The sequence below is a fragment of the Chromobacterium alticapitis genome (assembly GCF_002924365.1).
GTDB lineage: Bacteria > Pseudomonadota > Gammaproteobacteria > Burkholderiales > Chromobacteriaceae > Chromobacterium > Chromobacterium alticapitis.
Map to the genome: position 1 here is coordinate 1 of NZ_PQWB01000007.1, position 54,473 is coordinate 54,473.

Annotated in this window: 61 protein-coding genes, 1 tRNA gene and 1 pseudogene (1 of these 63 running past the window's edge); 48 read left to right on the forward strand and 15 right to left on the reverse strand. The window is 64.2% G+C overall.

Annotated elements, in window-relative coordinates; genetic code table 11:
* Nucleotides 1-176 precede the first annotated feature (176 nt).
* Nucleotides 177-1,397: a multidrug effflux MFS transporter gene (locus C2I19_RS01150; protein WP_103900895.1), complete on the reverse strand. Its 1,221-nt coding sequence runs from the start codon at nt 1,395-1,397 to the stop codon at nt 177-179.
* A 199-nt stretch (nt 1,398-1,596) separates the two neighbouring features.
* Between C2I19_RS01150 and arsC the strand changes: the two genes are divergently transcribed.
* The 5 genes from arsC (at nt 1,597) to C2I19_RS01175 (ending at nt 6,882) form a co-directional block, all read left to right on the forward strand.
* Nucleotides 1,597-1,947, forward strand: a complete 351-nt coding sequence (gene arsC / locus C2I19_RS01155) for an arsenate reductase (glutaredoxin) (protein WP_103900896.1) — start codon at nt 1,597-1,599, stop codon at nt 1,945-1,947.
* Between the two features lie 212 nt (nt 1,948-2,159).
* On the forward strand, nt 2,160-2,660 hold the full coding sequence (locus C2I19_RS01160; RefSeq protein WP_103900897.1) for a MarR family transcriptional regulator: 501 nt from the start codon (nt 2,160-2,162) through the stop codon (nt 2,658-2,660).
* Nucleotides 2,661-2,766: 106 nt separating this feature from the next.
* Nucleotides 2,767-4,176 carry an efflux transporter outer membrane subunit gene (locus C2I19_RS01165; protein WP_233201057.1) on the forward strand — a complete coding sequence of 470 codons (1,410 nt, stop codon included), beginning with the start codon at nt 2,767-2,769 and terminating at the stop codon, nt 4,174-4,176.
* Between the two features lie 14 nt (nt 4,177-4,190).
* Nucleotides 4,191-5,339, forward strand: coding sequence for an EmrA/EmrK family multidrug efflux transporter periplasmic adaptor subunit (locus C2I19_RS01170; protein ID WP_103900899.1), 1,149 nt, complete (start codon nt 4,191-4,193; stop codon nt 5,337-5,339).
* A 10-nt stretch (nt 5,340-5,349) separates the two neighbouring features.
* Complete coding sequence (locus C2I19_RS01175; protein ID WP_103900900.1) at nt 5,350-6,882, forward strand: DHA2 family efflux MFS transporter permease subunit; 1,533 nt, start codon at nt 5,350-5,352, stop codon at nt 6,880-6,882.
* 54 nt (nt 6,883-6,936) lie between these two features.
* Here C2I19_RS01175 and C2I19_RS01180 read toward each other — a convergent pair whose 3' ends face one another.
* Nucleotides 6,937-7,806: a LysR family transcriptional regulator gene (locus tag C2I19_RS01180; protein ID WP_103900901.1), complete on the reverse strand. Its 870-nt coding sequence runs from the start codon at nt 7,804-7,806 to the stop codon at nt 6,937-6,939.
* A gap of 105 nt (nt 7,807-7,911) precedes the next feature.
* Here C2I19_RS01180 and C2I19_RS01185 point away from each other — a divergent pair, with 105 nt between their 5' ends.
* Nucleotides 7,912-8,937, forward strand: coding sequence for a YeiH family protein (locus C2I19_RS01185; RefSeq protein ID WP_103900902.1), 1,026 nt, complete (start codon nt 7,912-7,914; stop codon nt 8,935-8,937).
* Nucleotides 8,938-9,004: 67 nt separating this feature from the next.
* Here the strand turns inward: C2I19_RS01185 and C2I19_RS01190 are convergent, their stop codons facing one another.
* Together C2I19_RS01190 and C2I19_RS01195 are read right to left on the reverse strand one after the other, a co-directional pair.
* Nucleotides 9,005-9,193: a YbdD/YjiX family protein gene (locus C2I19_RS01190; RefSeq protein ID WP_103900903.1), complete on the reverse strand. Its 189-nt coding sequence runs from the start codon at nt 9,191-9,193 to the stop codon at nt 9,005-9,007.
* Complete coding sequence (locus C2I19_RS01195) at nt 9,186-11,252, reverse strand: carbon starvation CstA family protein (RefSeq protein WP_103900904.1); 2,067 nt, start codon at nt 11,250-11,252, stop codon at nt 9,186-9,188. The genes C2I19_RS01190 and C2I19_RS01195 overlap by 8 nt, the downstream gene beginning before the upstream one ends.
* Nucleotides 11,253-11,454: 202 nt before the next feature.
* Between C2I19_RS01195 and C2I19_RS01200 the strand changes: the two genes are divergently transcribed.
* The 12 genes from C2I19_RS01200 to C2I19_RS01255 all read left to right on the forward strand — a co-directional run bounded on the left by C2I19_RS01200 (nt 11,455) and on the right by C2I19_RS01255 (nt 23,721).
* Nucleotides 11,455-12,171, forward strand: a complete 717-nt coding sequence (locus C2I19_RS01200; protein ID WP_103900905.1) for a winged helix-turn-helix domain-containing protein — start codon at nt 11,455-11,457, stop codon at nt 12,169-12,171.
* 2 nt (nt 12,172-12,173) lie between these two features.
* On the forward strand, nt 12,174-13,526 hold the full coding sequence (locus C2I19_RS01205) for an ATP-binding protein (protein WP_103900957.1): 1,353 nt from the start codon (nt 12,174-12,176) through the stop codon (nt 13,524-13,526).
* A gap of 96 nt (nt 13,527-13,622) precedes the next feature.
* Nucleotides 13,623-14,441, forward strand: coding sequence for an alpha/beta hydrolase (locus tag C2I19_RS01210; RefSeq protein ID WP_103900906.1), 819 nt, complete (start codon nt 13,623-13,625; stop codon nt 14,439-14,441).
* Between the two features lie 131 nt (nt 14,442-14,572).
* Nucleotides 14,573-15,481 carry an oxygen-dependent coproporphyrinogen oxidase gene (gene hemF, locus C2I19_RS01215; protein ID WP_103900958.1) on the forward strand — a complete coding sequence of 303 codons (909 nt, stop codon included), beginning with the start codon at nt 14,573-14,575 and terminating at the stop codon, nt 15,479-15,481.
* 104 nt (nt 15,482-15,585) lie between these two features.
* Nucleotides 15,586-17,238, forward strand: a complete 1,653-nt coding sequence (locus tag C2I19_RS01220; RefSeq protein WP_103900907.1) for a glycosyltransferase family 39 protein — start codon at nt 15,586-15,588, stop codon at nt 17,236-17,238.
* Between the two features lie 74 nt (nt 17,239-17,312).
* On the forward strand, nt 17,313-17,684 hold the full coding sequence (locus C2I19_RS01225; protein ID WP_103900908.1) for an SMR family transporter: 372 nt from the start codon (nt 17,313-17,315) through the stop codon (nt 17,682-17,684).
* A gap of 14 nt (nt 17,685-17,698) precedes the next feature.
* Nucleotides 17,699-18,823 (forward strand): DegT/DnrJ/EryC1/StrS family aminotransferase, encoded by a 1,125-nt coding sequence (locus C2I19_RS01230; RefSeq protein WP_103900909.1) that lies wholly within the window; start codon nt 17,699-17,701, stop codon nt 18,821-18,823.
* Between the two features lie 5 nt (nt 18,824-18,828).
* The gene (locus tag C2I19_RS01235; protein ID WP_103900910.1) at nt 18,829-19,779 is read left to right on the forward strand and encodes a glycosyltransferase; all 951 of its coding nucleotides are present in this window, start codon (nt 18,829-18,831) and stop codon (nt 19,777-19,779) included.
* Entirely contained in the window at nt 19,776-20,693 is a 918-nt protein-coding gene (locus C2I19_RS01240) for a formyltransferase (RefSeq protein ID WP_103900911.1), read from the forward strand. The genes C2I19_RS01235 and C2I19_RS01240 overlap by 4 nt, the downstream gene beginning before the upstream one ends.
* A gap of 52 nt (nt 20,694-20,745) precedes the next feature.
* Nucleotides 20,746-21,789 (forward strand): bifunctional UDP-4-keto-pentose/UDP-xylose synthase, encoded by a 1,044-nt coding sequence (locus C2I19_RS01245; protein ID WP_103900912.1) that lies wholly within the window; start codon nt 20,746-20,748, stop codon nt 21,787-21,789.
* A 348-nt stretch (nt 21,790-22,137) separates the two neighbouring features.
* Nucleotides 22,138-22,656, forward strand: coding sequence for a GrpB family protein (locus C2I19_RS01250; protein WP_103900913.1), 519 nt, complete (start codon nt 22,138-22,140; stop codon nt 22,654-22,656).
* A 165-nt stretch (nt 22,657-22,821) separates the two neighbouring features.
* Entirely contained in the window at nt 22,822-23,721 is a 900-nt protein-coding gene (locus tag C2I19_RS01255; protein ID WP_103900959.1) for a 4-deoxy-4-formamido-L-arabinose-phosphoundecaprenol deformylase, read from the forward strand.
* 65 nt (nt 23,722-23,786) lie between these two features.
* On the opposite strand, the gene C2I19_RS01260 is transcribed toward C2I19_RS01255, so the two are convergent.
* Entirely contained in the window at nt 23,787-24,140 is a 354-nt protein-coding gene (locus C2I19_RS01260) for a DUF805 domain-containing protein (protein ID WP_103900914.1), read from the reverse strand.
* Between the two features lie 149 nt (nt 24,141-24,289).
* Between C2I19_RS01260 and C2I19_RS01265 the strand changes: the two genes are divergently transcribed.
* On the forward strand, nt 24,290-24,535 hold the full coding sequence (locus C2I19_RS01265) for a DUF6868 family protein (protein ID WP_233201058.1): 246 nt from the start codon (nt 24,290-24,292) through the stop codon (nt 24,533-24,535).
* Nucleotides 24,536-25,032: 497 nt separating this feature from the next.
* Here C2I19_RS01265 and C2I19_RS01270 read toward each other — a convergent pair whose 3' ends face one another.
* Nucleotides 25,033-26,046, reverse strand: coding sequence for a nucleoid-associated protein (locus C2I19_RS01270; protein WP_103900915.1), 1,014 nt, complete (start codon nt 26,044-26,046; stop codon nt 25,033-25,035).
* A 28-nt stretch (nt 26,047-26,074) separates the two neighbouring features.
* Entirely contained in the window at nt 26,075-26,977 is a 903-nt protein-coding gene (locus C2I19_RS01275) for a LysR family transcriptional regulator (protein ID WP_103900916.1), read from the reverse strand.
* A 121-nt stretch (nt 26,978-27,098) separates the two neighbouring features.
* On the opposite strand from C2I19_RS01275, the gene C2I19_RS01280 reads away from it, so the two are divergent.
* Together C2I19_RS01280 and fghA are read left to right on the forward strand one after the other, a co-directional pair.
* Nucleotides 27,099-28,238, forward strand: coding sequence for an S-(hydroxymethyl)glutathione dehydrogenase/class III alcohol dehydrogenase (locus tag C2I19_RS01280; protein ID WP_103900917.1), 1,140 nt, complete (start codon nt 27,099-27,101; stop codon nt 28,236-28,238).
* A gap of 5 nt (nt 28,239-28,243) precedes the next feature.
* On the forward strand, nt 28,244-29,074 hold the full coding sequence (fghA, locus tag C2I19_RS01285; RefSeq protein ID WP_439647037.1) for an S-formylglutathione hydrolase: 831 nt from the start codon (nt 28,244-28,246) through the stop codon (nt 29,072-29,074).
* Between the two features lie 55 nt (nt 29,075-29,129).
* On the opposite strand, the gene C2I19_RS01290 is transcribed toward fghA, so the two are convergent.
* Both C2I19_RS01290 and C2I19_RS01295 read right to left on the reverse strand, forming a co-directional pair.
* A tRNA-Tyr gene (locus C2I19_RS01290) sits at nt 29,130-29,215 on the reverse strand.
* A gap of 43 nt (nt 29,216-29,258) precedes the next feature.
* Nucleotides 29,259-29,852, reverse strand: coding sequence for a glutathione S-transferase family protein (locus C2I19_RS01295; protein WP_103900919.1), 594 nt, complete (start codon nt 29,850-29,852; stop codon nt 29,259-29,261).
* A gap of 213 nt (nt 29,853-30,065) precedes the next feature.
* On the opposite strand from C2I19_RS01295, the gene C2I19_RS01300 reads away from it, so the two are divergent.
* The 11 genes from C2I19_RS01300 to C2I19_RS21670 all read left to right on the forward strand — a co-directional run bounded on the left by C2I19_RS01300 (nt 30,066) and on the right by C2I19_RS21670 (nt 36,964).
* Nucleotides 30,066-30,779 carry a Crp/Fnr family transcriptional regulator gene (locus C2I19_RS01300; protein WP_103900920.1) on the forward strand — a complete coding sequence of 238 codons (714 nt, stop codon included), beginning with the start codon at nt 30,066-30,068 and terminating at the stop codon, nt 30,777-30,779.
* A gap of 113 nt (nt 30,780-30,892) precedes the next feature.
* Nucleotides 30,893-31,525 carry an RNA polymerase sigma factor gene (locus C2I19_RS01305; RefSeq protein WP_103900921.1) on the forward strand — a complete coding sequence of 211 codons (633 nt, stop codon included), beginning with the start codon at nt 30,893-30,895 and terminating at the stop codon, nt 31,523-31,525.
* Nucleotides 31,522-31,923 (forward strand): hypothetical protein, encoded by a 402-nt coding sequence (locus C2I19_RS21940; protein ID WP_158253604.1) that lies wholly within the window; start codon nt 31,522-31,524, stop codon nt 31,921-31,923. The genes C2I19_RS01305 and C2I19_RS21940 overlap by 4 nt, the downstream gene beginning before the upstream one ends.
* Nucleotides 31,920-32,417: a DUF2589 domain-containing protein gene (locus tag C2I19_RS21945; RefSeq protein ID WP_158253605.1), complete on the forward strand. Its 498-nt coding sequence runs from the start codon at nt 31,920-31,922 to the stop codon at nt 32,415-32,417. Before C2I19_RS21940 ends, C2I19_RS21945 begins: the two co-directional genes overlap by 4 nt.
* Before the next feature lie 17 nt (nt 32,418-32,434).
* A complete protein-coding gene (locus C2I19_RS01315) occupies nt 32,435-33,118 on the forward strand; it encodes a DUF2589 domain-containing protein (protein WP_103900923.1) in 684 nt (227 codons plus the stop codon).
* 119 nt (nt 33,119-33,237) lie between these two features.
* A complete protein-coding gene (locus tag C2I19_RS01320) occupies nt 33,238-34,041 on the forward strand; it encodes a bestrophin-like domain (RefSeq protein ID WP_103900924.1) in 804 nt (267 codons plus the stop codon).
* 96 nt (nt 34,042-34,137) lie between these two features.
* A complete protein-coding gene (locus C2I19_RS01325) occupies nt 34,138-34,374 on the forward strand; it encodes a RebB family R body protein (protein ID WP_071109869.1) in 237 nt (78 codons plus the stop codon).
* 27 nt (nt 34,375-34,401) lie between these two features.
* Complete coding sequence (locus tag C2I19_RS22215) at nt 34,402-35,172, forward strand: hypothetical protein (protein ID WP_199181040.1); 771 nt, start codon at nt 34,402-34,404, stop codon at nt 35,170-35,172.
* A 103-nt stretch (nt 35,173-35,275) separates the two neighbouring features.
* On the forward strand, nt 35,276-35,605 hold the full coding sequence (locus C2I19_RS21660) for a hypothetical protein (protein WP_146056717.1): 330 nt from the start codon (nt 35,276-35,278) through the stop codon (nt 35,603-35,605).
* An 86-nt stretch (nt 35,606-35,691) separates the two neighbouring features.
* Entirely contained in the window at nt 35,692-36,543 is an 852-nt protein-coding gene (locus C2I19_RS21665) for a hypothetical protein (RefSeq protein ID WP_146056718.1), read from the forward strand.
* Between the two features lie 37 nt (nt 36,544-36,580).
* Nucleotides 36,581-36,964 carry a hypothetical protein gene (locus tag C2I19_RS21670; protein ID WP_146056719.1) on the forward strand — a complete coding sequence of 128 codons (384 nt, stop codon included), beginning with the start codon at nt 36,581-36,583 and terminating at the stop codon, nt 36,962-36,964.
* A gap of 139 nt (nt 36,965-37,103) precedes the next feature.
* On the opposite strand, the pseudogene C2I19_RS22220 reads toward C2I19_RS21670, so the two are convergent.
* Both C2I19_RS22220 and C2I19_RS01335 read right to left on the reverse strand, forming a co-directional pair.
* Nucleotides 37,104-37,262 (reverse strand): annotated as a pseudogene (locus C2I19_RS22220) (REP-associated tyrosine transposase); the annotation flags it as partial.
* 171 nt (nt 37,263-37,433) lie between these two features.
* Nucleotides 37,434-37,952, reverse strand: a complete 519-nt coding sequence (locus tag C2I19_RS01335) for an REP-associated tyrosine transposase (protein WP_103900925.1) — start codon at nt 37,950-37,952, stop codon at nt 37,434-37,436.
* 292 nt (nt 37,953-38,244) lie between these two features.
* Between C2I19_RS01335 and C2I19_RS01340 the strand changes: the two genes are divergently transcribed.
* From C2I19_RS01340 to C2I19_RS01400, 12 genes are all read left to right on the forward strand, one after another.
* Entirely contained in the window at nt 38,245-38,649 is a 405-nt protein-coding gene (locus C2I19_RS01340; RefSeq protein ID WP_103900926.1) for a hypothetical protein, read from the forward strand.
* 22 nt (nt 38,650-38,671) lie between these two features.
* Nucleotides 38,672-39,721 carry an extracellular catalytic domain type 2 short-chain-length polyhydroxyalkanoate depolymerase gene (locus C2I19_RS01345; protein WP_103900927.1) on the forward strand — a complete coding sequence of 350 codons (1,050 nt, stop codon included), beginning with the start codon at nt 38,672-38,674 and terminating at the stop codon, nt 39,719-39,721.
* Between the two features lie 9 nt (nt 39,722-39,730).
* The gene (locus C2I19_RS01350) at nt 39,731-40,216 is read left to right on the forward strand and encodes a hypothetical protein (RefSeq protein WP_103900928.1); all 486 of its coding nucleotides are present in this window, start codon (nt 39,731-39,733) and stop codon (nt 40,214-40,216) included.
* 87 nt (nt 40,217-40,303) lie between these two features.
* Nucleotides 40,304-40,744: a lysozyme gene (locus C2I19_RS01355; RefSeq protein ID WP_103900929.1), complete on the forward strand. Its 441-nt coding sequence runs from the start codon at nt 40,304-40,306 to the stop codon at nt 40,742-40,744.
* A 95-nt stretch (nt 40,745-40,839) separates the two neighbouring features.
* A complete protein-coding gene (locus C2I19_RS01360; protein ID WP_103900930.1) occupies nt 40,840-41,040 on the forward strand; it encodes a hypothetical protein in 201 nt (66 codons plus the stop codon).
* Nucleotides 41,033-41,719 (forward strand): hypothetical protein, encoded by a 687-nt coding sequence (locus C2I19_RS01365; RefSeq protein ID WP_103900931.1) that lies wholly within the window; start codon nt 41,033-41,035, stop codon nt 41,717-41,719. Before C2I19_RS01360 ends, C2I19_RS01365 begins: the two co-directional genes overlap by 8 nt.
* A 77-nt stretch (nt 41,720-41,796) precedes the next feature.
* Nucleotides 41,797-42,120 (forward strand): RebB family R body protein, encoded by a 324-nt coding sequence (locus C2I19_RS01370; protein ID WP_071109860.1) that lies wholly within the window; start codon nt 41,797-41,799, stop codon nt 42,118-42,120.
* A gap of 362 nt (nt 42,121-42,482) precedes the next feature.
* Complete coding sequence (locus C2I19_RS01380; RefSeq protein ID WP_103900933.1) at nt 42,483-42,809, forward strand: RebB family R body protein; 327 nt, start codon at nt 42,483-42,485, stop codon at nt 42,807-42,809.
* Nucleotides 42,810-42,840: 31 nt separating this feature from the next.
* A complete protein-coding gene (locus C2I19_RS01385) occupies nt 42,841-43,164 on the forward strand; it encodes a RebB family R body protein (RefSeq protein WP_103900934.1) in 324 nt (107 codons plus the stop codon).
* A gap of 25 nt (nt 43,165-43,189) precedes the next feature.
* Nucleotides 43,190-43,513, forward strand: coding sequence for a RebB family R body protein (locus tag C2I19_RS01390; protein ID WP_103900935.1), 324 nt, complete (start codon nt 43,190-43,192; stop codon nt 43,511-43,513).
* Between the two features lie 30 nt (nt 43,514-43,543).
* Nucleotides 43,544-43,870 (forward strand): RebB family R body protein, encoded by a 327-nt coding sequence (locus C2I19_RS01395; protein ID WP_103900936.1) that lies wholly within the window; start codon nt 43,544-43,546, stop codon nt 43,868-43,870.
* Nucleotides 43,871-44,156: 286 nt separating this feature from the next.
* Entirely contained in the window at nt 44,157-45,104 is a 948-nt protein-coding gene (locus C2I19_RS01400) for a LysR family transcriptional regulator (RefSeq protein ID WP_233201059.1), read from the forward strand.
* Here C2I19_RS01400 and C2I19_RS01405 read toward each other — a convergent pair.
* Complete coding sequence (locus tag C2I19_RS01405; protein WP_103900938.1) at nt 45,074-45,982, reverse strand: LysR family transcriptional regulator; 909 nt, start codon at nt 45,980-45,982, stop codon at nt 45,074-45,076. The genes C2I19_RS01400 and C2I19_RS01405 overlap by 31 nt on opposite strands.
* 134 nt (nt 45,983-46,116) lie before the next feature.
* Between C2I19_RS01405 and C2I19_RS01410 the strand changes: the two genes are divergently transcribed.
* Nucleotides 46,117-46,755, forward strand: a complete 639-nt coding sequence (locus C2I19_RS01410; RefSeq protein ID WP_103900939.1) for an NAD(P)-dependent oxidoreductase — start codon at nt 46,117-46,119, stop codon at nt 46,753-46,755.
* 377 nt (nt 46,756-47,132) lie between these two features.
* Here C2I19_RS01410 and C2I19_RS01415 read toward each other — a convergent pair whose 3' ends face one another.
* The 3 genes from C2I19_RS01415 to C2I19_RS01425 form a co-directional block, all read right to left on the reverse strand.
* Nucleotides 47,133-49,067 (reverse strand): methyl-accepting chemotaxis protein, encoded by a 1,935-nt coding sequence (locus tag C2I19_RS01415; protein ID WP_103900940.1) that lies wholly within the window; start codon nt 49,065-49,067, stop codon nt 47,133-47,135.
* Between the two features lie 272 nt (nt 49,068-49,339).
* Nucleotides 49,340-49,846, reverse strand: a complete 507-nt coding sequence (locus tag C2I19_RS01420) for a DinB family protein (RefSeq protein WP_103900941.1) — start codon at nt 49,844-49,846, stop codon at nt 49,340-49,342.
* 54 nt (nt 49,847-49,900) lie between these two features.
* A complete protein-coding gene (locus C2I19_RS01425) occupies nt 49,901-50,521 on the reverse strand; it encodes a TetR/AcrR family transcriptional regulator (RefSeq protein ID WP_103900942.1) in 621 nt (206 codons plus the stop codon).
* Nucleotides 50,522-50,633: 112 nt separating this feature from the next.
* On the opposite strand from C2I19_RS01425, the gene C2I19_RS01430 reads away from it, so the two are divergent.
* The 3 genes in view from C2I19_RS01430 to C2I19_RS01440 are tightly spaced (at most 32 nt apart) and all read left to right on the forward strand, a layout consistent with a single transcriptional unit that may run on beyond the window.
* Entirely contained in the window at nt 50,634-52,082 is a 1,449-nt protein-coding gene (locus C2I19_RS01430) for an efflux transporter outer membrane subunit (protein ID WP_103900943.1), read from the forward strand.
* Between the two features lie 32 nt (nt 52,083-52,114).
* Nucleotides 52,115-53,257, forward strand: coding sequence for an HlyD family secretion protein (locus C2I19_RS01435; protein WP_199181042.1), 1,143 nt, complete (start codon nt 52,115-52,117; stop codon nt 53,255-53,257).
* Nucleotides 53,258-53,264: 7 nt separating this feature from the next.
* Nucleotides 53,265-54,473 carry the 5' portion of a DHA2 family efflux MFS transporter permease subunit gene (locus C2I19_RS01440; protein ID WP_103900944.1) on the forward strand. The gene runs 327 nt beyond the window's last position, so only the first 1,209 of its 1,536 coding nucleotides appear in the window; the start codon lies at nt 53,265-53,267; its stop codon lies beyond the right edge, outside the window.

A 54,473-nucleotide genomic window follows, 5' to 3' on the forward strand; every position in this document is an offset into this window, starting at 1 on the left:
CTGACTCCAGGCGTGCTCACATTCATGCGGGCAAAGTCGGGTAGTAGACGCGATTCCTAGCGGCTTATGCAAGGCTTTGACTACTCAGCGAGTCATACATGCCGTTCGAGTGCGGAGGCCCTGAACTTACACCACAACAACACGCCCTGATCGGAAGAACAGCAAAACGCGTCACATCAGTCGCCACGCCAGGCAGTTTTCTGCAGTCCCTGCCGCAGCCGATATCCCATCCGGCAAACGAATCCCAAAACCAGCAAAACGCTCATGACTGCCGCCAGCCGCAACGGACTGGACCAGGCCATCGGCGCCAGAACCCCGGCCACCAGGCTGGACATCATGGTCTGGCAGAAGCCCTGCAGCGACGACACCGTGCCGCGCAACGACGGGAATTGATCCATCAGGTTCAGCGTGATAGATGGCGCCACCAGCGACATGCCCGTGGTGTACAGCGCCAGCGGCAGCACCGCCCACGGCAGCGCCTGCTCATCCACAGCCAGGTTGTAGGCCAGATTCAGCGCAGCGGCGATGAACATCAGCCAGTAGCCGCGACTGACGATCTCGCGCGGACTGAAATGGCCAGCCATGCGTCCCGACAGAAAGGCGCCGAACATGATGCCCGACACCGCCGGCCCGAACAGCCACAGGAACTGGCTGGGCCCCAGATGCAGATGCTGCATCAAAAACACCGGCGCGGAAGGGATGTACAGGAAAAAAGCCGCGAAATTGAACGACACTGCCGCCGTCAGCAGCTGGAAATCCGGCTTGCGCCCCACTTGCCAGTAATTGGCCAGCAGGTATTTCACCTTTAAAGGCTGCCGCGCAGCGTGATGATGCGTCTCCTCCAGCGCGAACCAGGACAAGACGAACAGGGCGAAACCGATCAAACCCATGAAAACGAAGATGGAGTGCCAGCCGAAAGCGCCGAACAACCAGCCGCCCACCACTGGCGCGATGGCCGGCGACAGCGAAAACAGCATGGTCACCTGCGACATCAGCCGCTGCGCGGCCGCCCCATCCAGCTTGTCACGGATGATGGCGCGCCCCACCACCAGGCCGGCCCCGCCGCACAACCCCTGCAAGGCGCGGAACAACAACAACGAGCCCAGGCTCTGCGACAGGGCGCAGCCTATCGAAGCCAGGCCGAACAGCAGCGTAGTCACCAACACCACCGGACGCCGGCCGACAGCATCGGAAATCGAGCCGTGCCACAGCATCATCAGCGCGTAACAGAACAGATAGACGGTCAAGGCCTGTTGCATTTCCAGCGGCGAGGCCGCCAGGCTGTCGCCTATGGCCCGCATCGCCGGCAGGAAAGTATCGATGGAAAACGGCCCTAAGGTGGACAAGGCGGCCAGTAACGCCGCCAAACCTAAATGATTGCGCGAAGAGGTGGACATGATATGGCGGCTTGAAGGAATGCCTGCATGGTAGCGGCTACGCGCTTCCGGTAAAACCACTATATGAAGCAGGATGATCAAAACTCGCCTGGCCATTTCCTACCGGCAGCGCCGCCATGCCGCCCCTTTCCAAGCCACTGCCCGCGAGTTATGCTGGGTCCATGCCGCAGATCCCCGCCCATAACAAGGGAGAAGCCCCATGATTCGCTTCTATCACAATCCTAAATGTTCTAAGTCGCGCGCCGCGCTGGCCCTGCTGGAAGAAGCCGGCGCCGAGATCGAAGTCATCGAGTACCTGAAGCATCCGCCGTCTCTGGAAGAGCTGGAGCGTCTGCTAGTCCTGCTCGGCATGGAGCCGCGCGAGCTGATGCGCAAGAAAGAAGATGAATATATCGATCTCTATCTGGACGACATCACGCTGGAACGCAAGCACCTGATCGCCGCCATGGTCGACAATCCCAACCTGATCGAGCGCCCCATCGCCGTGAGCGAAGACCGCGCCGTGGTCGGGCGGCCGCCGGAACAAGTGCTGAGCCTGTTGAACCGTTGAGCGCCGGCGAGCTGATCGGCTCGCCTTTTCCCTCGCGCGCGGGCCGCCTGCCTCGCCGCCGCTTCGCTCGCCCCTGCTCTCCCTCATACTCCGCTCTGCCAGACCGGCAACGCCGGCCTGCGCGTGGCCATTTCGCCACAGACAGCCGCTCAACTCATGAATAGCGTTATTGTCACTTGAAAAATAGTAACCTACGTTACTAAAATGCGAGCATGAGTCCAAACAAATCCTTCTCCCAACTCGAACAGGCCATCAGCCGCGTGGAGGCCCGCTTTCCCGGCGTGCCCCGCCAGGAAGTCATCCTGACCCGGCTGCTGTTCCACATCGTGCCGCGGCTGAGCGCCCATTTGTGCGACAGCCTGAAGGAGCACGGCCTGAACGAAACCGTCTGGATGGCCCTGCTGGCGCTGTATGCCTGTCCCAAGCAGGCGCTGAATCCGTCCGACATCAGCGAAACCCTGGACTCGTCGCGCACCAACGCCACCCGCATCGCCGACGAGCTGGTGAAAAACGGCTGGGCCGCGCGCTCGGCCAGCGCCGAAGACCGCCGCAAGATCGTGCTGGAGCTGACGCCGTCCGGTGTGGCGCTGGTAGAGAGTCTGCTGCCGCACTCGCGCGAACTGCACAAGCAGCTGTGGGCTGATTTCGACCCCGAAGAAAAGCAGCAGCTGGAACGGCTGATGCGCAAGCTGCTGAGCCAATTGGGCGGCTGAACGCCACGCGGCGCTGAAAAGGCAGCCTCGACCAAATAATAACTTGCGTGATTATCAATCAAGCAATCACGCCACGAGCTAGACACATCGATTGGAGACCGACCAGGTGAACAAGAAATCATGGCCCCAAACCGCCGGCGCGCTGCTGCTTAGCGCCGTGATCAGCGGTTGCGCCAGTTTCGGCCCCGACGTCACGCCGGATCAGGCGCTGAGCGCCGAACAGCTGAAGCTGGCCATGCCCGGCAAACAGAGCGTCGCCGCCGACTGGTGGCGCCAGCTGAACGACCCCGCGCTGGAGAAGCTGCTCGAGGCCACGCTGAAGGACTCGCCGTCGCTGAAGCTGGCCGCCGCGCGCCTGCGCCAGGCGCGCGCCGCGGTCGGCATCGCCGAAAGCAAGGACGGCCCGCAACTCGATGCCACCGCCAATATGGTGCAGTTGAACACCGATCAATTGCAGCCGCTGTTGCGCAAGGATCGGGTCGACGCCTACACCGCCGCGCTGGTGGGCAGCTGGGAGTTCGACTTCTGGGGCAAGAACCACGCCGCCATCGGCGCCGCGCTCGGCCAGCAACAAGCCATCGCCTACGAGGGCCAGCAGACCCGCCTGCTGCTGACTCAGGCGGTGATCGCCCAATACACCCAGCTGCAGCGCAATCAGGCCCAAGCCAAGCTGATCGAGCAACGCCTGGCCATTGCCCAGAGCCGCCACGCGCTGACCCAGGCCCGCGTCAACGCCGGCCTGCTGCCGGGCGACAATCAACGCGGCAATGAAATCTCCACCGAGCGGCTGGAACAGCAGCAAAGCGCGCTAAGCGCCGACATCGAGCGCAATCGCCATGCCCTGGCCGCGCTGAGCGGCCAGGGGCCGCAGGCCGAAGCCGGCCTGAACGCGGCCGCGCTGGCCCTGCCCCCCGCGCCCGCGCTGGACCGCCTGGACGCCAATCTGCTGGGACGCCGTCCCGACATCGCCGCCCAGCGCGCCCGCGTCGAATCCATGGATCAATCGGTCAAGGAAGCGCGCGCCGAGTTCTACCCCAACGTCAAGCTGACAGCCTTCGCCGGCCAAAGCTCGCTGGAAATGGACCAACTGTGGAAAAGCGGCTCTTCGCTGTGGGGCTTCATGCCGGCCATCAGCCTGCCCCTATTCCACTCCGGCCAGTTGCAATCCAATCTGGCCCGCCAACAGGCCGGCTACGACATGGCGGTGCAGCAATACAACCAGACCGTGCTGGACGCGCTGCGCGACGCCGCCGACGCCGTTTCCGGCTGGCAGAACAGCCAGCGCCAGCTGAAGCAGGCCGAACGCGCGCTGGACAGCAGCCGCAAAGCCAATGACGCCATGGCCGCCCGCCTGCGCGCCGGCCTGGTCAACAAGCTGTCTCTGCTGGATGCGCAAGACGCCGTGCTCGGCCAGCAATCCGCCTTCATCGACGCCACGGCCGCCAGCCGTCTGGCCTGGACCTCCCTGAATACCGCTCTGGGCGGCGGCTTCCAAGCCGAAACCGCCACCCGCTAAGGATAGACACCGCAATGGACAAGAAACTGGAAACCGCCAAGAGCCGCAAACGCAATCTGCTGGTCGCCACCACGCTGTTCGCCGCCGTCGCCGTCGCCTACGGCGCCTACTGGACCCTGGTGCTGAGCCACCAGCAAGACACCGACGACGCCTATGTCGGCGGCCACCTAGTGCAAGTCACGCCGGAAATCGGCGGCACCGTCGCCAAGGTGCTGGTGGACGACACCGTCGCGGTCAAGGCCGGCCAGGTACTGGTCAGCTACGACGACAGCGACGCCAAGCTGGCCTTCGAACGCGCCCGCAACGAATTCGCCCAGGCCGTGCGCCAGACCCGCCAACTGATGGCCAGCAGCCAGCAACTGGACGCCCAGACCGCGCTGCGCCAGGCCGAGCTCGCCCGCGCCGAAGCCGACCTGAAGCGCCGCAAGCAACTGGCCGGCAGCGAGGCGATGTCGGCCGAGGAACTGGGCCATGCCAACGACGCTGTCGCCGCCGCCCAAGCCGCGCTGACCGCCGCCCAGGAACAGGCCAAGGCCGGCCTCGCCCTGGTGGGCAAGGATGAGCTGGCGCAGCAGCCGGCGGTGAAGGCCGCCGCCAGCCGCCTGAAGGAAGCCTGGCTCGCGCTGCAGCGCACTCAAATCAAGGCGCCGCTGGCCGGCACCGTCGCCCGCCGCAATGTGCAAGTGGGCCAGCGCATCGCCGCCGGCACGCCGCTGATGGCCGTGGTGCCGCTGGAAAACCTGTGGGTGGACGCCAACTTCAAGGAAGGCCAGCTGGCCAAGATCCGCGTCGGCCAGCCGGTGGAGCTGAAGTCCGACCTCTACGGCGGCAAGGTGGTCTACCACGGCAAGGTGCAGGGTCTGGCCGCCGGCACCGGCAGCGCCTTCTCGCTGCTGCCGCCGCAAAACGCCACCGGCAACTGGATCAAGGTGGTGCAGCGCGTGCCGGTGCGCATCGCGCTGGATCCTCAGGACTTGAAGAACCATCCGCTGCGCGTCGGCCTGTCCATGGACGTGGTGGTGGACACCAGCAAGCAGGATGGCCAGTCCCTGGCCGAAGCCGCGCCGGCGCAAGCCGCCAGCGAAAACAACGCCACCCTGCCGGACCTGAAGCAGGCTGACAAGCTGGTGGCTGAAATCCTGGCCGCCAACGCCGGCAAGTAAGGACTCCGCCATGAACCATCCGCCGCTGAGCGGCTCGAAACTGGTCTGGATCACGCTGGCCCTGTCGATGTCGGTGTTCATGCAAGTGCTGGACACCACCATCGCCAATGTGGCCTTGCCCACCATTTCGGGCAATCTGGGCGCCGCCACCAGCCAGGGCACCTGGGTGATTACTTCCTTCGGCGTGGCCAACGCCATCTCGGTGCCCTTGACCGGCTGGCTGGCCAAGCGCTTCGGCGAAGTGAAGCTATTCACCGCTTCCACCCTGCTGTTCGTGCTGACTTCCTGGCTGTGCGGCATGTCGGGCAGCCTGGAAATGCTGATCTTCTTCCGCGTGCTGCAAGGCGCAGTGGCCGGACCGATGATTCCGCTGTCGCAAAGCCTGCTGCTGGCCTGCTATCCGCCGGCCAAGAAGAGCATGGCGCTGGCGCTATGGGCGATGACGGTGATCGTCGCGCCCGTGTTCGGCCCGATTCTGGGCGGCGTCATCAGCGACAACTGGCACTGGGGCTGGATCTTCTACATCAACGTGCCGGTGGGCATCGCCGCGGCCTTCATTTCCTGGCGCATCTTGAAGAGCCGGGAAACCGACGCGGTGGACCTGCCTATCGACAAGATAGGCCTGGCGCTGCTGGTGGTGGGCGTGGGCTCGCTGCAAATGGTGCTGGACCGCGGCAAGGAGCTGGACTGGTTCAACTCGGCCGAGGTCGTCACCCTGGCCGTGGTCGCCTTCCTGGCGCTGGCTTACCTGGTGATCTGGGAACTGGGCGAGGAACACCCCATCGTCGACCTGACGCTGTTCAAGCAGCGCAACTTCACCGTCGGCACCGTCGCCATCAGCCTGGGCTTCATGCTGTACTTCGGCGCCGTGGTGCTGCTGCCCTTGATGCTGCAAACCCAGCTCGGCTACACCGCCACCTGGGCCGGCCTGGCCGCCGCGCCCATCGGCCTGATTCCGGTGGTGCTGTCGCCCATCATAGGCAAGAACGCGCACCGCTGGGACATGCGCTGGATCGTCACCGTCAGCTTCAGCGTGTACGCCATTTGCTTCTTCTGGCGCAGCACCTTCAACCCGGACATGGGCTTCCTGTACGTGATGTGGCCGCAGTTGGTGCAGGGCATAGGCGTGGCCTGCTTCTTCATGCCGCTGACCACCATCACGCTGTCCGGCCTGCACCCGTCGCGCATCGCCAGCGCGTCCAGCTTGTCCAACTTCCTGCGGATTCTGGCGGGCAGCATAGGCACCTCGATCACGACGACGATGTGGGACCGCCGCGAGGCGCTGCATCACTCCAAGCTGACCGAGCACGTGACGCAATACGATCCAGCATCGGTGTCCTGGTTCGACGCCATGGGCAAGCTCGGCCTGGGCAGCAACCAGCAGCAGGCGCTGACCCAGCTGCAGATCACCAAGCAGGGCTACATCATGGCCGCCAACGAGATCTTCTGGGTCTCCGGCATCCTGTTCGTGCTGCTGATCGGCCTGGTGTGGTTCGCCAAACCGCCGTTCACCGCCGCCGGCGGCGACAGCGGAGCGCACTAACCTCATCCCTGATGTCGAAACGGGCAAAACCTCATGCGGGGTTTTGCCCGCTTTTCATTGCAAATAGCCGTCAAATGCTTCCATGCCGCGGCTGACGGATTTATCCCGATGCTGGATGCGCCACAGAGTACGGGTCAATTGGGGCAGATCGGCGTCCAGTTCGACGATGCCGCCAGCCGCCAGCAAATCCGCCACCACATGGCGCGACAGGCAACTGACGCCCAGCCCCGCAGCTACCGCGTGCTTGATCGCCTCGGAATGGCCCAGCTCCATATTGATGGCCAGCCGGTGCAAATGCGGCAGCAGCGCGCGCTCCACCTCCTCTCGGGTGCCGGAACCGGCTTCCCGCAGAATCCAGCCGGCCTCGGCCAGCTCGGCCAGCGCCGCTTTGCGGCCCGCCAGCGGATGATCCGCCGCGGCGAACACCAGCAGCTCGTCCTGCCGCCAGGGCGTGGCCAGCAGCTCGGGATGATGGCAGGGCCCCTCGATCAGGCCGAAGTCGACGCGGAACGCCGCCACCGCCTCGACGATGTCGCGGGTGTTGGCCACCTCCAGCTCTAGCCGCGCCTGCGGCCAGTCCCGGCGGAAGGCCGCCAGCAGCGGCGGCAGCAAGTAGTTGGCGATGGTGGTGCTGGCGCCTATGCGAAGCGCCAGCTCGCCGCCGTGGAACAAGTCCTGCATGTCTCCCGCCGCGTCCAGCAGCGCGCGCGCGCGCGGCAGCAGCAGGCGGCCATGCTCGTTGATCAGCAGGCGGCGGCCGACTCGGTCGAACAGCTTGGCGCCCAGGCCTTGCTCCAGCTTGTCCAGCGCCTGGCTGGCCGCCGACTGCGTCAGCGCCACCTGCTCGGCGGCGCGCGTCACCGTGCCCCACTCCGCCACCGCGACGAAAACTTCCAGCTCGCGCAGGCTGATGCGCAGACTCATGGCCGCTCCTTAGTAATTTTTCTAATTTTATATATTAATTTTATCCGTTTTTTTACTTAAACACACAGGCGTATCGTTGCACATATAGCGAAGAGGAATGAGCATATGAACAACTATCGCAATCTAATCCCCGGCCTGGCGCTATCGCTGGGCCTGGCCGGCGCCGCCATCTGGGCGGCCGAGCTGCCGGCCATGAAAAGCCTGGGCTTCTCCGCCCTGACCATCGCCATTTTGGCCGGCATGGTGATCGGCAACACCGTCTACCGCTTCATCGCCGCGCCCAGCCACCACGGCATCGCGTTTTCCAAGCAAAAGCTGCTGCGCGCCGGCATCATCCTGTTCGGCTTCAAGCTGACTTTCCAGGACATCGCCGCGGTCGGCTTCTCCGGCGTATTGATAGACGCGCTGGTGCTGACCTCCACCTTCTTCCTGGCGTTCTGGCTAGGCCGCAAAAAGCTGGGCCTGGATGAGCAGAGCGTGATCCTGATCGGCGCCGGCAGCTCCATCTGCGGCGCGGCCGCGGTGCTGGCCACCGAACCCGTGCTGAAGGCCCATGCCGAAAAAGTGGCGGTAGCCGTGGCCACGGTGGTGGTGTTCGGCACCGCCGCCATGTTCCTGTGGCCGCTGATGTACGAGGCGGTGCGCCACCTGGGCATTACGGAATTCAGCTACGGCCTGTTCGCCGGCTCCACCATCCATGAAGTGGCGCAGGCCGTCGCCGCCGGCAAATCGATCAGCGACGCGGCGATGAACACTGCCGTCATCACCAAGATGATACGCGTGATGATGCTGGCGCCCTTCCTGATCGGCCTGTCCGCCTGGCTGGCGAACAAGCGCAGCGGCGGCCAAGCGCAAAAGCAGCCCATCTCCATTCCGTGGTTCGCCGTCGCTTTCCTCGCCGTGGCCGGCCTCAACTCCTTCAACCTACTGCCGCACGCGCTGCTGCAACAAATCATCGCGCTGGATAACCTGCTGCTGGCCGCCGCGATGGGCGCACTGGGCGTCACCACCCACCTGTCCGCCATCCGCCAGGCCGGCGCCAAGCCGCTGTTGCTGGCCAGCGCCTTGTTCGGCTGGCTGATCGTAGGCGGCGGGCTGATCAATGCCGGGGTGACGACGCTGCTGCATTGACGCCATCCCGTGAAAAACAAACCGCCCGGCACACGCCGGGCGGTTTTCGTTCAAGCTCGCGCAGCAATCAGCACGGGCACTTCTTCACGCCCTTGCCGCCGTAGCGCTGCTCCTGGCAATAGCGGAAAAATTCCTCGCGGCTCATCACCTGGGCCTCCGGGTCGAAGCGGCGGCGGCGGCCGACATAGGCCTCGTAGTCGCGCTGCCCCACCATCAGCCGGGCGGTGGCCACCGCCGCCCTCCATAACTCAGCCATTCGCGCCCTCCTGCCGGTATACCGCCGGCACTTCCTTAGCCGTCACCCACTTCACCGCCAGCGACTTGCGGATCACGTGGATGCCGAACGCCAGCATCGCCAGCACCACCGCCATGAACAGCGCGGTCAGCGTGGCGTCCACATAATCATTGAAGATGATTTGCTGCATTTGCGCCATATTCTTGGCCGGCGCCAACAGTTCGCCCTTGGCCGCGGCGGCGGAGAACTTGTCGGCATGGGTCAGGAAGCTGATCTTGGGGCTGGAGTGGAACAGCTTTTGCCAGCCAGCCGTCAGCGTGGCCAACAGCAGCCAGACGGTGGGCAGCGCGGTCACCCACACGTAGCGCGTCTTCCGCATCTTCACCAGCACCACGGTGGCCAGGGTCAGCGCGATGCCTGCCAGCATCTGGTTGGCGATGCCGAACAGCGGCCACAGCGTATTGATGCCGCCCAGCGGGTCGACCACGCCCTGATACAGGAAGTAGCCCCAGGCGGAAACGGCGAGGCCGGTGGCGACGAAGTTGGCGACCCACGACTCGGTGTTGGCCATGGGTTTGATCGCCAGGCCCAGCAGGTCCTGAATCATGAAACGCAGCACCCGGGTGCCCGCATCCACCGTGGTCAGGATGAACAGCGCTTCGAACAGGATGGCGAAGTGGTACCAGAAGGCCATCATGGTCTTGCCGCCTATCACGCCGGACAAGATGTGGGCCATGCCCACCGCCAGCGTCGGCGCGCCGCCGGCGCGCGACAGCACAGTGTGCTCGCCGACATCGGCCGCCAGCTGGGTCAGCGCGTCCGGCGTGATGACGAAGCCCCAGCCGGAGATCACTTGCGCCGCGTCGACGGCGGTTTTGCCGATCAAGGCCGCCGGGCTGTTCATGGCGAAGTAGACGCCCGGATCCAGCACGCAGGCGGCGATCAGCGCCATGATGGCGACGAAGCTCTCCACCAGCATGGCGCCGTAGCCTATCATCCGCGCCTGGGTTTCATTCTCCACCAGCTTGGGCGTGGTGCCGGAGGCCACCAGCGAGTGGAAGCCGGACACCGCGCCGCAGGCGATGGTGATGAACAGGAAGGGGAACAAGTTGCCGGCGAACACCGGGCCGCTGCCGTCGATGAACTTGGTGACCGAGGGCATGTGCAACGGCGGCGCCACCACCAGGATGCCGACGGCCAGGCCGGCGATGGTGCCGATTTTCAGGAAGGTGGACAGGTAGTCGCGCGGGGCCAGCAGCAGCCACACCGGCAGCACCGAGGCGATGAAGCCGTAGCCGATCAGCGTCCAGGCCAACGTGGTGCCCTTCAGCGTGAACAGCGGCGCCAGCGTGGGGCTCTTGGCCACGTCGCCGCCGTAAACGATGGCCAGCATCAACAGGATGAAGCCCAGCACCGAGATCTCGCCTATCTTGCCCGGCCGGATGAAGCGGCTGTACACGCCCATGAACAGGGCGATGGGGATGGTGCAGGCGATGGTGAAGGTGCCCCACGGGCTGTCGGCCAGCGCCTTGACCACCACCAGCGCCAGCACCGCCAGCAGGATAACCATGATCATCAACACGCCGATGGAGGCGATCACGCCGGCGGCGTCACCCAGCTCCTGGCGTATCATCTCGCCCAGCGACTTGCCGTCGCGGCGCATGGACAGGAACAGTGTCAGGAAATCCTGCACCGCGCCGGCCAGCATCACGCCGACCAGAATCCACAGCGTGCCGGGCAGGTAGCCCATCTGCGCGGCCAGCACCGGGCCCACCAGCGGGCCGGCGCCGGCGATGGCGGCGAAGTGATGGCCGAACACCACCCATTTATTGGTGGGCACGTAATCGAGGCCGTCGTTGAACTTCTCGGCCGGAGTCAGCCGGCGCGCGTCCAGCTCCAGCACCTTTTCGGCGATGAAGCGCCCGTAGAAGCGGTAGGCGATCGCATACACCGACAGGGCGGCCACCACCAGCCATACCGCGTTGATCGTTTCGCCGCGGTTCAGCGCCACCATGGCGAAGGCCGTGGCTCCCGCCAGCGCCACCAGCAGCCAAACGGCATACTGCTTGATTTGTTGCATAAGGCGTCCCTGTTCTCTATTTCCCCCAGCTTGCCGCGGCGACAGCCCATCTGCCGGCCGGTGTCCGGGTATGGTTCTACCCTTCAGATTCTGTCGGCATGCCAAATGAAACTCAAGGAAAATTAGAGCAAAAGCGCGGCCTGCCAAGCGCTGGCAACGCGTGTTACTATTTTTGCTGACGATTGCATCCCTTGAATACGCAATGGCACAACATATTCTGATCGTGGAAGACGACGCCAGATTGGCGGAACTGATAGCAGCCTACCTGACCAAGCACGGTTATCAGGTCAGCCTGCACGGCCGGGGCGACACCGCGCCGGCGACCATCCTGGAATTGCGCCCCGATCTGGTGGTGCTGGATGTGATGCTGCCGGGCAAGGAAGGCTTCGACGTCTGCCGCGACGTTCGCCCGCACTACGGCGGCCGCATCCTGATGATGACGGCGCGCGACGAGGACGTGGACGAAATCCTGGGCCTGGAACTGGGCGCGGACGACTATCTGGCCAAGCCGGTGGAGCCGCGCCGGCTGCTGGCGCGCATCCGCGCGCTGTTGCGGCGCAGCGCCGCGCGCGCCGAAGGCGGCGCGATGGGCGTCACCGTGGAAAACGACGGCATCTCCTTCGGCCAGTTCCACATCAGCCAGGCGACGCGCGAAGCGGTGCTGGGCGAGGAGCAGATCGAGCTGACCACCGCCGAATTCGACCTGCTGTGGCTATTGGCCACCCATGCCGGCCAAGTGCTGTCGCGCGACGACATCATGAGCGAGCTGCGCGGTATAGGCTTCGACGGTCTGGACCGCTCCATCGACGCCCGCATCTCGCGGCTGCGCCGCAAGCTGGGCGACAATCCCGACACGCCGGCCAGGATCAAGACCGTGCGCGGCAAGGGCTATCTGTTTTCGCGCAGCGACTGGGAGTGAGCGTGTCGCCAAAAAATATCCGCGGCTGGCTCAAGCCGACGCTGGGCACGCTGTTCGCCCGCTACTTCCTGATCACCATGCTGATCCAGCTTTTGATCATCATCGGCTTCGGCTTCCTGGTGACCAAGTTGTACCAGAACAGCGATCAAGCGGACAAGCTTCGCTTCATGAACGGCACCGTCTCGCTGCTGCAGGACAAGCTGGCCAGCCAAGCGCCGCAACACCGGGAAGCTACGCTATCCGCGCTGGCCGCCCGCTTCAGCTATCCGCTGCGCCTGGTGGACGCTCCGCCGCCGGAGGTCGCCGCGGCCGCCTCGGCCACCCTGCGCCAGGGCAAACCCTATCTGGACGACGACAGCCAGTTGCTCTACATCGCCGTTCCCGGCGACAAGCGTTTGCTGGCGCTGGGGCCGCTGGACGTGCAGTCCAGCGACAGCACCTGGATCAGCGAAGACATCGAGGTACTGCTGATCTGGATGGTGCTGTCCGGCTCCACCTTGGGCTCCCTGCTCTACTTCATCCTGCGGCCGCTCTGGGCCGACCTGCTGGAAGTGCGCCGCACAGCGGAAGCCTTCGCCGAGGGAGATTTCAGCGCGCGCGCCCACTCCGCCAGCAGCCGCTTGTTCGCGCCGCTGCCGCTGGCCTTCAACAGCATGGCCTCGCGGCTGGAGCGGCAGATGGAGACCCGCCAGGCGCTATCGCACGCCATCGCCCACGAAATCCGCACCCCCATCGCTCGGCTGCGCTTCGGCCTGACCATGCTGGAGGAGGAAGAAAATCCGGACGAATGGCAGCGCTACCGCGACGGCATGGAGCGCGACATGCAGGAGCTGGAAGAGCTGATCAGCTCCAGCATGGAATTCTCCAAGCTCAAACGCAGCGAAGTCCCGCTGCATCTGGAGACGGTGGAGCTGTTCGACTGGTTCGACGATCTGGTCGATCTGGTCACCCCGCTGAAGCCTCCCCATCTGGCGCTGACGCTGGAGTGCGCGCACGAACGCGGCGCCTTCGACCGCAAACTGATGTACATCGCCAGCCGCAACCTGCTGTTGAACGCGTTCAAGTACGCGCACGGCCAGGTCAGGATGAAGGTCTATCACCAGGACGCCCTGCTGATCATCGAAGTGGACGACGACGGCTGCGGCATTCCGGAAGAGGATCGAGACAAGGTATTCGAACCCTTCCTGCGCCTGGACAGAAGCCGCGACCGCGCCACCGGCGGCCATGGCCTGGGCCTATCCTTCGTGCGGCTGATCGCCGAGCACCACAACGGCCAGGCCAGCGCCGGCGCAAGCGATCTGGGCGGCGCGCGCTTCCGCATGATCATTGCTCAGCCCGCCTTGCCGCCGCAATAAGTCACTCATCGTCACAAAGCGTCGACAGGAAGCCCACAGACCGCTTGCCAGCGTTTGCCGATAATCCCCATCATCGTCTCACCTGGAATATGCAGAATGGTTTCCACTCGACCGGCGGCGTTGCTGGTACACGGCCTTGGCGGCACTGCCTACGATTTGGGCGCGCTCGGCCGCACGCTGGAAGACGCCGACATCGTTACCCACACCCCGGTCCTGCCCGGTCACGGCGGCTCGCCGGAAGATTTGCTGGACGTGCGCTGGGAAGAATGGGTGGAAAGCATTCGCGGCGAATACCGCGCGCTGAAGGCCAAGCACAAGGTCGTGCATCTGGCCGGGGTCTGCCTGGGCGGCCTGGTGGCGCTGGAAGTGGCGCGCCGCGAAAACCATCAGGACAAGCTGGCGCTGTACGCGCCGCCGATGTTCCTGGACGGCTGGAGCCTGCCCAAACTGACCTGGGCCCGCCATATCGTCTACCACATCCCGGGCCTGGCGAAGAAAATGCGCGTGCCGGAAGTGTCGCCGTTCGGCATCAAGAACGTGCGCATCCGCAAGGCCATCCAGCAGCGTTTCGAGCGCGGCGACCGCTTCCACTACGCCTACATTCCGCTGGCCTGCATCCGCGAAGTGGACGGCCTGCGCCGCCAACTGATGCGCCATCTGGCGGAAATCACCTGTCCGACGCTGATCGTCCACGCCGACGAAGACGACATCACCAGCCCGCGCTCCGCCCACTACCTGATGCAATACCTGGGCGGCCCGGTGGATTTCATGCCCTTGTCCAACAGCTATCACATGGTGATGGTGGACAATGAGCGCGCCGAAGTGCTGCGACGCAGCTTGAGCTTTTTCAATAGCCCGCCGCAAACCAAGAGCGTGGCGCCGGCCTATGGCTGGACCGCCTTCGCGGCGGCCTGATATCGCCTGATTCCATCCCTTTGTACGATTCGGCCCGCCCTCCGGCGGGCATTTTCTTGTCCGCCGCAGGCCGCCGGCATAAGCATCGCCTCTGCTACAATCCTGGTTTCACCGAACGACCGGATCCCGACATGAGCCACCCGCACAGCGACGCCGTCAAATCCTTCCTGCTGGACCTGCAAGACCGCATCTGCGCGGCGCTGGAAAGCGCCGATTGCGGCGGACGCTTCGTCGAGGACGCCTGGAGCCGCGAAGCCGGCGGCGGCGGACGCAGCCGGGTGCTGACAGACGGCGCGGTGTTCGAGCAAGCCGGCGTCAACTTCTCCCATGTGCACGGCGGCGCGCTGCCCGCCTCCGCCACCGCGCACCGGCCGGAGCTGGCCGGCCGCAGCTTCGAAGCGATGGGCGTGTCGCTGGTGATTCACCCGCGCAATCCGCACGTGCCCACCAGCCACGCCAATGTGCGCTTCTTCATCGCGGAAAAAGACGGCGAGGCGCCGGTGTGGTGGTTCGGCGGCGGCTTCGACCTAACCCCGTTCTACCCGGAACAAGAAGACGCCGTGCACTGGCACACGGTGGCGCGCGACGTGTGCGCGCCCTTCGGCGCAGACGTCTACTCGCGCTACAAGCAATGGTGCGACGAATATTTCTATCTAAAGCATCGCCAGGAGGCGCGCGGCATCGGCGGCCTGTTCTTCGACGATCTCAACGAATGGGGTTTCGAGCAGAGCTTCGCCTTCATGCAGGCGGTGGGAAACGGCTACCTGGACGCCTACCTGCCCATCGTGGACCGGCGCAAGAGCGCGGCCTGGGGCGAGCGCGAACGCCAGTTCCAGCTCTACCGCCGCGGCCGCTATGTCGAATTCAACCTGGTCTGGGACCGCGGCACGCTGTTCGGCCTGCAATCCGGCGGCCGCACCGAATCCATCCTGATGTCCATGCCGCCGCTGGCGCGCTGGCAATATGGTTACCAGCCGGAGCCGGGCAGCCCTGAGGCCAAGCTGTACACCGACTTCCTGCCCCCGCGCGACTGGGTGTGAGCCAGCCCCGGTTACAAACGGGCAACGCACAGGGACCGGCGGATCGGTTATCCTAGCCAGTTCGCTTTTTTGAACGTTTTTCGATCCACGATTCCGGAATACCGATGCACACCACCAAGGCCACCGCCCTGCCGCGCGCGCTGGAAACGGCGCTGTGGCTGCTGTTCGCGCTGATCTGGTTCGGCAGCCTGGGCTACCGCGGGCTGATCCACGCCGACGAAGGCCGCTACGCGACGATCTCGCTGTTCATGCTGCACAGCAATGACTGGATCACGCCGCGCCTGAACGGCCTGCTCTATTTCGAGAAGCCCATTCTGCAATACTGGATGGGCGCGCTCAGCTTCGCCGCCTTCGGCGTCAACGAATTCGCCGCCCGCTTCTGGCCCGGCCTGACCGGCTTTCTCAGCGTGGCCGCGGTCTCGCTGACCGCGCGCCGGCTGTGGGGGATAGACGCCGGACGCTACGCCGCGCTGACGGCCGGCGGCATGGCCTGGATCGTCGCCAACAGCCACTTCCTGTCGCTGGACATGGGCGTCAGTTTCTTCCTCACCGCCGCGCTGTGCGGCTTTCTGCTGGCCCAGCGCGAGGACGCCAGCCGCGCCGAAACCCGCTGGGCGATGTGGCTGGTATGGGCCGCCATGGCCGGAGCCACGCTGAGCAAAGGCCTGATCGGCCTGTTGATCCCCGGCGCCACCCTAGTGCTATACAGCCTGGCCAACTGGCAATGGGCGTTCTGGAAACGCATGCACTGGCTCAGCGGCCTGGCCCTGTTCTTCGCGCTGACCGCGCCGTGGTTCGTGCTGGTGTCCGAGCGCAACGCCGATTTCGCCCATTTCTTCTTCATCCGCGAGCACTTCGAGCGCTTCCTCACCACCGAGCACAAGCGCACCGGCGCGCCGTGGTATTTCGTGCCCTACCTGATTCTGGGCCTGCTGCCGTGGACCACCCTGTTGCCGCGCATCGTCCGCGACGCCTGGCCGGACCGCGCCGCGGGCCTGCGCGTCGGCCGTCTGCTGTTGATCTGGTGCGTGTTCATCTTCGCCTTCTTCAGCAAGTCCAGCTCCAAACTGCCGTCCTACATTCTGCCGATGTTTCCGGCGCTGGCGCTGATGCTGGCCTACAGCTTCTGCCGGATGCGGCCGGCCGAGCTGAAAAAGCATATCGTCCTGCCCGCCCTGCTATGGCTGGCCCTGCTCTGCGCCTGGCCTTTCGCCGGCCGCTTCGCCAATGTCGATTCGCCGCTGGACGTGATTCAGCCCTTCGCGCACTTCATCGCCGCGGGCGCGGCGGCGTTCATGATCGCCGCGGTTTACGCCTGGCGCGCGCTGGGTCACGGCCGCATGCTGGCCGCCGTCGCCGCGCTGTCCTTCGGCAGCCTGATCGCCGTGACGCTGGCCGCCAGCGGCCATGACAGCTACGGCCGGCTCAAAGGCAGCAAGGAAATCGTCAAACAGATCCAGCCTTACCTGACGCCGGACAGCGAACTCTACTCCGTCCGCTACTACGATCAGACCTTCCCCTACTACGCGGGCCGGCCGGTCACGCTGGTGGACTTCGTCGATGAGTTCGAATTCGGCGAGGGACAGGAGCCACAGCGCTGGATGCCGCGCATCGAGCAATTTGTCGAACGCTGGCGCGCCGCGCCCAAGGCGGTGGCGATGATGACGGACGGCACCTTCCAGGCGCTGCGCCAGCAAGGCCTGCCGATGAAGGTGATTTATCAGGACCCGCGGCGGATGGTGGTGGCGAAGCCTTAGCGCTCCGGCTTTCCCCCTCTCCCCCAGCCCCTCTCCCGCCAGGGGAGAGGGGAGTACGTTTTGGATAGAAATGCATGAAACTGATTGAATTTGGATTGATCTTGTTCGGCGTGCTGCTCAATGCCGCCGCGCAGCTGTGTTTGAAGGCCGGCGTGCGCCAGATCGGCCACTTCGACTTCTCCTTGGCCAATGCCTGGCCCATAGGCTGGTCGCTGGCCACCAATCTGCCCATCGTCGGCGGCCTGTCCTGCTACGCCGTCAGCGTGGTGGTGTGGATCATGGCGCTGTCGCGCGTGGAAGTCAGCGTCGCCTATCCCATGCTGTCCATAGGCTATGTAGTCAACGCGTTGCTCGCTTACTGGATGTTCGGCGAGGCCCTGGCCGCGCAAAAACTGCTAGGCATCGCCGTCATCATCGTCGGCGTGGTGCTGGTCGCCCGCAGCTGACATAGAGGTTAGACATGGAATTTCTGCCCTTCACCCGCCCCGCCATCGACGAAGACACCATCGCCGCCGTCGGCGAGGTATTGCGTTCCGGCTGGATCACCACCGGCCCGCGCTGCCAGCAACTGGAAGCCGAACTGTCCGCCTATTGCGGCGGCCGCCCGGTGCGCCTGGTGGCCTCCGCCACCGCCGCGCTGGAGATGGCGCTGCAAATCGCCGGCATCGGCCCCGGCGATGAAGTCATCACCTGCCCGCTGAGCTGGATCGCCACCGCCAATGTGGTCCTCAAGGTCGGCGCGACGCCGGTCTTCGTCGACGCCGACCCGGCCACCCGCAATATCGACCTGGCCAAGCTGGAAGCCGCGATCACGCCGCGCACCCGCGCCATCCTCCCGGTGGACCTGGCCGGCCTGCCGGTGGACCGCGAACGCCTGTACGACATCGCCAGCCGCCATGGCCTGCGCGTGGTGGAAGACGCCGCCCAATCCATGGGCGCCAACTGGCGGGGCGAGCGCATCGGCAGCTTCGGCGACCTGGTGTCGTTCAGCTTCCACGCCAACAAGAACATGACCAGCGGCGAAGGCGGCTGCCTGGTGCTGAACAATGCCGACGAGGCGCGGCTGTTTGAAAAACTGCGGCTGCAGGGCGTCACCCGCTTCGCCGACGGCACCATGGACGTGGACGTGTTGGGCGGCAAGGCCAATTTGACCGACATCGCCGCCGCCATCGGCCTGGGCCAGTTGAAGAAGCTGGACGGCTTCAACGCTCGCCGCCGCGAACTGGCCCAGCTGTATTTCGAACACTTCGACCGCGAACTGGGCTGCGCGCTGCCGCCGGCGGATTTCGAGCAGAGCAACTGGCACATGTTCCAGCCGCTGCTGCCGCTGGAGCGGATGAGCATCAGCCGCGGCGAGTTCATCGCCCGCATGAAGGCGGAAAACATAGGTGTGGGCGTGCATTATCCGGCCATGCATCTGTTCACGCTGTTCCGCGAAAAAGGCTACGCCGAGGGCGACTACCCGGTGGCCGAAGACATAGGCTCGCGCACCGTCACGCTGCCGCTGTTCCCGGCGATGACGGACGAAGACGTGATCCGCGTTTGCCGAACCTTCAGCGCCGTGCTGCGCGCCGTTTTACACTGAGAACCATGAATAACGCCATCAACCTTTCCGTCGTCATCCCGGTCTACAACGAACAGGACGTGCTGCAGGCGCTGTTCGATCGCCTGTACCCGGCGCTGGACGCGCTGAACATCCGCTACGAGATCGTGTTCATCAACGACGGCAGCCGCGACAAAAGCGTGGCCATGCTGTCCGAACAGTTCAACCGCCGTCCGGACGTGACGCGCGTGGTGCTGTTCAACGGCAACTTCGGCCAGCACCGCGCCATCCTGGCCGGCTTCGAACACAGCCGCGGCGAGCGCGTGGTGACGCTGGACGCCGATCTGCAAAATCCGCCGGAAGACATCGCCGTGCTGCTGGCCGAGATGGACAAGGGCCACGATTACGTCGGCTCCATCCGCCGCCAGCGCAACGACAGCCTGTGGCGCCATCTGGCCAGCCGCGCGATGAACCGGCTGCGCGAGAAGCTCACCCGCATCAAGATGACCGACCAGGGCTGCATGATGCGCGCCTACAGCCGCCGCATCATCGACACCATCAATCAGTGCAACGAGCTGCACACCTTCATTCCGGCGCTGGCCTACCAGTTTGCGCAGAACCCTACCGAAGTGATCGTCGGCCATGAAGAGCGCTTCGCCGGCGAATCCAAATACTCGCTGTACAGCCTGATCCGGCTGAACTTCGACCTGATGACCGGCTTCTCGCTGGTGCCGCTGCAATGGTTCTCGCTGATGGGCATGGCCATTTCCGCCGGCTCCGGCCTGCTGGTGGTTTACATGCTGCTGCGCCGGCTGATCATAGGCCCGGAAGAAGGCGGCCTGTTCACGCTGTTCGCCATCGCCTTCTTCCTGATCGGCATCGCGCTGTTCGGCATCGGCCTGTTGGGCGAATACATCGGCCGCATCTACCAGGAAGTCCGCGCCCGCCCGCGCTATGTGATCCAGGCGGTGCTGGAGCAAAAAGAGAGCCAAGCATGAGCCGCGCCGTCGTTTTCGCCTACCACAATGTGGGCGTGCGCTGCCTGAAGGCGCTGATCGGCCGCGGCGTAGAGGTGGCGCTGGTGGTGACCCACCGGGACAACCCGAACGAGAACATCTGGTTCGCCAGCGTGGCCCAAGTGGCGCGCGAGCATGGCATCGCCTGCATCACGCCGGACGACCCGAACGCGCCGGAAGTAGTGGAGCAAATCCAGGCTTGCCAGGCGGATTTCCTGTTCTCCTTCTATTACCGCCACATGCTGAAAGCGCCGCTGCTGGCAGCGGCCAAGCGCGGCGCTTACAATATGCACGGCTCGCTGCTGCCCAAGTATCGCGGGCGGGTGCCTATCAATTGGGCGGTGATTCATGGAGAAACCGAAACCGGCGCCACCTTGCACCAGATGAACGTCAAGCCGGACAACGGCCCCGTCGTCGACCAGATGGCGGTGCCCATCCTGCCGGACGACACCGCGGACGAAGTGTTCGCCAAAGTCACCGTCGCCGCGGAAATGGTGCTGTGGCGCAGCCTGCCCGGCCTGATAGCCGGCAACGCGCCGCATCTTCAGCAAGACCTGAGCCTGGGCAGCTACTTTGGCGGCCGCAAGCCGGAAGACGGCCGTATCGACGGAACAGCCCCGGCGGCGCAGCTGCACAATTTCGCGCGCGCGCTGACGCGGCCCTTCCCCGGCGCCTTTGCCGATACCACTGCCGGCCGCCTGCTATTGTGGAAAACGCTGCGCGCCGGCATCGCTGCGCCTGCCGCGCGCGCCGAGCTATACAGCGCCGAAAGCCGGCTGTGGCTGCGCTGCGCCGACGGCGGCCGCCTGGCAGTGCTGGAGGCGGAGCTGGACGGCCAGCCGCTGACCGCCGACAACTTCGCCGAACGCGTCGCCGCCGACGCGTTGGCGCTCTAAACCGATTTACCGAATTCGATTATTCCGCCTGCGGGCGAGTGAGGACTGGATAATGAAAAAAGTACTGATTCTGGGCGTGAACGGCTTCATCGGCCACCACCTGACCAAGCGCATCATCGAAACCACCGACTGGGAAGTCTACGGCATGGACATGCAGGACGACCGCGTGGCCGAGTGGAAAGACCATCCGCGCTTCCACTTCTTCGAAGGCGACATCACCATCAACAAGGAGTGGATCGAATACCACGTCAAGAAGTGCGATGTGATCCTGCCGCTGGTGGCCATCGCCACGCCGTCCACCTATGTCAACAATCCGCTGCGCGTGTTCGAGCTCGACTTCGAAGCCAACCTGCCCATCGTGCGCCAGTGCGTGCAGTACAAGAAGCACCTGGTATTCCCGTCCACTTCCGAAGTCTACGGCATGTGCCATGACGAGGAGTTCGACCCGGAAAACTCCGAACTGATCTGCGGCCCGATCAACAAGCCGCGCTGGATCTACTCCTGCTCCAAGCAGCTGATGGACCGCGTGATCCACGCCTACGGCATGCAGGAAGGCCTGAACTACACCCTGTTCCGTCCGTTCAACTGGATAGGCGGCGGCCTGGACAACATCAACACGCCGAAGGAAGGCTCCAGCCGCGTGATCACCCAGTTCCTGGGCCACATCGTGCGCGGCGAGACCATCAAGCTGGTGGACGGCGGCCACCAGAAGCGCGCTTTCACCTATGTGGACGACGGCATCGCCGCGCTGATGAAGATCATCGAAAACCAGGACGGCAAAGCCTCCGGCCAGATCTACAACATCGGCAATCCGAGCAATAACTACTCCATCCGCGAACTGTCGCAGATGATGATCGATCTGGCTCGCGTCTACCCGGAATACCAGCTCAACGCCGACAAGGTGCAAGTGGTGGAAACCACCTCCGGCCAGTACTACGGCAAGGGCTACCAGGATGTGCAAAACCGCGTGCCCAAGATCGACAACACCATGGCCGATCTGGACTGGAAGCCGACCGTGACCATGGCCGACGCGCTCAAGGGCATTTACGACTACTACCGCGACCAAGTCGCCGCCAGCCGCGACCTGTCCGAGTAAGTGCTCCCGCCATATGGAATCGCGGATATGGCCTGTTAGGCCAATCCGCTCTACGGCGCTGCCCTATAGCCCCTCTCCCCCCGCGGGAGAGGGGTTGGGGAGAGGGGGCCGCACCGCGAAGATCGATATCAGCCGTAGCGCGGGTTGGCCACAGGCCATATCCGCGGAAAAGTTGCCCCACAAGGCATGAACGGGCAATCGAAACCGCGGGTATGCCCCTCCAGGCCAACCCGCGCTACGGGGCTGTTTACCATGACGCAAATCGAGGCCGATTCCGCTAATTGAAGACGCCGCCACTGAGTCCTTAGCGGCGGAACGCCCCTTTGGGGCTTCCGCCCTACCAGCACCATGGCCAATACTATCGAGATCCAGCCCTACCACCCCGCCTGGCCGCAACGCTTCGCAACCGAAGCGGCGAAACTCCGCGCCGCGCTGGGCACGCTGGCCGATCAAGCCGTCATCGAGCACATCGGCAGCACCGCCGTGCCGGGCCTGGCCGCCAAGCCCGTCATCGACATCATGCTGGGCCTGCCGCGGCTGAGCGATCTGGAACCCTATTTCCCGGCGCTGTCCGCCATCGGTTTCCACCATCAGCCGCAAATGGCGGCCGCCATGCCGGAGCGGCATTACTTCACACAGCCCGCGCTGCCGCCGCGTCAGCTCCACCTGCATGCCGTCGCGCTGGATTCGGACTTTTGGCGCGACAAGCTGTGGTTCCGCGACGCGCTGCGCGCAGACTCGCCATTATCAGCAAGCTACGCAGCGTTGAAACAAGAGCTGGCGAAAAGATACGGCGATGACCGCGCCGGCTACACCGACGCCAAAAGCGGCTTCATCAACGAGGCGCTGGCGGCGGCAAAGCGGTAAACTAGCTGCCAAACACCGTAGGGTGGGCAAGCTGGCTTGCCCACGCGGAAACATCCAATCTCCATGGCGAGCCGGCGTGGGCACATCCATGAATTGCCCGCACGGCTCTGCCAGGAAAATGGCGGAACGCCCGGCATGGCCGGGCTTCCGCCCTACGATGACACCATGAAAAAACTCGCACTGAAGATAGACGTTGACACCTGGCGCGGCACCCGCGAGGGCGTGCCGCGGCTGATGGAGATTTTGAAGCGCCACCAGGCCGGCGCCACCTTCCTGTTCAGCCTGGGCCCGGACCACACCGGCCGCGCCATCAAGCGCGTATTCCGTCCCGGCTTTTTGTCCAAAGTTTCGCGCACCTCGGTGGTGGAGCACTACGGCATCCGCACCCTGCTCTACGGCACCGTGCTGCCGGGGCCGGACATCGGCAAGCGCGAGGCCGCCTTGCTGCGCGGCGTGCGCGACGCCGGCTTCGAGGTGGGCATACACTGCTGGGACCACATCAAGTGGCAGGACTACGTGGCCGGCAAGAGTGCCGCCTGGACCCGCGCCGAAATGAAAAAAGCCGCCGACCGCTTCCAGCGAATTTTCGGCGAGCCGGCGCGCACCCACGGCGCGGCCGGCTGGCAGATCAACGACGCCGCGCTGGCTTACCAGAAAGAGCTGGGCATGCTTTACGCGTCCGACGGCCGCGGCACCCACGCCTTCCAGCCGGTGGACGCCGCCGGCCAGCTACTCGGCGTGCCGCAGCTGCCCACCACGCTGCCGACGCTGGACGAGCTGATCGGCCTGGACGGCCTGAGCAACGACAATGTGCACGAGCATCTGCTGAAGCTGACCGAAACCACGCCGAAAACCGGCCACGTCTACACTCTCCACGCCGAGCTGGAAGGCATGCGGCTGATGGACACCTTCGACCGCCTGCTGGCCGGCTGGAAGCGTCAGGGCTACGAGTTGGTCAGTTGCATCGACCTGTTCCACAGCCTGGACGCCGCCGCCCTGCCCAAAGGCCGCGTGCTGATGGGCGAAATCCCCGGCCGCAGCGGCACGCTGGCGCTGCAGTCATAAGTGCGCATCGCGCTCAAGACAAAACCCGCCGATTGGCGGGTTTTGCGTATGCGCGGCCATGCGGCTCACAAGTATTTTGGCGATGGTCCATACGGATTGTCACCCGCCTGGCTATCCTGGCAGTGAAACACCAACAAGACAATCGCTCCGACCACCGGAATGAAGGCTATCCACAGCCACCAGCCACTGCGGCCGACATCGTGCAAACGGCGCATGGACACGGCGATAGTCGGCAACAATAAGGCCAACGAGTAAATATTCGTCAACCACGGACTATGGCCGCCATGCATTTTGTGCTGGACTATGGTCAGCATGAGGCTGATAACCAGATTGGTCAGCGCGAAATACCAATACTCTTTGCGTCGAGCGCGGCCGCCGAACACCGCATACTTGGACAGCACCGTAAAATACCATTGCATGGTGATTCGCTTTTCAGACTCGCGGGCCGCATCGCATACAAATGCCGCGCCGCAGGATTCAATTTCAAGGCATGCCGCAACATGCTATATGCATTGAAATGCAATGTAAATGAGTCTCACATTTCCTTGAACCATTCGGAAAAGCCGCCATGGACCTCGCCCTAATCGAACGCCTGCTGCTGATCAGCCTCGCCTTCCATTACATCATCCTGATCCTGTGGTTTAGCGTGTTCTACTTTTGCCGCGGCTGGCTGTACCGCTTGCACAGCCGCTGGTTCCGGCTGTCCGAATCCGCCTTCGAGCTGCTGAACTACGGCGGCATCGGCCTCTATAAAATCCTGGTCTTCGTGTTCACTCTGGCGCCCCTGCTGGCGCTGTGGCTGGGCAGGCCCTGAAACATAAGGCGGGCAGGCCTTGGCCTTGCCCGCGCGGATGGATGGATAGCGCCACGCGCCTCACCGCCGAAACGCATCTGCGCAAGCCGGCATTTGCCGATTCGGCGGACAAGCGACTCGGGCAAGGCCTCGCGGCCTGCCCGCCCTGCGCTTGCCAATGCAAAGCCGCCTGCCATCCCCGCAACGTAGGGCGGGCAGGCCTTGGCCTTGCCCGCGCGGATGGACGGATTGCGCCACGCGTCTCACCGCCGAAACCCATCTGCACAAGCGAGTATGTGCCGATTCGACGGACAAGCGGCGCGGGCAAGGCCTCGCGGCCTGCCCGCCCTGCGCTTGCCAATGCGAAACCGCCGGCCATCCCCGCAACGTAGGGCAGGCAGGCCTTGGCCTTGCCCGCGCGGATGGCCGGATGGCGAACCGTCAGCCCTCCCGGCATGGAACGCAAAAACGGCGGCTGTCCGCAGACAACCGCCATCATGGGCAGATGAATTCAACAATCAATGATCGCGCTTGTTCAGGAACAGGGTCAGCGTCAACCCGCCCTCGCCATCGCTCTGCGACTGGATGTTCTTCAGAGTGATGCCGGACGGCAGCAGCACGCTGATGCCGTGCCCCACGCCGTAGCGCGACAGCGTCTTCTCCAGCTGCTTGGCCATGCCCTTGGCCGGTAGCCTGGCTTCGTCGTCCAGCTCGAAGCCGTATGATTCCGCCGCACAGCCCAGCGCCACTTCCACCTGCTCCCGCGGCACGAAGCGCTCGGCGGCTGCGGTCAGCGCCTTGGCCTGCACCTCTTCCGGCTGGCTTTCCACCAATTGCAGCAGCTCGTCCTTGAAGCGCGCCTGCTGCATGGGATCTTCGATCTCGCCCGACAGCTGCTCCACCACGCTGGCCAGCATCTTGCTGCTGGACGCCTTGTCCGGCACCCGCAGCGCCTTCAGGAAATCATCGAGCCAGAACTTGGCTTCGCGGCTCAACCGGTCCACCGCGTACACCGTCGGGCCGTGTTCCAGGATCAGCGCGCCCTTGTCGATCAAGCGCGGATTGATGCCGGAGGCGTGGCTGATATCGAACACGCCGCCGCCGTCGATGATGGTGAGGAAGTCGTCGCGGATCTCGGATTTGAACACGCCCAGCGCGCGCATCTCGCGGTCGCCGTCCGACAGGCCGGCAAACTGGATCACCAGCAGATCGCCGGCGCTGATGTTGGGGTGCTGCGAGCGTCCGTACAAATGCTTGGCGATGCGCTGCGACACCTCGAGGAAATCCACCTCGCCGCGAAAGAATTGGCGCGTGTAGTGATAGACCTCGTTCAGATTCAGGTCCGTCTCATGGACGAACTGGTGCTTCTTGCGGTCCGACACGATGCCCTTCAAATAGCCGTCCAGCAGCAGGCCGGAAACGGCCTCGTCCACCATCGTGGTGCGCTCGGACAGCTGCAACGGCTCGCCGCGCGTCGGGTTGCCCACCCGGTGCACCACCATGCATTCCACTCTAGATTCCGCTATCACCATCGCCGCGCTCCCGCAAAAGAATGCGCGATTATTGTCGCGCCCCGCCGGCTTGGCAAGCGCCGCCGGCCAGACTATCGGCGAGAAAATCCACCAGCAGCCTCACCTTGGGGCTGAGCTGGCGGTTGTGCGGATACAGCGCCCAGATGCCCTCCTCCGGCTCGGCGCAATCGGCCAGCACCTCCACCAGCGCGCCGCTGGCCAGATGCGCCGCCACATAATAATCCGGCAGCTGCGCCAGCCCCATGCCGCGCAGCACGGCGTCGGCCAGCACCTGGGCATTGTTGCAACGCAGCGGTCCGCGCACCCGCACCGCCTGGCGCTTGCCGCCCGCCTGCAGATGCCAGCTATCCTGGCCCAGCAGCAGGCAGTCGTGGCCGGCCAGTTCCTGCGGCCGCGCCGGCGCGCCGCGGCGGGCGAGATAAGCCGGCGCCGCGCAGATATGGTGCCGGCGCTGCGACAGCCGGCGCGCCATCAACGAGGAGTCGGTCAAGCGGCCTATCCGTATCGCCAGGTCGTAGCCATCATGCACCAGGTCCTGCAGCTGGTTGGACAGGTTGAGGCTGATCTCCAGCTGCGGGTACAGCTGCATGAAATCCAGCAGCAGCGGCGCGATATGGCTCTGGCCGTAAGCCAGCGGCGCGGTCAGCTTCAATTTGCCCTGCGGCGCGGCCTGCAGCCGCGACACCGCCTGCTCCGCCTCGGCCAGCGACTCCAGCAACTGGCGGCAATGTGCCAGGTACAAGCCGCCGGCCTCGGTCAGGCTAAGCTGGCGAGTCGTGCGGTACAGCAGCCGCGCGCCCAGCCTCGCCTCCAGTTGACTGACCTGACGGCTGACCTGCGCCACCGAAATCCCCAGCAGCCGCGCCGCCTGGGTGAAGCTGCCGCTATCGGCCACCGCCACGAATTCATGGATGCCTTCCCAGCCCGCCATTGTTTCCCCATGGAAAAAATTATTTACCAATTGGCCAGATTATGAATACCGAAGAAAAAAATACAATGGCCGATTGCGCGGCATAGACTGCCCGCCCTCCCGATAAAGAAAAGGAATCCGCATGAGCCAGGACATCATCCGCTGCAAGGCCGCCGTGGCCTGGGCCGCCGGCCAGCCCTTGAGCATCGAAGAAATCGAAGTGCATCCGCCCAAGGCCGGCGAAGTGCGCGTGAAGATGGTGGCCACCGGCGTCTGCCACACCGACGCCTTCACCCTGTCCGGCGAAGATCCGGAAGGCGTGTTCCCCTGCATTCTCGGCCACGAAGGCGGCGGCATCGTCGAGTCGATCGGCCCCGGCGTCAGCAGCGTGGCGGTGGGCGACCACGTGATCCCGCTGTACACGCCGGAATGCCGCGAGTGCAAGTTCTGTCTGTCCGGCAAGACCAATCTGTGCCAGAAGATCCGCGCCACCCAGGGCAAGGGACTGATGCCGGACGGCACCAGCCGCTTCGCCAAGGACGGCCAGCCCATCTACCACTACATGGGCACCTCCACCTTCAGCGAATACACGGTGCTGCCGGAAATCTCGCTGGCCAAGGTGAACAAGGCCGCGCCGCTGGAAGAAGTGTGCCTGCTGGGCTGCGGCGTCACCACCGGCATGGGCGCGGTGGTCAACACCGCCAAGGTCAAGGCCGGCGACAGCGTGGCCGTCTTCGGCCTGGGCGGCATCGGCCTGTCCGCCATCATCGGCGCGCGCATGGCCGGCGCCGGCCGCATCATCGGCATCGACATCAACGAAGGCAAATTCGAACTGGCGAAGAAGCTGGGCGCCACCGACTGCGTCAATCCCAGCCATTTCGACAAGCCCATCCAGGACGTGATCGTGGCAATGACCGACGGCGGCGTCGACTTCTCCTTCGAGTGCATCGGCAACGTCAAGGTGATGCGCGCGGCGCTGGAATGCTGCCACAAGGGCTGGGGCGAATCGGTGATCATAGGCGTGGCCGGCGCCGGCCAGGAAATCGCCACCCGCCCGTTCCAGCTGGTGACCGGCCGGGTATGGCGCGGCTCCGCCTTCGGCGGCGTGCGCGGCCGCACCGAGCTGCCGGAATACGTGGAGCGCTATCTGAAAGGCGAGTTCCGCCTGGACGACTTCATCACCCACACCATGCCGCTGGAGCGCGTCAACGAGGCCTTCGAGCTGATGCACGAGGGCAAGAGCATACGCTCCGTCATCCATTACGCGCCGGAGCCCGCATGAGCGGGCTGGAGAAGATAGCCGACAACCTGGCCTTCGGCGGCCGCCAGCAGCAATGGCTGCACAACTCGGAAGCGCTGTCCTGCCGGATGCGCTTCAGCGTGTACCTGCCGCCGGCGGCCGAGCACAGCAAGCTGCCGTGGCTGCTGTGGCTGTCCGGCCTCACCTGCACCGACGAGAACTTCAGCCACAAGGCCGGCGCGCAGCGGCTGGCGGCCGAGCTCGGCGTCGCGCTGGTGATGCCGGACACCAGCCCGCGCGGCGAAGGCGTGGCCGACGATTCGGCCTACGACCTGGGCCAGGGCGCCGGCTTCTATGTCAACGCCGAGCGCGAGCCGTGGCGCGGCCACTACCGGATGTACGACTACGTCAGCCAGGAGCTGCCGGCGCTGCTGCGCCGCCATTTCCCGCTGAACGGCCGCTGCGCGATCGCCGGCCATTCGATGGGCGGCCACGGCGCGCTGGTCTGCGCGATCCGCCGTCCGCAGGACTATGTGTCGGCATCGGCGTTCAGCCCGATCTGCCAGCCCACCCAGGCGCCGTGGGGCCGCAAGGCCTTCGCCGCCTACCTGGGCAACGACGAGACGGCCTGGGCCGAGTGGGACGCCAGCCTGCTGCTGGCCGAGCGCGGCTGCCCGCTGCCGCTCAGGGTAGACATCGGCCTGGCCGACGCCTTCCTGGCCGAGCAGTTGCGCCCGGACGCGCTACAGCAGGCGGCGCGGCGCGGCGATACGCGGCTGGAGCTGCATCGCCACGCCGGCTACGACCACAGCTACTATTTCGTCGCCAGCTTCATCGATCAGCACCTGCGCTTCCACGCCCGCCATCTGCTGGCCTGAGCCAGCGCGGAACGCAAAAAAGCCAGGCTCGAGAGCCTGGCTTTTTTGTTGAATCTGGTGGAGGGAGAAGGATTCGAACCTTCGAAGGCTTAGCCGCCGGATTTACAGTCCGGACCCGTTGACCGCTGGGGTAACCCCTCCAGAGCGGCGCATTTTATCGGCTTGCGATCCGCCTGTCAAGCGCTCATGGCATTGCGTTGGCGCGCCGATACGCCGGCCGGGCCAGGCAGCGACTCAGCCAATCATGCAGCCGCGGCCTCGCCTGCGGCTCGAACGCAGCCAGCCCATTGATCACGCCGGCCACGTTAAGATCCGCCGCCGTAAACGCCTCGCCCAGCAGATACGGCTGGTCCCGCAAAGCCTGCTCCAGCCGGCTCAGCGGCCGCTGCAAAGCCTGCGCCGCGCGCGCCAGTTCGGCCGCGTCCCGCATGGCTGCGGGCAAGCACAGCGCCTGCTCCGCCCAGCTCACATACGTCGCCTCCAGCGACGATTGCGCCCAAAACGACCATTGCAGCGCCAAAGCCTGTCCCTGTTCGTCCTTAGGCCACAACCGACCATGTTTGCGCGCCAGGTAAAGGGTGATCGCCAAGGACTCAGCCAACACAAAATCGCCCTCTTTCAACAAGGGAAGGGTGCCGGCCGGATTGAGCGCCAAATAGACGGGATCGCTGCCGCAAGCCTCAACCGCCATGGGATGGTGGATAAACTCCGCCTCCTGCTCGCAAGCCATCCACAAGACCCGGAGCGTGCGAGAGTAACTGGTGCCGTATATCTCCATGACATGCTTTTTACACCAAAGGGCTGGATCATGCTGCCAGCCACACCCTGCGTCAACATGAACATGTCATTCACAAATATCCATCCAAGCCGTTTTCCTCTGCATGCCATAGCCATGGCCAATGCCATCAATCTTGATCTACCGCTTTGTCGATACCGGCCCATGGCCGCCAAGCTGCCAGACTCTACTTGCCAGACCTTTTGCGGAAAAACGATGCACACCCCACCAGCTGTTTCACGCCGCTCCGTCACCACCCTTCAACTGGACAGTTTTCCACTGCTCAAGAGCCTGCCGCCCGAGGTGCTAAGCCACATCGAACGCCATGCCACCCTGATCAACGGCAAGCAAAACCGGCTGCTGTTCCTGCGCGGCGATCCGGAGAACTTCATCGGGTTGGTGCTCCAGGGCAACGCTTACCACACGCTGCAGGAGCCGGACGGACACGAAGTCATCATCGACAACTCCGGTCCGGGCGACATCGTGGGGGAAAGCGCGCTGCTGCATCCCGGACAACGCGCCAACACCGTCCAGCTCAGCCGGGACTGTCGCTTGCTGTTATTGCATAGGCAGCACTTCCACGCCTTGCAGGCCGCGCCTCTGCTGATGTCCCGCATCCAGGAGCAGCTGTGCAAACGGCTGCAACGCGTCAGCAATTTTGTCGAAACCGTCTGCCTGTACCGGTTGGAGGCCCGCTTGGCGCGGCATCTGCTGATGGAGATAGACCAGCGCGGCCGGGCCGGTCCCGGCGGCCCCATTCTGCCCATGACCGTCAACCAGACCATACTCGCCGCCATGCTCAACGCCAGCCGGCCGCGGCTCAACGCGCAGCTGAAGCAATGGCAGCGCGCCGGGCTGATCCAGCTATCCCGCCACGCGCTGCAAGTCTGCGACCCCTCACGGCTGCGAGAAATTGCCAGACAAAATTAATAAACAAAAAGCCTATTTTAAATGAAATAAATATTCAGATGTCACAGAAGTAACAGATAAACCGCTCGCATTTCGCCATCCTGCAATCCCCATTGTCATGAACGGATGGCGAAATGCTGAACCCGAACATCGCTCCCACGTCCCCGCTGGGCCATGGTTTCGACCAAGTCTGGCGCGAAGTCCACGCCAAGCTGCAACGCCGCGCGCGCCACTTGTGCAAGGGCGATACCCACCGCGCCGACGAGCTGTTGTCTGACACCGCCCTCAAGGTTCATCTGTATTTGCGGCACTCGCCGGACAAGGTGCAGAACCTGGCCGGCTTCCTGTTCCTGGCGCTGAACCACGCCTTTCTCGACCATGTCCGCCGCAAAGGGCGGGAAGGCAAGGTGATCGATCCCGACACCGACCTGGACAGCGACTCGGTGCATGCCCACGCCGGCAGCGCCCCCACGCCGGAACAGCAGCTCGCGCTGAAGCAGCAGCTCGCGCGCATGGACGACGCCATCGCCGCCCTGAAGCCGGAACAGCAGCGTTTGTTCCAGCTGAAATTCGAGGAAGACCTGCCCTACCCGCAAATCGCCGCGCAGCTGGGCATCAACGAAGCGCTGGCGCGCAAGCGGGTGGAACTGCTGCGCAAGGCCTTGCGCAAGCGGCTGGAAACCGGCTTCACGGCCGCCGCCGCCATCCGTCCCATGGATCAGCGATTGAACACTCCCGATCAGGATCAAAGGATGCAAGCGATATGAGCTGTCTCTTCCCCGCCACGCTGCCCGGCGTCCTCGCTCTATGCGCACTGCTGGCGCCGCTGCTGGAACTGGCCTTGGCCCGGCTGCTGCCCCGCGCCGCCCGCGGCTTCCCCTGCTTCGAATTATGCGGCTTCTGCGCCGCCTTCCTGCTGAGCCAGTCGCTGCGGCTCTATCCGGCGGCCGCGCTGCAGCCCGCGCTATTGCCGCCCGCCATGGACGCCGCCCTGGCCGCCTTGCTCATCACCGGCCTGGCCGGCCTGCTGCGCCATGGCAAGACGCCCCCGCATCCCGCGGCTGCGCAGCCCGCTCCGCGCAGCCTGCCGCGCCGCGCCTTTCGCCTGGGCAATCTGACCGCCTCGCCTTACCACGCCCAAGCGCAAAGGGAGATACGGAAATGACGGCCAGCCTGGGGGCGCTGATCAGCGGCCTGAAAAAAGCCGTGATCGAGGCGCAGCGCAGCGTCAGCCATCAGCACATCGAGGAGCTGCGGCAGTTCTTCGTGCCGGACCGCGAGCAAGACCCCTCGCTCACTTTTCCGGAAGGCGCGTGGACGGCGCGCATGGTGGGCATGAACGTGCCGCGCGAAGTCAGCCGCAACGGCGCGGTGGCGCTGGAGCACCACGAAGTGCAAGTGCCGCTGATCACCCTGCTGCCGCTGAAGAGCTTCGCCATCGAAAAGGTGGAAGTGCTGACCACGCTGAACCTGGCGCTGGCGGAAACGCCGGATGGCGAGGAAGACGAAGAGGCCGCCGAGGTGCGGGTCTCGCTGCGCCGCCAGGACGAGCAAACGGCAGAACTGAAAATCGTGATCCAGGCCCTGGAGCCGCCCGCCGGCTATCAGCGGGTAGTCGCCGCCTATGAAAAGTTGCTCAACGCCCAGTTGCCCGTCTGACCTCCCAAGGAGAAAACATGCCCGATCCCTCTGACAACAAGCTGCTGAGCATGGCCCAGCAGTTTTCCGGCCTGCCGATGAAATCATTGATAGGCGGCCCGCTGCAGGCCGCCGTCCACGCCCAGCAAAGCCTGGCGCTGGCGCAAACCCAGTCCATGCTGGAAAGCGGCTTCAGCCGCGTGACCGACGCCACGGGCAAGCTGACCGGCTACCGCCCGCTGACTGCCGCCATCGAACTAGCCTCCAGCCGGCCGGCGGCCGGCGACGCGGCCGCGCAGCAATCGGCGCTGACCCTGAACCTGCCCTTGCTGACCCTGCTGCAGCTGCCGGCCCTGGCCATCCAATCGGTGGAGATCGCCTTCGACATGGAAGTGAAGTCCAGCTTCGAGCGCGAAACCACGGAGCAAGACAGCGCCAAGCAAGACGGCGACGCCAGTTGGGACGCGCGCGCCGGCTGGGGCGTGCTGGGCGTGGAGCTGAAAGGTGCAGTGTCCCGCTCCGCCTCCCAGTCCCGCGGCGACAAACAGGACAGCAGCCAGAACAACAACGCCCATTACCACGTGGAGATCAAGGCGGAGCAGCAGGCCATGCCGGAGGGCGTCAAGCTGCTGCTGCTGGCCTTCAGCAAGAATCTAGAGCTTAAGCCCCTCGACGCTCCGGATCTTTCCCCACCAGCGTCGCAGCTTGCCGCCAAGCCATAACCGGCTTCAAACGCGGCAGCGCAGCCCATTACCGGCCAGGAAGCAGGCTTCCGCTTACCGCGTTTTCTTTCAGACACCATCCCTGGCCGCCCCCCCCACTCGCCAAGGAGACATCAAGGATGAACTTCATGCTGCTGCACTTCATATCGATGCCCTCCGCGATGCAAATCGCCGCCTGGGCATCATTTGGCTGCCTGCTGGCCATGCTCACCCATCTTCTGATGCGGCGCTTGGCTCCTGAGCACATTACGGAAAAACAAAGCGACGAAGTCGGCGTCATCATCGCCGTAGTCGGCATATTCTATGGCCTGATCATCGCCGCCCTGCTCGTCCGAGCCATCGCCCACTTCGACGCCTCCATGGAAATCGCCGAACGCGAAGCCAGCCTCGCCAGCACGCTGTACCGCCTGAGCGCCCAGGGCCTGCCGGAAGCCAGCCATAAAGTCAAAACCGGCCTGCAAAGCTATCTGGAAAATGTGATTCGGCATGAATGGCCGCGTCAGCAAAAGGGCGAGGAAGTGCTGGTCTCCTCGCCCGCGCTAGGCCATCTAAGCCAAACGCTCTCCACCATTCGCCCTGCCAGCCACCGCGAGGCGGAATATTTGACCCTGGCCCAAAACAAACTCAACGAACTTTACGCCAGCCGCCACACCCGGTTGTTCAACCAGGCCATGACCATTCCCTGGGAAATCTGGACCGTCAGCCTGATAGGCGAGGTGCTGCTGGTGTTCTTCGCCTGGCTGATGCATGTGCCCAGCAAGGGCGTGCACTTCTTCCTCACCTGCGCCATGGCCGTATCCATCTCCATCGTGCTGGCCATCATCCTGATTTACGACACGCCTTTCTACGGCGACATCAGCGTTTCGCCGGAACCCTACGAAAAAGCGCTGCGCGCCATCCGCGCGGGCAGCCTGGATTTGTAACCTTGGAAAAACTTTTCACATGCGCCAGGCGGCGGCGTCCCTATGGCAAGCGCATGAAGCGCGCATCCCTCTTCGACCCCGACACCAGGAGCAATCATGGCAGACAACACCGCAGTCAACGGACAAATCACCGACGCCGTCACCCAGACCAACGTCAAGGTCGTGGCCGAAGCCCCGGCCCAGGCCATGGCCTCGCTGTACCAAGTGGCCAGCCACTCCGCCGGCCTGGCGCTGCAAAACTCGGTGCACAGCCAGCAGGCGCTGAACCAGATCAACAGCGCGGTGATTTCCAAAGCGGTGTCCATGATCCTGTCCGTCGGCGACAAGAGCTGACGCCATTAAGCCAGGGAGGATAGAAGCATGGGCCTGACAAACTTTATCAAGAACAAGCTGGGCGGCGCCGCCGCCCCCTCATCGGCGGCGCAAGCCGCGTCCAACCCCAGCGGCGACACAGCGACGTCCACGGCGGACAATAGCGCGCCCGCCACTGCCGCCAATCCCGCCGCTCCCCCTGCCGCAGAGAGCGCTGCCCCCGCGCCCAACAGCGCGCCAGCCGCCTCGCCCCCAACGCCAACGGCAACGGACAACACGCCGCCCTCCCCCGCGGCGTCGGCTGCCAATAGCCAGCCCGCGCCCGCCGCCGCCCCGGCCGCGCCGCCGCCCTCTGCCAGCCCGCTGCGCGGCTTCACCGAAAAACTCAGCACCGCGCCATCCGGCGGCGGCGGCAGCGACGCGCTGAACAGCCAGATCGTGCAGGCGGTGCAGCTCTCCAACAGCGAAACCGCCGCCTACGCCGGCAACCAGATCGCCGTCGCGCCCAACATGATGATCACCCAGGCCGGCGGCCTGGTGGCCCAGGCCGGCGCCAATTACTTCGACGGCGCCAGCAAACTGGCCCTGGCCAGCAAGAGCGTGCTGCTGAAGAACATGACCGAGAAATTCGCCAAGGAAGACATCAAGGGCGGCGTCGAGGACGCGCTGGGGATTTTGATCACCGACCTCTTGGTCGGCACCGCCGCGGCGGTGGCGGCGGCGGCAGGGGCAATGGAAGGCGAGGCGGCGCATTTTGCGCTGGATAAAATTGATCAGAGTTTGAGCAAGTATCAGGCTTTGGTTGGCAAGAGTCAGTAAGGCAGGAGCAATGCGGCAAACAGTCAGATCGTGCAAGCGGCGCAGCTCTCCAACAGCGAAACCGCCCCTTACGTCGGCAACCAGATCGCCGTCTGGTTCCAACATGCTGATCACCCAGACCGGCGCCAATTACTTTGACGGCGCCAGCAAATTGGCCCTGGCCAGCAAGAGCGTGCCGCTGAAAAAACATGACCGAGAAATTGGCCAAGGAGGACATCAAGGGCGGCGTGGAGAACCCGCTGGAGATCTTGATTATCGATCTACTGCTTGGCACCGCAGTGGTGGTTACGGAGGGCGAGGTGCGCATTTTACGCTGGATAAGATTGATCAGCGTTTAGAAATGCCATGCAATTGCAATAAAAAACAATTAGGTCGAAACAAAAAAGCATGCCCCAAAGCATCTATTAAACCACATCCCAACTGTTACAAATAACCCATTCAGATATTTCACACATTGTACTGCATACGGAAGAAATAATATGAACACGTCAAAAAAGGGCTTTCGCAATGATATTTAAAATGATCAAACCATTTCACGCACCATTTTTCACACCTATAAGAAAGGCATTTGTAGTCCCGCCACAATACGGCTTCAAAAGTGTCAAGTATCAATCTAGTGACACACACGATAGGATTCCAATACATCCAGATATTACTGAGAACATTCTCAAAATACTCCATGTCGGAGAAAATGAATTCAACAAAGACCTAATTTTTCTCCCAATACAGCAAAATGGCATAAAACTAGAGGGCAAGGTCGAATATAGTGAATTAGAAAATGCAGATGGGGATCATGAAATTTTTATTAAAATTCCGGCACTATCTCTAAATAAATTACTTGAATTAGCCAACCCATCTTTAAATAAAAATTTTTTAGACATTCTTGCTACAATAATAAGTAAAGCAGATAGAGACCCTATCGAATATGATCCTACTGGATACTTGGGTGCAGCCTTGCATGAGCTCAGACATATATATCAGTACACTCAGCTAACGAGGCTTATTACAAAATCATCCGACGAATTATCAGACGAAACTTTAAGGATCGGTAAAAAAGATATTCACAAAATTGTCATAGCAATAATATCTCCCGGAGGTCCTCTCGGTTTAGTAAATGAGATTTCTGCGTTAAAATTATCCGGGGGCATTAAGAATATCAATAACTATCGAAAACTATACACCACCTTCACTCTGGAGGAAATTCAAAATTTTTCACCAGGAGAATATTACGCAATTTTTTCAGCGCAACTTCGATATACAGAGCTTAAAAAATTACTAATTTTCCACCAAGGCAATCACGAAGCGTTCGACAAGGTCATTAGAAACAACATAATAAAGCTATACAACGAAGAGCATGAGCACTTCAAATAAGCAACCAAAAACCCACAACACCGCGGAGAAATAAATCATGAGCAGTAAAGCACTAACCACCATCATCAACTACATTGAACAAACATACAATATAGGCACAGCAGATATTCTGTCAATAATAGACTCTGACACAATAGACGAGGATACATTCAAGAAAATAGAAGATGTGGTCATCATTATGCCTACAATCACAACATCCTCATTGGCTCTAGCATTAAGCACTGCCGGTGGTGAATGGACGAAAAAAGGCTGGGACTTAACAAAGCTAGGACTCAATATAAATACAGATCGGACAACCAGGATTCAAGATCTTTGCGATGAAATCTGCAAATCAAGCTACAACTCCGGATCATCTTCCGTAGCTACGACCCAAAACATAATTACCTTGGTAAAGCTGATGTCCCCCTCAACTCGCAATTAGCCAGGTAGCGCGGGTTGGCCCAACGGGCCATACCCGCGATCCACATAATCACCGCCCTACATCGCCTTTGCCCCCTTCCACAACGCCACGCACCACTTCTCCGCCGCATTCCGCGGATATGGCCTCTGGCCAACCCGCGCTACGTGGCTCCACCCCAATCGGCGGGATAGATGCCGGCGCGGACGTAACGGTGAAACGTCGAATACGGCCATGCCGCCACGTTGGCGACCAAACCGTGTTTGACCGGGTTGAAATGCACGTAATCCAAATGCGCGGCGAAATCGGCTTCGTCGCGGATGCGGAGCTTCCCAATCACCTCCCGTAGCCAGGTAGCGCGGGTTGGCCCATCGGGCCATACCCGCGATCCACACGATCACCGCCCTTCATTGTCTTTGCTCCCTTTCCACGACGCCGGCTACGCACCACTTCTCCGCCGCATCCCGCGGGTATGGCCTCTGGCCAACCCGCGCTACGGTTTGCCGCCCCAATCGGGGGGATAGCGGCCGGCGCGGACGTAACGGTGGAAGGTGGAATACGGCCATGCCGCCGCCGTGGCGGCAAAACCGTGCTTGACCGGGTTGAAATGCGCGTAATCCAAATGCGCGGCGAAATCGGCTTCGTCGCGGATGCGGTGCTCCCAATACCTGTGTTGCCACAAGGTGCCGCATCCTTTGGCGGCGCGGCGGGCGCTATGCCATTCGGCCCGGAAATACCGTTGCCCCACCGCGCGGGTGACTCGCCGCTTAATCTCGCGCCAACGCATGGCGTAATCGGCATCGCCTTCCGGCAGGGTCCATATCGCGTACAAATGGTCCGGCAACAACACCCAAGCATCGATGGCGAATGGCCGCTCGCGCCGCACCGCCAGGATGGCCTCGCGCAAAGCGGCCCGCACATCAGGCTCCAGCAGGATGCGTTGCCGGCGCTCGGTCACCACGGTGAAGAAATAGCAGCCGCCGGGCAGGCGGTCTCGCCGAAAGCGGGCCATATATTGGTCTCGGCAAAAGAGTCCACTCTCGCACGCCATATGCGCCGGCGCGCCGGGTCGATAGACCAGCCTCGGCGTAGCGCGGGTTGGCCCAGCGGGCCATACCCGCGATTCCTCGCCGCCACAACTTATGCCGGACCGTGAAACCTTGTCCTCGGGTATGGCCTGCGGCCAACCCGCGCTACGGGTCCGACACCATTCACGACAAAGCCCGCCCGCCGTCCCATCAACACCCACGGCGCGGCCAGGCCGCCGCTTGCGCCGCGCCTTTCATGAATAGAGACGCCACGCCATGGACACCGCCGATCAGGACAGCAGCGCCTCCCAGCCCGCGGGCCTCTTGCGCGGCAGCATTCCGGAGCTGGGCAAGAGCCCGGTGCATTTGCTGTCCGCCATCGTGGCGCTGGCCGCGGACAAATTGTGGGACGTGATGCTGCTGGACATGGCCAAGGCCATGGCCCTGCCGGAGAAGATCCGCTTCTTCCTGCTGGCCGGGCTGCTGTTGCTGCTGCTCACCACGGCCAGCGCCGCGCTGACGCAGATGTGGGTGGAAAAGGACGATGCCGGCATGGCGCTGGCCAAGGGGCTGGCGATGGGGATTTTGGCCGGGCTGCCTTACTCGTTCGGCGCCACCGAGTTGGGACTGATCTTCGTCGGCTGGTCCGGCATCAATGAATTGCAGAAGCTGAACAAGTGAATCCAAACCAAGGAGAACCACCATGCGCCTCACTTTCCTCAAACCCGCTTTGCTGGTCGCGCTGTGGCTGGCCGCCAGCGGTCTGGCCCACGCCGCCGCGCCCTTGCCCGCCCTCGGTACGGACAGCAAGCAGAACACCGTGTCCGGCTTGTCTTCCGGCGCCTTCATGGCCGCGCAGTTCAGCGTGGCCAACTCGGCCGCAGTGGCCGGTGCCGGCATCGTCGCCGGCGGGCCGTTCTACTGCGCCGGCTTGGGTGGGATGAACGGCGCGGAGCGTTTCCTGATCACCGCCACCACCCAGTGCATGCGGCCGCTGGGCGCGGCGCCATCCGGCGCGGCGGCCTGGCAGGCGGCGCAACAGTTCGCCAAGCAGGGGCTGATCGACCCGGTGGACAATATCCAGCGCCAGCGGCTGTACATCTTCACCGGCGCGTCGGACAGCATTGTGCTGCCCAAGGTGGTGGCGCAAACCCGCGCCTTCTACCAGAGCGTCGGCGTGCCGGACGCCCAGCTCCGTTACGTGGACAACGTCAATGCCGGCCACGCGCTGATCACCGCCAATGCCGGCGACCTGGCCTGCCCGGCCAATGCCGCGCCCAATCTCAACAACTGCGGCTTTGTCCAGTCGCAGGACATCCTGCGCCAGCTGTACGGCGCGCTGAAACCGCCGGCCGCCAAGCTGTCCGGCGAGCTGCGAGACTTCGATCAGACCGAGTTCTCCAAGAAGGGCTATACCGGCCTGTCCAACATCGGCCATGTCTATATCCCGGCCGCCTGCGTCAAGGAAAGCTGCCGCGTCCATGTGGCGTTTCATGGCTGCACCCAGGAAGACAGCCGCATCGGCACGCGTTTCTATGCCACCACCGGTTACAACGAGATCGCCGACAGCAACCGCATCGTGGTGCTGTATCCGCAGATCAAATCCGACCCCAAGCGCAATCCGCAAGGCTGCTGGGATTTCTGGGGCTATAGCAGCAAGGACCCGGTCAACCCGGATTACTACGCCAAGAACGCGCCGCAGATGGCCGCCATCCGCGCCATGCTGGACCGTTTGAACAGCCCGCGCCGCTAAGGAGAAAACATGAATGCGAACACCCCCAATGACTGGAGCCGGCTGGCCGGCGCGGGCCTGCCGGACGAGCGGCAATGGAAGGCCTGGCTGCTGGCCGGGCTGAACGGCGGCGAGAAATTGAGCGAATGGCAGCAACAAGCCTTACAGCAATGGCGGGAAGCCTGGCAACAGCGCGCCGGCGCGGCCTCCTGGCTGGAGCTGGGCCGCCAGTGCGACGACACCTGGACCGAATACGCTCGGCAATGCCTGCTGTGGCAGCTGCAATGGGCCGCCGCCTGGCGCGGACAGGGCTACAAGCTGCAGCAGGCGCTGCAAGAGGCGCGCGGCGACGGCGACGCCTTGCTCGCCCTAAACGCCGCCAGCCAGGAAGGCCGCCAGCTGTGGGATGAACGGATGGAGTCTTTGCAGCAAACGCTGAGCGAGCTGCCGCCGGCGCTGGCGCAATGCCTGCGCCAATGGCTGACGCCGCCGCCGGACGAGACGCCGGCTGCCTGAAGGCCGGCCGCGGCGCACACTGCGCCCGTCCCGTCCTCGCCGCGCAAACCAGGCGCGGCAAATCCCACCATGCGCAAAGGAAGCTCCATGAAAACCAACGCCGCCGGACTGGCGCTGATCAAGCAGTTCGAAGGCCTCAGACTGATCGCCTACCAGGACATGATGGGCGTCTGGACCATAGGCTACGGCCACACCGGGCCAGACGTGAAAACAGGCCAAGTCATCACCCAAGCGCAGGCCGACCAATTGCTGGCCAAGGACCTCGCCACTTTCGAGGCTGGCGTCGGCAAGCTGGCCACGGCGCCGCTGAACGCCAACCAGTTCTCAGCCCTGGTCAGCTTCAGCTACAACCTGGGCCTGCGCAATCTGCAAAGCTCCACGCTGTTGCGCTTATTGAACCAAGGCGACTATGCCGGCGCCGCGGGACAGTTCCTGCGCTGGGACCGCGCCGGCGGACAGGTGGTGCCAGGTCTGCAGCGCCGCCGCCAGGCCGAGCAGGCTTTGTTCCAGACTCCGGTCGTTAACTGACGCCTTCACAAACGCAGCGTTCACCCGTTCTTGCAACAGCCCGCCGGCATAGCCGCGCGGGCTGTTTTCGCATTCTTTTCTTAGGGAGAAACGCCATGCAAGACGAATTGAACCATCTGCACGAGCAGGTTTCGCAATTGCTGGGCAGTCATCTGGGCGCCTGGGCCAATGATTTGATGAATGCCACCGCCGGCCATGACGACAGCCGCTTTCTGTCGGTATTGCACGCGCTTCTGGCCATGCGCAGCGCGCTGGCTCCGCTGGTGAGCCAAGCCCAGGATGCCAGCCATGGCTGACGCGCCGCTCAACCCCGCCTTGCGCCAGGTGGCGGAGCAATACCTGGGCCGCTCCTTGCAGCCGCAAGAGACGCAAACGCTGGCGCTGTTTCAGCAGAAGGCTCAAAGCCCCTCTTCCCCGACTGCGCCCATCCAGCAAGCGCGGCAACAGACCCAGCATGCCATCTCGCATGGCCACCATCACGCCAACGCCAATATGCGCGATCTCTTGTCCTCCATCCAGGCCAGCTCCAGCCAGGCGCTGCAAGTGCAGGAAGCGGAGGAGCAGGCCATTCTGAAGCTGCTGGAAGGCACGCAAAGCCTGGCTGAGCTGCGGCCCTCCTCCTTGCAGCCTGCCATGGGCAATTTGCAGCCGGGGAGCCAGCTGGCGCTGAGCCAGATCGCCGAACACCTGTCCAATCTGGCGCGGCAGGAGGTGGAACAGTGCTTCCAGCAGTATTTCGGCCCGCTGTCCGCGCAATTGCAGGAAGTGGTGATGAAGCTGCAGGCCATGGACGCCGCGCAGCCGGCCATAACACAGAATGCCGCCGCCCCCGCAATGGATGCGCAAATGATGGCTACCGCCAGCCCGCCTGCCGCGCCCTCGCCGCAAAACATGGCCGACGTCTCGCCCGCCCCCGCCGCAAATGAGCCCGCCGCGGACGTTCACACGCCGCCCGCGCCGCCGTCCATGCAGTAGCACCTGGGGAGGACGGCCAGCCGGCCGCCTCCTCCGCCCGGTGTCTTATTTCTCTCATCTAGAACAAGGAGCTGCGCATGTCTTTCCCGACTTCCGTCAACGACCAAATCACCGATGCCGTCACCCAATCCAACGTCAAGGTGCTGGGCGAATCCCCGGCCATGGCCATGGGCTCCATCTATCAGACCATGGCCCACTCCACCGGCATCCTGTTCCAGAACGCCGTGTCCTCGCAGCAACAGCAAAACACGCTGAGCCAGGCCGCGGCCAATATGGGCCTGATGCAGATCTACAGCATGAACACCATGGCCGCCGCCGCCGGCACCGAGAAAGTCAGCCAAGGCGGCATCGCCGACAACCTGACCAGCCTGCTGACCGTGCTGCAGTCCTTCCGTCGCTAAGCGGCGCCCGGCCACGGAGCTAAGCCATGTCATTCAGCAGATGGATACGCTCGTGGTTCAGCCGGCGCAGGAAGCGGTCTGCCCGGCGCCCCGCCGCCAATCGCTTCCCGGCGGCCAGCGCCAGGCCGCAGTTTGCCGCGCCGCAGCGGGCTCCGGTCTTCGCGCCGCCGCCGCGGCAACCCGCCGCCGCGCCGCCCATGCGACAGACTGCGGTCCCGCCTCGGCCGCCAGCTCCGCCCGTCGCTCGCGCGGCGGCGAGCCAAGGCTCGGGCAGGCCGCCGGCGCCGGCGAATCGGCGACCCCGACCCAGCCCTTACCGGCTGCCGAATCCGCCCATTTTCATTCCCAGCAAGGAGAAACGCATGTCCTTCCCCACTTCCGTCAACGACCAGATCACCGACGCCGTCACCCAATCCAACGTCAAGGTGCTGGGCGAATCCCCGGCCATGGCCATGGGTTCGCTGTACCAGACCGCGTCCCACTCCACCGGCATCCTGTTCCAGAACGCCGTGTCCTCGCAGCAGCAGCAGAACACCCTGGCGCAAGCCGCCGCCAATATGGGCGTGATGCAGATCTACAGCGTGGACACCATGGCCGACGCCGCCGGCACCGAGAAGGTCAGCCAGGCCGGCATCGCCGACAACCTGACCAGCCTGATGACCGTGCTGCAAAGCTTCCAGAGCCGCTGATCGGCCCTTCATCCGCAACCGGAGCTAAATCATGGCTTACAACACCGCAGTCAACAGCCAGATCACCGACGCCGTCACCCAGAGCAACGTCAAAGTGCTGGGCGAATCCCCGGCCATGGCGATGGGCTCGCTGTTCCAGACCGCGTCCCACTCCACCGGCATCCTGTTCGAAAACGCGATTTCGGCGCAGCAACAGCAAAACACGCTGAGCCAGGCCGCCGCCAACACCGGCGTGATGCAGATCTACAGCGTGGACACCATGGCCGACGCCGCCAGCACGGAGAAAGTGTCCCAGGCCGGCGTCGCGGACAATCTGTCCAGCCTGATGGCCGTGCTGCAATCGTTCCGCCGCTAACACGCCCCCGCAAGGAGATTAAGACATGGCTTACACCACCGTGAACGACCAGATCACCGACGCCGTCACCCAGACCAACGTCAAGGTGCTGGCGGAAGGCCCGGCCATGGCCATGGGTTCGCTGTTCCAAACCGCGTCCCACTCCACCGGCATCCTGTTCGAAAACGCGGTTTCCGCCCGCCAGCAGCAAAACACGCTGAGCCAGGCCGCCGCCAATATGGGCGTGATGCAGATCTACAGCGTGGACACCATGGCCGACGCCGCCAGCACCGAGAAGGTTAGCCAGGCCGGCATCCCGGACAATCTGTCCAGCCTGATGACCGTGCTGCAAGCCTTCCAGAGCCGCTGATTTTACATACCCTAAACCAGGAGATACGCAATGGCATTCCCGACCGCAGTCAACAATCAAATCACCGACGCCGTGACCCAATCCAACGTCAAAGTGCTGGGCGAAGCGCCGGCCATGGCCATGGGTTCGATCTATCAAACCATGGCGCACTCGACCGGCATCCTGTTCGAGAACGCCGTGTCGGCCCAGCAGCAGCAAAACACGCTGGCGCAAGCCGCCGCCAATATGGGCGTGATGCAGATCTACAGCATGAACACCATGGCGGCCGCCGCCGGCACCGAGAAAGTCAGCCAAGGCGGCATCGCCGACAATCTGACCAGCTTGCTGACCGTGCTGCAAAGCTTCCAGAGCCGCTGACCCATCTACCCCCGTCTCCCCGTCTTGTTCATCGCCCCGGTCTCGGGGCGTTTTTTTGCCTGCGCCTCAGAAAATGACCCGCCGCGCCTCCGCCTCCCAATGCCGGCGGCGCGCGAAACGGCAGCGCAGGGTGATTTCTCGCTGGAACAACCACGGATACAAGCGATACAGATAACGCATCTTTGGCCTCGCCCTTCATGACAAGTTGATGATGCGGCCCAGAATAATCGCTACACTATGCGGAATAAATAGCCAATTCCAGACTGATTGTCCTGATATGAAAACAATGCCCTCGCCCGACAACCTGCTGGCCTTCGACGCGCTGGCGCGCGCGGGCAGCTTCACCGCCGCAGCCGAGCTGCTGGGCAGCCACAAGAGCCTGGTCAGCGCGCGCATCAAGGAGCTGGAACGGGAAATGGGCGCGGCGCTGGTCTTGCGCAGCACGCGCCGGGTGGCGCTGACCGAGGCCGGCGAAAGACTGCGGCCTCACGCCGCGCGCTTGCGGGAAACGGTGGCGCAGGCGCGGATGGCGGTGGACGAGACGCAGAGCGACCTGGCCGGCCCGCTGACCATCAGCACCACCTCGTCTTTGGCCCAATACGTGCTGGGTTCGGCGCTCAGCGAGATGGCGGCCGTCTATCCGGCGCTGAAATTGTCATTGCAGGTGAACAACCGCCTGCAAGACCCGGTGGCGGACGTGCTGGATTTCTGCCTGCGCTCGGCGCGCTCGCACAAGGTGCATGACGAGAGCCTGGTGGCGCGGCTGGCCGGCTATGCCAGCGAAAATCTGTACGCCTCGCCGGCCTATCTCGCGCGGCATGCGCCCATCCGGCAACCGGAAGACCTGGCCACGCACCGGCTGCTGGTGATGGAGTCCGAGCAAACGGGCGGCCTGCTGCTGAAAAGGGGGGAGCAGCTATTGCGCCAGCCCATCTCCGCCCAGCTTTATCTGGATCACTACCCGCTGCGCGCGGAACTCGCGCTGGCCGGCCATGGCATCACCCTGCTGGCCGATTATTCCGTGCAGCGGCACCTGGCGCGCGGCGAGCTGGTGCAGGTGCTGCCGGAATGGTGCTGCGATTATTGGCCCATCTACCTGGTGCATCCCTTCCGCACGCCCTTGAGCTGCAAGTACCAGACCTTCATCGACTTCGTGCTGCCGCGCGTGGCCGCGGCCTTGCCGGAAAACCGCCGCCAAGCCGATCACGAGGGCCGCGCCAGCAGCACCCGGTAAAACTCGACGAAGGCGCGCGCGGCGGCCGGCGCGTGGCGGCCCGGCGGAAACACCGCGTAGACGCCGCCCTTGGGCAAGGTCCATTGCGGCAGCAGATGGATCAGCCGGCCCTGGCGGATATCTTCCTGCACGCTGAGCGAGTCCATCACCGATAGGCCGGCGCCGGCCAATAGCAGCGCGCGTAAAGAGGCGCCGGAGTCCACCTTGATCCTCCCGCGCATCCGCACCGTCTCCTCCGCGCCGTCCGCGCCGGAGAAACGCCAGGTCAGCGGCGTTTTCAGCAAGGTCAGCGCCACCCAGTCGTGTTCCGCCAACGCGCCCGGATGGGCAGGCGCGCCGCGCTCGCGCAGATAAGCCGGCGACGCCACCAGCTGCTGGGCGAACTCGCCCAGCTTCAGCGCGCGCAGCGAGGAGTCGCGCAGCGTGCCCAGGCGTATGCCCAGGTCCATCCCTTCCGCCACCAGATCCACCATGCGGTCCACCGCGTGCAGCTCCAGTTGCAAGCCGGGATGTTGGCGGATGAACTGGGTGGCCGCCGGCGCGACCGACTCCGCCATATGGCTGACCGGCGCGGTCAGCCGCAACACGCCGGATAGCTCGGCCGCGCCATGGCCGGCCTGCAGCAGCGCGTCGCGCAAGGCCGCCAGCGCCGGCTGCGCGTCCAGGTACAAGGCCTGGCCGGCCTCGGTCAGCTTTACCCGCCGCGTGGTGCGGGTGAACAGCGCGCTGCCCAGTTGCGCCTCCAGCCGTCCCACCTGCAGGCTGACATTGGCCTTGGTCATGCCCAGCCGCTCGGCGGCGGCGGTGAAGCCTCCGGCCTCCGCCACCGCAACGAAGATCTGCAGCCCTTCCAGATTGTTCTCTACGCCTCTCGCCATATCAACTGTCAATTTTTAGATAACAATCAATTATGGTTTGAGGCGTTTATCGAATCAATCGAAAAGCGCATCATGCACTCCATCAGCGCTGCGACACGGCGCTTCAACCGGATTTCAAGTCAAGGAGTTACACCATGAAAATCGCACTGATCGGCGCCAGCGGCTATGTCGGTTCCGCCCTGTTGAAAGAAGCCCTGTCCCGCGGCCACCACGTCACCGCGCTGGTGTCCCGCCCGGAACGCATAGAAGCGCAAGCCAACCTGGCCGCCGCCAAGGTCGACGTGCAGGACAGCGCCGCGCTGGCTGAACAACTGAAAGGCTTCGACGCCGTGCTCAGCGCCTTCAGCGGCCACGCCCAGGCCGAGCAGTTCGATTACTTCGTCAAAGGCATCCGTTCCATCATCGCCGCGGCCAAAGCCGCGCAAGCGCCGCGCCTGCTGGTGGTCGGCGGCGCCGGCAGCCTGGAAGTGGCCCCCGGCGTGCAGCTGGTGGATACCCCGGAATTCCCGGAGCAATGGAAGGCCTCGGCGCTGGGCGCGCGCGAAGCGCTGAACCTGCTGCGCGCCGAAACCGAGCTGGACTGGACGCTGCTGAGCCCGTCGGCCATGCTGCAGCCGGGCCTGCGCACCGGCCAGTTCCGCCTGGGCCAGGACCAGTTGCTGGTCAACGCCGCCGGCAACAGCCACATCTCGGTGGAAGACTACGCCGTGGCCATGATCGATGAGCTGGAAAAGGCCGAACACCGCCGCAGCCGCTTCACCGTGGGTTACTAAGCGACTTGCGCCACGTCGCTGCATAGCAGGACCGCTCGTCGAAGGCTCAATGTTCATACGGCGCCCCACTCCCCCTTCAGGTCGCGCCATTCGAAAAGTTGAGGGCAAGGTCTTAAGCTGGCGTTTGTTTGAGGCGCGCGACGCTAGCGCGCGCCGAGTTCGCCAGCGCCTTGGCCTCGACTTTTCGGATGGGAATTCGCGACCTGCGAGGCGGCCTGGAGTTGCAAGAGGGCTGGCCGCACAGCCCTCTTGCCCGTCTGCGGGCGGAACCGCACCTTAAATCATCGTCCGCGCAGCGGACTCCGCAAATCAAAAAATAATGCCGCTCATTGACTGGCATGAGCGGCATTTTCCTTGGCACAGCGGGCCAACCAGACTTACAGCTTGAACCGCCCCACCACCTGCTCCAGCGACTGCGACAGCTGCTCCAGATCCGCCACCACCTGGCCGGCGCGGCCGATCTCGGCGTCGGAGCGCGAGGCCTGGTTGGACATCTGCTCGGCCGTGCGCGCCATGTCTTCCGTCGCCTTGGACTGCTCGCTGGCCGCGTCGCGGATTTCCGCCGCTTGGCGCACCACCAGCCGCATGCTGGTCTGGATTTCGGAAATCTGGCGCTGCGCCTCTTCCGCCAGTTGCACGCCGCCCTGCACCGCGCCATAGGTCTGGGCCACGCGTTCTCGCGCCTGGCCGGAGCCCTGCTGCATGCCGCCGACCATATCGTCGATTTCCACCGTGGCCTGGCTGGTGCGTTCCGCCAGCTTGCGCACCTCGTCCGCCACCACGGCGAAGCCGCGGCCCTGCTCGCCGGCGCGGGCGGCTTCGATCGCCGCGTTCAGCGCCAACAGATTGGTTTGATCGGCGATGTCCTTGATCACGCCGGCTATGCTGCCCACCTGGGCCGAACGGCGCTCCAGCTCTTCCATCACCGTCTTCACCTCGTCCATGGACGCGGCGACGGAGCCGATTTCCACGCTGACCTTGCCCACCGCGTCGGCGCTTTGCGCGGACAGCGCGCCGGCCTGCTGCACCGCCTCGGCCGTGCCGTGGCAATTGCCGGCGATGTGGCTGACGCTGACCGACAGCTGCTCGATGGTGGCGGCGGTGGTTTCGCTGAGGTCCGCGTTGTAGCGCGAGCCGGCGGACAGGCTTTGCGTCATGCGCGTCAGCTCGCCGGCGCTGCGATGCAGCTGGCCGCTCTGCTCGCGCACTTGCAGGAACATGGCGCGCAATTGCTCCATGAAGCGGTTGAAGGCCTCGGCCACCTGGCCGGTCTCGTCGCGGCTGGCCACCGGCAGGCGCATGCTCAAATCCCCTTGGCCTGAGCTCAGCGAGCGCATGGCGTTGCGCAGTTCCACCAGCGGACGGCTGATGAAGCCGGACACCCACCAGATCAACAACAGAGACAGCGCCAGCGCCACCGCGTCCACGCCCATCACCAAGGCCGTGGTGCGGCTTACCGCGCCATAGACTTCATCCGGGTCCATCTCCACCACCGCGAACCAATCGGCATTCGGCATATAACTGGAAACGGCCAGGCGCGGACCGTCCGGGCCATTGAAATGCACCAGGTTGAAGCCGTTCTTGTTCAACAGCTGCGGCGCCGCGTCGGCCATGCCCGGCAGGCCGGCCAACATGGTTTTCTTCTGCATCAAAGCCGGGTCGCGGTGCAGGCGCACCTGGCCGGAAGCATCCACCACGTAGACCTGGCCATGCTCGCCCACCGCCATCTTGCGCACGCGCTCGGCCATCTGGGTCACATCGAAACCCAGCGCCGCCACCGCGCGATGGCCGGGCTTGTCCTTGTTGGCCAGCACATTGACGAACATCATCACCTGCTGCTTGCCAGTTTCCGAGCCCAGGGTGAACTGGCTTTCGCGGCCGGAGGCGAGGAAATCGGCCAGCCACTTGTCGTTGCCCTTAGGGTCAGCCTTGACCGTGCCGTGGTCGATGTAGATGTTCAGCGTCGCCTCGGAGGTCCAGGAAATAATGGCCGCGCCCGAGGTTTGCATCAGCGCCTTGGCGTAATGCTGCCAGGCCGCCACGCCGGACTCCGGCTCGCCGGCGGCGGTCCAGTCCAGGAGATAGGTGTTGGCCGCCATCTGGCGCGTCTGGCTCAGCGGCAGCAAGATGGACGCGTCCAGCTCGTTGCGGATGGACTCCACCGTGGCCTTCAGCTCGTACTGCTCCAGCCGCTCGGTCAACGCGGACTTGAACATATGGGAGGACACTGCGCCGGTGATGGCCAGCGAGACGAGCAGGATCAGCGCGACGCTGACCAGGATTTTCTGTTTGACCGACCAGTTCTTGAACATCTTGCTGGCTTCCTGACTTTGAAGAAATGGGGCAAAGCCCGGCGACCCCGCGCGCCGGACGGAACAAGGGCAGGCTGCGGCGAAACCGGCTCAGCCGTCCGCCATCATGCGCCTGCCCACAGCCGGCGATGCTGAGCCGGATCAAGTCCAGGGATAGACCTTGAACTCATACCGCCGGAATAACGGCGGCAATTGTAACAAGGCCGTACAACATCAAGCTGAATATTTTCAAGTAAATATCTTCATGTTGAACAATTACCACACTGCCCAGCTCAGCCCAGGCGGCGCGCCGGCTCGCTGTCGTGCAGATAACGGGTATAGATGTCGCGCGGCGGCTGGACGCCGCAGTCGGCCAAGATCCTGCCCACCGCGCCGCGGTGGTAGCCGCCGTGGGTGATCACCTGCAGCAGCATCTCGGCGCGGCTCATGCGGCCGCGGTCGCCGTCGGTGAAGGCAAAGTCTATCGCCTCTGCCAATTCCGCCTCTGTCAGGCCTGAGACGTAGGCTAGATACCAGGCGTCGGTTTCGCGCGCGGCGGCCAGCAGCGCCGCCAGCTCCGGCGTGTCCGGCGTATTGGTGGCGGCGTAACCGTGCGGCTGGCCGGTCAGGTTGCCGCGGAAAATCCGGTCCACCACGTGGATGTGGTTGAGGATGCGGATGGCCAGATGGCGCCGGTCCGGATGGGCGGCGCCGTCCAGCAAGGCCAGTTGCGCGTACAACTCCTCATCGGCCCAGGATTTGTAGCGGAACAGCGAGGGAAACAGGTCGGGAAAGCTCATCGGCGGCGGCCTTTCGCGCCGGGCGTCGCCGGCAGGAGTCAGGCCGCCATTGTGTCACGCCGCCTTGCCGCCGTCATGCGCGCCATAGGCGCGCAAGAATGTATCTATAGCCGATGCCACCCAAGCCGGCCGCTTTTCTTGGGGCGCCAGCTGGTCCACCAGGCCAGTGATCATCGCCACCTGGCATTCCGCGTGCAATAGGCCATGAAAATGCATGGCGGCCGTCCACGGCTCAGCCTCTCGCAGGCGGCCGGCCCGCATTTCCGCCGCCATGAAATCCGCCAGCTTGCCCCAGCCCACCTTGGGGCCGTTTTCGTAAAACAGCAGCCCCACTTCGGAGCGGCTGCCGCTGCCCATCACGATGGCGCGCAGCGCGCGCAGCTCGGGGCTGAACAGATTGTCCAGATACGCCTCGCCGAAGTCCTGCAGCACGGCGGGCAAGTCCCCGCCCGGCACTAGCTTGACGTAGACCTTGGACATTTCGCCCGCCAAACAGGACATCACATCCAGAAACAACGCTTCCTTGGACGAGAAGTAGTTGTACAGCGTGGCCTTGGAGCCCCCGGCCCGCGTGGAAATCTCCGACATCGACGCCGCCTCGTAGCCGCGCTCCAGGAACACTTCGGTCGCCGCGGCGACGATCGCCTGACGCTTGCTTTCGCTTTTTGTACGCATACCCACCCTTAAACTGAACGGTTCAGTTCAATTTTACTTGACTTGTAAACCAACTGACAATATAACCATACCGTACCGTACAGTTAAAACAAACAGCCTCCGGATAGAGACCATGAGAAACCCTAATTTTCCGCCGCGCGCGCTGCCGGCCGCCGGCCTGTTGGCCGCGCTGGCTCTGCTCGGCGGCTGCGCCGCCGTACCCGACATGGGGCCGGCGCCGCAAATCAAACCGCTGCAACAATACCAGAATACGCAAAGCCTGCCCTCTGAGCAGGGGCAATGGGCCCATGCGCAATGGTGGCGCAAATACGGCGACGCGCAGCTGGACCGGCTGGTGGAAGAAGCGCTGAGCCAGGCGCCCGACCTCGCCGCCGCCCGCGCCCGCGTCGAGCGCGCCGAGGGCCAAGCCCAGCAAGCCGGCGCCGCCCAATGGCCCGGCGTGGAACTGAACGCCTCCAACAGCCGCAACAAACAGAGCTACAACAACGGCGTGCCGGCGGCTTTCGTGCCGCAAGGCTTCAACAACGCCGCCCGCGCCACGCTGGACTTCAGTTACGAGCTGGATTTCTGGGGCAAGAACCGCGCCGCCGTCGCCGCCGCCACCTCGGAACTGACCGCCGCCCGCGCCGACGCGGCCCAGGCTCGCCTGATGCTGACCGCTTCGCTGGCCGCCGGCTACGCCGAACTGGCCCGGCTGTTCGACGAGCGCGACGCCGCCTCCCAGGCGCTGGACGTGCGCGGCCACACCGTGGCGCTGCTGCGCGAACGGCGGCAGCAAGGCATGGAAACGCTGGGCAGCGTCCGCCAGGCGGAGTCGCGCGAAGCCGCCGCCCGCGCCGACCTGGCCGCCGCCGACGAGAGCATCGCGCTGCAACGCCATAGCCTGGCGGCGCTGATGGGCGCCGGGCCGGACCGCGGCCTAGCCATCGCCCGCCCCGCCGCCAATCTGTTTCGCGAGCAGCGGCTCCCGGCCACGCTGGCGGCGGACCTGCTGGGCCGCCGACCGGATCTGGCAGCCGCCCGTCTCCGCGCCGAAGCCGCGGCCAAGCGCATCGACGCCGCCCAGGCCCAGTTCTATCCCAACATCAATCTCACCGCCTTCGTCGGCGCCCAGTCCTTGGGGCTGGGATTGTTCGACAAGGCTGGTTCCGGCATAGCCGGCTTCGGCCCGGCCATCAGCCTGCCCATCTTCCGCGGCGGCCAACTGCAAGGCCAATACCGAGCCGCGCGCGGCGATTACGACGCCGCCGTGGCCAGCTACGACGCGGTCTTGAGCCAGGCCTTGCGCGAAACGGCGGACGCCGTGGCCAGCCAGGCCTCGCTGACGCCGCAGCTGGAACAGCGCCGGCTGGCGCTGCAAACCGCGGACGAGGCCTACCGCGTCAGCCAGAACCGCTACCAGGGCGGACTGGCCAACTACCTGGACGTGCTGAACGCCGAAGACGGCGTGATCGCCGCCCGCCGCAGCCTGGCCGCGCTGGAAACCCGCCGCTTCACCCTGGACATCGCCCTGATCAAGGCTCTGGGCGGCGGCTACCAAGAAACCGAACCCGCCCGCTGAGGCGCCGGCAAACCACACAAGGACTACCCACCATGAGCGAAAACGTACAAGCCCTGCCGGCCTCAGAAGCGCCCGCCGCCGCCGGCCGTCCCCTGCAACGCAAAAAACTGTTCACGCTGCTGTTCGGCATCGTGGCTGCGGCAGCCATCGGCTACGGCGGCTACTGGACGCTGGTCGGCTCCCATCACGTCAGCACCGACAACGCCTATGTCGCCGCCGAGATCGCCCAGCTCACGCCGGAAGTGGCCGGCACCATCAAGGAAGTCAAAGTCGTCGACACCCAGCCGGTGAAGGCCGGCGACGTGCTGGTGGTGCTGAACGACAGCGACGCCAAGCTCGCGCTGGCCCAGGCCGAGGCCGACCTCGCCCGCGCCGAGCGCCGGGTGCAGGGCTATTTCGCCAACGACGAGGGCCTGAGCGCCCAGACCCAGGCGCGCAGCGCCGATCAGGCCCGCAGCGCCGCCCAGCTGTCCGCCGCCCGCGCCGACCTGGAACGCGCCCAACTCGACCTGCAACGCCGCCAGGCGCTGGCGAAGAGCGGCTCGGTGTCCGGCGAGGAGCTGAGCAACGCGCAAAACGCCTTCGCCACCGCCTCGGCCAGCCTGAAGGCCGCCGAGGCCGCCAGCCAGCAAAGCGCGGCCAATTACCGCGCCGCCGTCGGCAGCCTGAAAGCCAACCAGACGCTGACCGCCGACACCACGGTGGATAACAACCCGGAAGTGACGCTGGCGCGCGCCAAGCGCGACCAAGCCAAGCTGGACCTCGCGCGCACAGTGATCCGCGCCCAGGTGGACGGCGTGGTGGCCAAGCGCCAGGCCCAGGTGGGCCAGCGGGTGCAGTCCGGCACGCCGCTGATGTCGGTGGTGCCGCTGCAAAACGCCCACGTCGACGCCAATTTCAAGGAAGTGCAGTTGAGCAAGGTCCGCGTCGGCCAGCCGGTGGAGCTGACCGCCGACCTCTACGGCGGCAAGGTGGTCTACCACGGCAAAGTGGCCGGCCTGTCCGGCGGCTCCGGCTCCGCCTTCGCGATGATTCCGGCGCAGAACGCCACCGGCAACTGGATCAAGGTGGTGCAGCGGCTGCCGGTGCGCATCGCGCTGGACCCGGCCGAGCTGAAGGCGCACCCGCTGCAAGTGGGGCTGTCGATGGAAGCCACCATAGACGTCAGCGAGTGAGGCCCTCATGTCTAGCGCGAATCCCTCCGTCCAGCGCCCGCTGACCGGCAATATGCTGTGGCTGGCGGCGCTGGTGCTGGCCGCCGCCAACTTCATGGTGGTGCTGGACACCACCATCGCCAACGTGTCGGTGCCCAATATCGCCGGCGGCCTGGCGGTGTCGTCCAGCCAGGGCACCTATGTCATCACCTCTTACGCGGTGGCCGAGGCCATCATCGTGCCGCTGACCGGCTGGCTGGCGGCGCGCTTCGGCACCGTGCGGCTGTTCGTCGGCTCCATGCTGCTGTTCGGCCTGTTCTCCATGCTGTGCGGCCTGGCCGGCTCGCTGGAGACGCTGGTGCTGTTCCGCGTGCTGCAAGGCCTCGCCGGCGGCCCGCTGATGCCGATGTCGCAGACCCTGCTGCTGCAGATCTTCCCCAAGCAGAAAGCCGGCGCGGCGATAGGCCTGTGGAGCATGACCACGCTGGTGGCGCCCATCATGGGGCCGATTCTGGGCGGCACGCTGTGCGACCAGGCCAGCTGGCCGTGGATCTTCTACATCAACGTGCCGATCGCGCTGGGCTGCGGCCTCCTGGGCTGGAACCTGCTCAAGCGCTATCAAAGCCAAACGGCCAAGCTGCGCATAGACGTGGCGGGCCTGGCGCTGCTGATGCTGTGGGTGGCGTCGCTGCAGCTGATGCTGGACAAGGGCAAGGAGCTGGATTGGTTCGGCTCGCCCTTCATCGTCGGCCTGGCCATCGCCGCCGTGGTAGGCTTCGCCGCCTTCCTGATCTGGGAGCTGACCGAGGCCCAGCCCATCGTCGACCTCAGAGTGTTCCGCCACCGCGGCTTCTGGGCCAGCGTGCTGACCATTTCGCTGGCCTTCGGCTCCTTCTTCGGCGCCACCGTGCTGACGCCGCAATGGCTGCAGGGCTATATGGGCTACACCGCCACCCAGGCCGGCTACGCCACGGCGATGAGCGGCGTGCTGGCGGTGATGGTGGCGCCCATCGCCGCCAAACTGTCCACCCGGCTGGACCCGCGCAAGCTGGTGTTCTGCGGCGTGATGTGGCTGGGTTGCGTCACCCTGTACCGCAGCTTCTCCTCCACCGACATGGGCTTCTGGCAGGTGGCGCTGCCGCTGCTGTTCCAGGGCCTGGGCATGCCCTTCTTCTTCGTGCCGCTGACCGGGCTGGCGCTGTCCAGCGTAGAGCCGGCGGAAGTCGCTTCGGCCGCC

Bases quoted from the DNA above. Each gene is read 5' to 3' on its own strand.
- C2I19_RS01345 (WP_103900927.1), top strand. From the start codon at position 38,672: ATGCGCCTCACTTTCCTCAAACCCGCTTTGCTGGTCGCGCTGTGGCTG.
- C2I19_RS21670 (WP_146056719.1), top strand. From the start codon at position 36,581: ATGAGCAGTAAAGCACTAACCACCATCATCAACTACATTGAACAAACA.
- C2I19_RS01170 (WP_103900899.1), top strand. From the start codon at position 4,191: ATGGACAAGAAACTGGAAACCGCCAAGAGCCGCAAACGCAATCTGCTG.
- C2I19_RS01390 (WP_103900935.1), top strand. From the start codon at position 43,190: ATGGCTTACACCACCGTGAACGACCAGATCACCGACGCCGTCACCCAG.
- C2I19_RS01315 (WP_103900923.1), top strand. From the start codon at position 32,435: ATGCCCGATCCCTCTGACAACAAGCTGCTGAGCATGGCCCAGCAGTTT.
- C2I19_RS01335 (WP_103900925.1), bottom strand. From the start codon at position 37,952: ATGGCCCGCTTTCGGCGAGACCGCCTGCCCGGCGGCTGCTATTTCTTC.
- C2I19_RS01175 (WP_103900900.1), top strand. From the start codon at position 5,350: ATGAACCATCCGCCGCTGAGCGGCTCGAAACTGGTCTGGATCACGCTG.
- C2I19_RS01305 (WP_103900921.1), top strand. From the start codon at position 30,893: ATGCTGAACCCGAACATCGCTCCCACGTCCCCGCTGGGCCATGGTTTC.
- C2I19_RS01225 (WP_103900908.1), top strand. From the start codon at position 17,313: ATGAAACTGATTGAATTTGGATTGATCTTGTTCGGCGTGCTGCTCAAT.
- C2I19_RS01260 (WP_103900914.1), bottom strand. From the start codon at position 24,140: ATGCAATGGTATTTTACGGTGCTGTCCAAGTATGCGGTGTTCGGCGGC.
- C2I19_RS01430 (WP_103900943.1), top strand. From the start codon at position 50,634: ATGAGAAACCCTAATTTTCCGCCGCGCGCGCTGCCGGCCGCCGGCCTG.
- C2I19_RS21665 (WP_146056718.1), top strand. From the start codon at position 35,692: ATGATCAAACCATTTCACGCACCATTTTTCACACCTATAAGAAAGGCA.
- C2I19_RS21940 (WP_158253604.1), top strand. From the start codon at position 31,522: ATGAGCTGTCTCTTCCCCGCCACGCTGCCCGGCGTCCTCGCTCTATGC.
- C2I19_RS01295 (WP_103900919.1), bottom strand. From the start codon at position 29,852: ATGGAGATATACGGCACCAGTTACTCTCGCACGCTCCGGGTCTTGTGG.
- C2I19_RS01365 (WP_103900931.1), top strand. From the start codon at position 41,033: ATGGCTGACGCGCCGCTCAACCCCGCCTTGCGCCAGGTGGCGGAGCAA.
- C2I19_RS01195 (WP_103900904.1), bottom strand. From the start codon at position 11,252: ATGCAACAAATCAAGCAGTATGCCGTTTGGCTGCTGGTGGCGCTGGCG.
- C2I19_RS01245 (WP_103900912.1), top strand. From the start codon at position 20,746: ATGAAAAAAGTACTGATTCTGGGCGTGAACGGCTTCATCGGCCACCAC.
- C2I19_RS01400 (WP_233201059.1), top strand. From the start codon at position 44,157: ATGCCCTCGCCCGACAACCTGCTGGCCTTCGACGCGCTGGCGCGCGCG.
- C2I19_RS01150 (WP_103900895.1), bottom strand. From the start codon at position 1,397: ATGTCCACCTCTTCGCGCAATCATTTAGGTTTGGCGGCGTTACTGGCC.
- C2I19_RS01320 (WP_103900924.1), top strand. From the start codon at position 33,238: ATGAACTTCATGCTGCTGCACTTCATATCGATGCCCTCCGCGATGCAA.
- C2I19_RS01360 (WP_103900930.1), top strand. From the start codon at position 40,840: ATGCAAGACGAATTGAACCATCTGCACGAGCAGGTTTCGCAATTGCTG.
- C2I19_RS01325 (WP_071109869.1), top strand. From the start codon at position 34,138: ATGGCAGACAACACCGCAGTCAACGGACAAATCACCGACGCCGTCACC.
- C2I19_RS01425 (WP_103900942.1), bottom strand. From the start codon at position 50,521: ATGCGTACAAAAAGCGAAAGCAAGCGTCAGGCGATCGTCGCCGCGGCG.
- C2I19_RS01395 (WP_103900936.1), top strand. From the start codon at position 43,544: ATGGCATTCCCGACCGCAGTCAACAATCAAATCACCGACGCCGTGACC.
- C2I19_RS01230 (WP_103900909.1), top strand. From the start codon at position 17,699: ATGGAATTTCTGCCCTTCACCCGCCCCGCCATCGACGAAGACACCATC.
- hemF (WP_103900958.1), top strand. From the start codon at position 14,573: ATGAGCCACCCGCACAGCGACGCCGTCAAATCCTTCCTGCTGGACCTG.
- C2I19_RS01405 (WP_103900938.1), bottom strand. From the start codon at position 45,982: ATGGCGAGAGGCGTAGAGAACAATCTGGAAGGGCTGCAGATCTTCGTT.
- C2I19_RS01265 (WP_233201058.1), top strand. From the start codon at position 24,290: ATGGACCTCGCCCTAATCGAACGCCTGCTGCTGATCAGCCTCGCCTTC.
- C2I19_RS01160 (WP_103900897.1), top strand. From the start codon at position 2,160: ATGAGTCCAAACAAATCCTTCTCCCAACTCGAACAGGCCATCAGCCGC.
- C2I19_RS01415 (WP_103900940.1), bottom strand. From the start codon at position 49,067: ATGTTCAAGAACTGGTCGGTCAAACAGAAAATCCTGGTCAGCGTCGCG.
- C2I19_RS01250 (WP_103900913.1), top strand. From the start codon at position 22,138: ATGGCCAATACTATCGAGATCCAGCCCTACCACCCCGCCTGGCCGCAA.
- arsC (WP_103900896.1), top strand. From the start codon at position 1,597: ATGATTCGCTTCTATCACAATCCTAAATGTTCTAAGTCGCGCGCCGCG.
- C2I19_RS01370 (WP_071109860.1), top strand. From the start codon at position 41,797: ATGTCTTTCCCGACTTCCGTCAACGACCAAATCACCGATGCCGTCACC.
- C2I19_RS01190 (WP_103900903.1), bottom strand. From the start codon at position 9,193: ATGGCTGAGTTATGGAGGGCGGCGGTGGCCACCGCCCGGCTGATGGTG.
- C2I19_RS01235 (WP_103900910.1), top strand. From the start codon at position 18,829: ATGAATAACGCCATCAACCTTTCCGTCGTCATCCCGGTCTACAACGAA.
- C2I19_RS01200 (WP_103900905.1), top strand. From the start codon at position 11,455: ATGGCACAACATATTCTGATCGTGGAAGACGACGCCAGATTGGCGGAA.
- C2I19_RS01410 (WP_103900939.1), top strand. From the start codon at position 46,117: ATGAAAATCGCACTGATCGGCGCCAGCGGCTATGTCGGTTCCGCCCTG.
- C2I19_RS01300 (WP_103900920.1), top strand. From the start codon at position 30,066: ATGCACACCCCACCAGCTGTTTCACGCCGCTCCGTCACCACCCTTCAA.
- C2I19_RS01210 (WP_103900906.1), top strand. From the start codon at position 13,623: ATGGTTTCCACTCGACCGGCGGCGTTGCTGGTACACGGCCTTGGCGGC.
- C2I19_RS21945 (WP_158253605.1), top strand. From the start codon at position 31,920: ATGACGGCCAGCCTGGGGGCGCTGATCAGCGGCCTGAAAAAAGCCGTG.
- C2I19_RS01275 (WP_103900916.1), bottom strand. From the start codon at position 26,977: ATGGCGGGCTGGGAAGGCATCCATGAATTCGTGGCGGTGGCCGATAGC.
- C2I19_RS01270 (WP_103900915.1), bottom strand. From the start codon at position 26,046: ATGGTGATAGCGGAATCTAGAGTGGAATGCATGGTGGTGCACCGGGTG.
- C2I19_RS01380 (WP_103900933.1), top strand. From the start codon at position 42,483: ATGTCCTTCCCCACTTCCGTCAACGACCAGATCACCGACGCCGTCACC.
- C2I19_RS01385 (WP_103900934.1), top strand. From the start codon at position 42,841: ATGGCTTACAACACCGCAGTCAACAGCCAGATCACCGACGCCGTCACC.
- C2I19_RS01220 (WP_103900907.1), top strand. From the start codon at position 15,586: ATGCACACCACCAAGGCCACCGCCCTGCCGCGCGCGCTGGAAACGGCG.
- C2I19_RS01350 (WP_103900928.1), top strand. From the start codon at position 39,731: ATGAATGCGAACACCCCCAATGACTGGAGCCGGCTGGCCGGCGCGGGC.
- C2I19_RS01185 (WP_103900902.1), top strand. From the start codon at position 7,912: ATGAACAACTATCGCAATCTAATCCCCGGCCTGGCGCTATCGCTGGGC.
- C2I19_RS01340 (WP_103900926.1), top strand. From the start codon at position 38,245: ATGGACACCGCCGATCAGGACAGCAGCGCCTCCCAGCCCGCGGGCCTC.
- C2I19_RS01180 (WP_103900901.1), bottom strand. From the start codon at position 7,806: ATGAGTCTGCGCATCAGCCTGCGCGAGCTGGAAGTTTTCGTCGCGGTG.
- C2I19_RS01435 (WP_199181042.1), top strand. From the start codon at position 52,115: ATGAGCGAAAACGTACAAGCCCTGCCGGCCTCAGAAGCGCCCGCCGCC.
- C2I19_RS01280 (WP_103900917.1), top strand. From the start codon at position 27,099: ATGAGCCAGGACATCATCCGCTGCAAGGCCGCCGTGGCCTGGGCCGCC.
- C2I19_RS01420 (WP_103900941.1), bottom strand. From the start codon at position 49,846: ATGAGCTTTCCCGACCTGTTTCCCTCGCTGTTCCGCTACAAATCCTGG.
- C2I19_RS01355 (WP_103900929.1), top strand. From the start codon at position 40,304: ATGAAAACCAACGCCGCCGGACTGGCGCTGATCAAGCAGTTCGAAGGC.
- C2I19_RS01240 (WP_103900911.1), top strand. From the start codon at position 19,776: ATGAGCCGCGCCGTCGTTTTCGCCTACCACAATGTGGGCGTGCGCTGC.
- C2I19_RS22215 (WP_199181040.1), top strand. From the start codon at position 34,402: ATGGGCCTGACAAACTTTATCAAGAACAAGCTGGGCGGCGCCGCCGCC.
- C2I19_RS01255 (WP_103900959.1), top strand. From the start codon at position 22,822: ATGAAAAAACTCGCACTGAAGATAGACGTTGACACCTGGCGCGGCACC.
- C2I19_RS21660 (WP_146056717.1), top strand. From the start codon at position 35,276: ATGCTGATCACCCAGACCGGCGCCAATTACTTTGACGGCGCCAGCAAA.